The sequence below is a fragment of the Rhodococcus sp. Q genome (assembly GCF_005503035.1).
Taxonomy (GTDB): domain Bacteria; phylum Actinomycetota; class Actinomycetes; order Mycobacteriales; family Mycobacteriaceae; genus Rhodococcus_G.
The window spans coordinates 1-41,669 of sequence record NZ_SCOY01000040.1 but is presented as its reverse complement, the minus strand read 5'-3'; the positions used below and the strand labels follow the sequence as shown (position 1 = coordinate 41,669).

At 69.0% G+C, this 41,669-nt stretch carries 39 protein-coding genes; 15 read left to right on the top strand and 24 right to left on the bottom strand.

Annotation, left to right across the window (positions count from 1 at the left end; genetic code table 11):
- Positions 1–130: 130 nt before the first annotated feature.
- Genes FFS72_RS23745 through FFS72_RS23730 form a run of 4 tightly spaced genes read right to left on the bottom strand, consistent with a single transcriptional unit; the run spans position 131 to position 1,926 of the window.
- Complete coding sequence (locus tag FFS72_RS23745) at positions 131–505, bottom strand: hypothetical protein (protein WP_137876254.1); 375 nt, start codon at positions 503–505, stop codon at positions 131–133.
- Between the two features lie 16 nt (positions 506–521).
- Complete coding sequence (locus FFS72_RS23740; protein WP_137876253.1) at positions 522–1,037, bottom strand: DUF3558 domain-containing protein; 516 nt, start codon at positions 1,035–1,037, stop codon at positions 522–524.
- Entirely contained in the window at positions 1,034–1,405 is a 372-nt protein-coding gene (locus FFS72_RS23735) for a hypothetical protein (RefSeq protein ID WP_249353491.1), read from the bottom strand. Before FFS72_RS23735 ends, FFS72_RS23740 begins: the two co-directional genes overlap by 4 nt.
- 14 nt (positions 1,406–1,419) lie before the next feature.
- Positions 1,420–1,926 carry a DUF3558 domain-containing protein gene (locus FFS72_RS23730; protein WP_137876251.1) on the bottom strand — a complete coding sequence of 169 codons (507 nt, stop codon included), beginning with the start codon at positions 1,924–1,926 and terminating at the stop codon, positions 1,420–1,422.
- Positions 1,927–2,089: 163 nt separating this feature from the next.
- Between FFS72_RS23730 and FFS72_RS23725 the strand changes: the two genes are divergently transcribed.
- Complete coding sequence (locus tag FFS72_RS23725) at positions 2,090–2,671, top strand: T3SS (YopN, CesT) and YbjN peptide-binding chaperone 1 (protein WP_137876250.1); 582 nt, start codon at positions 2,090–2,092, stop codon at positions 2,669–2,671.
- A 74-nt stretch (positions 2,672–2,745) separates the two neighbouring features.
- Here FFS72_RS23725 and recD read toward each other — a convergent pair whose 3' ends face one another.
- Genes recD through recC form a run of 3 tightly spaced genes read right to left on the bottom strand, consistent with a single transcriptional unit; the run spans position 2,746 to position 11,155 of the window.
- On the bottom strand, positions 2,746–4,566 hold the full coding sequence (gene recD / locus FFS72_RS23720) for an exodeoxyribonuclease V subunit alpha (RefSeq protein ID WP_137876249.1): 1,821 nt from the start codon (positions 4,564–4,566) through the stop codon (positions 2,746–2,748).
- Positions 4,563–7,892, bottom strand: coding sequence for a UvrD-helicase domain-containing protein (locus FFS72_RS23715; protein WP_137876248.1), 3,330 nt, complete (start codon positions 7,890–7,892; stop codon positions 4,563–4,565). Before FFS72_RS23715 ends, recD begins: the two co-directional genes overlap by 4 nt.
- Positions 7,892–11,155, bottom strand: a complete 3,264-nt coding sequence (gene recC / locus FFS72_RS23710) for an exodeoxyribonuclease V subunit gamma (RefSeq protein WP_137876247.1) — start codon at positions 11,153–11,155, stop codon at positions 7,892–7,894. Before recC ends, FFS72_RS23715 begins: the two co-directional genes overlap by 1 nt.
- Before the next feature lie 293 nt (positions 11,156–11,448).
- Between recC and FFS72_RS23705 the strand changes: the two genes are divergently transcribed.
- Positions 11,449–12,450: an MBL fold metallo-hydrolase gene (locus FFS72_RS23705; RefSeq protein ID WP_137876246.1), complete on the top strand. Its 1,002-nt coding sequence runs from the start codon at positions 11,449–11,451 to the stop codon at positions 12,448–12,450.
- A gap of 96 nt (positions 12,451–12,546) precedes the next feature.
- Positions 12,547–14,070, top strand: coding sequence for an acyl-CoA synthetase (locus FFS72_RS23700; RefSeq protein ID WP_137876245.1), 1,524 nt, complete (start codon positions 12,547–12,549; stop codon positions 14,068–14,070).
- Positions 14,071–14,103: 33 nt separating this feature from the next.
- On the opposite strand, the gene FFS72_RS23695 is transcribed toward FFS72_RS23700, so the two are convergent.
- Positions 14,104–15,510: a plasmid pRiA4b ORF-3 family protein gene (locus FFS72_RS23695; protein WP_137876244.1), complete on the bottom strand. Its 1,407-nt coding sequence runs from the start codon at positions 15,508–15,510 to the stop codon at positions 14,104–14,106.
- An 86-nt stretch (positions 15,511–15,596) separates the two neighbouring features.
- Here FFS72_RS23695 and FFS72_RS23690 point away from each other — a divergent pair, with 86 nt between their 5' ends.
- Positions 15,597–16,382, top strand: coding sequence for an enoyl-CoA hydratase/isomerase family protein (locus tag FFS72_RS23690; protein WP_137876243.1), 786 nt, complete (start codon positions 15,597–15,599; stop codon positions 16,380–16,382).
- A 15-nt stretch (positions 16,383–16,397) separates the two neighbouring features.
- On the opposite strand, the gene FFS72_RS23685 is transcribed toward FFS72_RS23690, so the two are convergent.
- Positions 16,398–17,021, bottom strand: coding sequence for a GntR family transcriptional regulator (locus tag FFS72_RS23685; protein ID WP_137876242.1), 624 nt, complete (start codon positions 17,019–17,021; stop codon positions 16,398–16,400).
- Between the two features lie 196 nt (positions 17,022–17,217).
- Between FFS72_RS23685 and FFS72_RS23680 the strand changes: the two genes are divergently transcribed.
- The 5 genes from FFS72_RS23680 to FFS72_RS23660 are packed head-to-tail and all read left to right on the top strand — an operon-like array spanning position 17,218 to position 21,713.
- On the top strand, positions 17,218–18,066 hold the full coding sequence (locus FFS72_RS23680; protein ID WP_137876241.1) for an ABC transporter permease: 849 nt from the start codon (positions 17,218–17,220) through the stop codon (positions 18,064–18,066).
- Entirely contained in the window at positions 18,066–18,794 is a 729-nt protein-coding gene (locus tag FFS72_RS23675) for an ABC transporter ATP-binding protein (RefSeq protein WP_137876240.1), read from the top strand. The genes FFS72_RS23680 and FFS72_RS23675 overlap by 1 nt, the downstream gene beginning before the upstream one ends.
- 21 nt (positions 18,795–18,815) lie before the next feature.
- On the top strand, positions 18,816–19,889 hold the full coding sequence (locus tag FFS72_RS23670) for an NrtA/SsuA/CpmA family ABC transporter substrate-binding protein (protein WP_137876239.1): 1,074 nt from the start codon (positions 18,816–18,818) through the stop codon (positions 19,887–19,889).
- Between the two features lie 22 nt (positions 19,890–19,911).
- Positions 19,912–21,261 carry an LLM class flavin-dependent oxidoreductase gene (locus tag FFS72_RS23665; protein ID WP_137876257.1) on the top strand — a complete coding sequence of 450 codons (1,350 nt, stop codon included), beginning with the start codon at positions 19,912–19,914 and terminating at the stop codon, positions 21,259–21,261.
- On the top strand, positions 21,258–21,713 hold the full coding sequence (locus tag FFS72_RS23660) for an OsmC family protein (protein ID WP_137876238.1): 456 nt from the start codon (positions 21,258–21,260) through the stop codon (positions 21,711–21,713). Before FFS72_RS23665 ends, FFS72_RS23660 begins: the two co-directional genes overlap by 4 nt.
- Before the next feature lie 19 nt (positions 21,714–21,732).
- Here the strand turns inward: FFS72_RS23660 and FFS72_RS23655 are convergent, their stop codons facing one another.
- The 11 genes from FFS72_RS23655 to FFS72_RS23605 all read right to left on the bottom strand — a co-directional run bounded on the left by FFS72_RS23655 (position 21,733) and on the right by FFS72_RS23605 (position 31,528).
- The gene (locus FFS72_RS23655; protein ID WP_137876237.1) at positions 21,733–22,191 is read right to left on the bottom strand and encodes a MaoC/PaaZ C-terminal domain-containing protein; all 459 of its coding nucleotides are present in this window, start codon (positions 22,189–22,191) and stop codon (positions 21,733–21,735) included.
- 33 nt (positions 22,192–22,224) lie between these two features.
- Positions 22,225–23,370 carry an acyl-CoA dehydrogenase family protein gene (locus FFS72_RS23650; RefSeq protein WP_137876236.1) on the bottom strand — a complete coding sequence of 382 codons (1,146 nt, stop codon included), beginning with the start codon at positions 23,368–23,370 and terminating at the stop codon, positions 22,225–22,227.
- A 72-nt stretch (positions 23,371–23,442) separates the two neighbouring features.
- Complete coding sequence (locus FFS72_RS23645) at positions 23,443–23,808, bottom strand: VOC family protein (protein ID WP_137876235.1); 366 nt, start codon at positions 23,806–23,808, stop codon at positions 23,443–23,445.
- 17 nt (positions 23,809–23,825) lie between these two features.
- The gene (locus FFS72_RS23640) at positions 23,826–24,773 is read right to left on the bottom strand and encodes an ABC transporter substrate-binding protein (protein WP_137876234.1); all 948 of its coding nucleotides are present in this window, start codon (positions 24,771–24,773) and stop codon (positions 23,826–23,828) included.
- Positions 24,774–24,795: 22 nt separating this feature from the next.
- Positions 24,796–25,503 (bottom strand): class II aldolase/adducin family protein, encoded by a 708-nt coding sequence (locus FFS72_RS23635; protein ID WP_137876233.1) that lies wholly within the window; start codon positions 25,501–25,503, stop codon positions 24,796–24,798.
- A gap of 10 nt (positions 25,504–25,513) precedes the next feature.
- The gene (locus tag FFS72_RS23630) at positions 25,514–26,671 is read right to left on the bottom strand and encodes an LLM class flavin-dependent oxidoreductase (protein WP_137876232.1); all 1,158 of its coding nucleotides are present in this window, start codon (positions 26,669–26,671) and stop codon (positions 25,514–25,516) included.
- Positions 26,668–27,714, bottom strand: coding sequence for an LLM class flavin-dependent oxidoreductase (locus FFS72_RS23625; protein ID WP_137876231.1), 1,047 nt, complete (start codon positions 27,712–27,714; stop codon positions 26,668–26,670). Before FFS72_RS23625 ends, FFS72_RS23630 begins: the two co-directional genes overlap by 4 nt.
- Positions 27,711–28,760: an ABC transporter substrate-binding protein gene (locus tag FFS72_RS23620; RefSeq protein ID WP_137876230.1), complete on the bottom strand. Its 1,050-nt coding sequence runs from the start codon at positions 28,758–28,760 to the stop codon at positions 27,711–27,713. The genes FFS72_RS23625 and FFS72_RS23620 overlap by 4 nt, the downstream gene beginning before the upstream one ends.
- On the bottom strand, positions 28,757–29,596 hold the full coding sequence (locus FFS72_RS23615; protein ID WP_137876229.1) for an ABC transporter ATP-binding protein: 840 nt from the start codon (positions 29,594–29,596) through the stop codon (positions 28,757–28,759). The genes FFS72_RS23620 and FFS72_RS23615 overlap by 4 nt, the downstream gene beginning before the upstream one ends.
- Positions 29,593–30,459: an ABC transporter permease gene (locus FFS72_RS23610; RefSeq protein WP_137876228.1), complete on the bottom strand. Its 867-nt coding sequence runs from the start codon at positions 30,457–30,459 to the stop codon at positions 29,593–29,595. Before FFS72_RS23610 ends, FFS72_RS23615 begins: the two co-directional genes overlap by 4 nt.
- A gap of 1 nt (position 30,460) precedes the next feature.
- A complete protein-coding gene (locus FFS72_RS23605) occupies positions 30,461–31,528 on the bottom strand; it encodes an NrtA/SsuA/CpmA family ABC transporter substrate-binding protein (protein ID WP_137876227.1) in 1,068 nt (355 codons plus the stop codon).
- Between the two features lie 270 nt (positions 31,529–31,798).
- Here FFS72_RS23605 and FFS72_RS23600 point away from each other — a divergent pair, with 270 nt between their 5' ends.
- From FFS72_RS23600 to FFS72_RS23590, 3 genes are all read left to right on the top strand, one after another.
- Complete coding sequence (locus tag FFS72_RS23600) at positions 31,799–32,554, top strand: IclR family transcriptional regulator (protein ID WP_137876226.1); 756 nt, start codon at positions 31,799–31,801, stop codon at positions 32,552–32,554.
- 22 nt (positions 32,555–32,576) lie between these two features.
- Positions 32,577–32,873 (top strand): DUF2470 domain-containing protein, encoded by a 297-nt coding sequence (locus FFS72_RS23595; RefSeq protein WP_050063818.1) that lies wholly within the window; start codon positions 32,577–32,579, stop codon positions 32,871–32,873.
- Positions 32,874–32,956: 83 nt separating this feature from the next.
- Complete coding sequence (locus FFS72_RS23590; protein ID WP_137876225.1) at positions 32,957–34,177, top strand: MFS transporter; 1,221 nt, start codon at positions 32,957–32,959, stop codon at positions 34,175–34,177.
- A 9-nt stretch (positions 34,178–34,186) separates the two neighbouring features.
- Here the strand turns inward: FFS72_RS23590 and FFS72_RS23585 are convergent, their stop codons facing one another.
- Positions 34,187–35,743 (bottom strand): carboxylesterase/lipase family protein, encoded by a 1,557-nt coding sequence (locus FFS72_RS23585; protein ID WP_137876224.1) that lies wholly within the window; start codon positions 35,741–35,743, stop codon positions 34,187–34,189.
- Positions 35,744–35,882: 139 nt separating this feature from the next.
- On the opposite strand from FFS72_RS23585, the gene FFS72_RS23580 reads away from it, so the two are divergent.
- From FFS72_RS23580 to FFS72_RS26865, 3 genes are all read left to right on the top strand, one after another.
- On the top strand, positions 35,883–36,689 hold the full coding sequence (locus FFS72_RS23580; RefSeq protein WP_137876223.1) for an SDR family NAD(P)-dependent oxidoreductase: 807 nt from the start codon (positions 35,883–35,885) through the stop codon (positions 36,687–36,689).
- Positions 36,690–36,702: 13 nt separating this feature from the next.
- Positions 36,703–37,614 (top strand): TIGR03619 family F420-dependent LLM class oxidoreductase, encoded by a 912-nt coding sequence (locus FFS72_RS23575; RefSeq protein WP_137876222.1) that lies wholly within the window; start codon positions 36,703–36,705, stop codon positions 37,612–37,614.
- 85 nt (positions 37,615–37,699) lie between these two features.
- Complete coding sequence (locus FFS72_RS26865; protein ID WP_249353489.1) at positions 37,700–38,287, top strand: hypothetical protein; 588 nt, start codon at positions 37,700–37,702, stop codon at positions 38,285–38,287.
- A 30-nt stretch (positions 38,288–38,317) separates the two neighbouring features.
- Here the strand turns inward: FFS72_RS26865 and FFS72_RS23565 are convergent, their stop codons facing one another.
- The 3 genes from FFS72_RS23565 to FFS72_RS23555 form a co-directional block, all read right to left on the bottom strand.
- The gene (locus tag FFS72_RS23565; protein ID WP_137876221.1) at positions 38,318–40,096 is read right to left on the bottom strand and encodes an AMP-dependent synthetase/ligase; all 1,779 of its coding nucleotides are present in this window, start codon (positions 40,094–40,096) and stop codon (positions 38,318–38,320) included.
- Entirely contained in the window at positions 40,089–40,547 is a 459-nt protein-coding gene (locus FFS72_RS23560; RefSeq protein WP_137876220.1) for a MarR family winged helix-turn-helix transcriptional regulator, read from the bottom strand. Before FFS72_RS23560 ends, FFS72_RS23565 begins: the two co-directional genes overlap by 8 nt.
- Positions 40,548–40,622: 75 nt before the next feature.
- Positions 40,623–41,117, bottom strand: coding sequence for a GNAT family N-acetyltransferase (locus tag FFS72_RS23555; RefSeq protein ID WP_249353488.1), 495 nt, complete (start codon positions 41,115–41,117; stop codon positions 40,623–40,625).
- Positions 41,118–41,669: the final 552 nt, after the last annotated feature.

Here is a 41,669-nt window from a genome sequence, read left to right as displayed (position 1 = left end):
GTCTTTCTGTCGGCGGACGAGTTGGTGGTACTTCTCATCCTGCCGCGGAAGGACCCGTCCGCCTTGGTTGGCCCAGATCCTGGCCGGTGTCTACAACGTCATGACCCGCAACATCTAGGTGCAGGCGCTGCTATAGATCTGGGCCAATCGCACCGAGTGCCTGCGCGCTGCTCTCATCCGATGCCACGTACTGCGCCTCGATCCGCAGGAACACATCACGCATCGCCTCAACCTCAGCAATGTGATCCGTCAACGCCTGCACCATCGAATAGTCACCACCGGCGGCCTTCTTGCTGAACTTCTCCGCCAACGCGATACCGCTGGGGAAGGCGCCAAGCCCGTCGATGTGGCCGAGCGCATACGCACGATCCTTCAACTCGGCCAGAACTGCGATGTGTTTTGAACAGTGCTCTGCACACTTTCGTGCGGTCCCAATCTCCAGATAGAGATGTCCTTCGCTGACCGCCTCGGCCAGCGCCGACCATTCCGAGGTTCGATCCGTCATCGCAGTTCTCCTGAGTCTAGTTTTTGGAGTACGGAATCAGGACGGCCGCGGCGTCGCGGACGTAGTCGCAAGGACCAACGCGCGAGCTACTCGTTACCATCGCCGACACCATTGTGACCCCAAAAGGCGCGTCCACAGCCACGTAGCAGCGTTCACCGCGAGTGTCAGCAACGGTCTTGAATGCCAGAGCATGTTGCCCGTCGAGGTCGATGTCAGTGAACTCGGTAAAGTCCCCATTGCGCCGAATATCGCCCAACGCGTACGAGCCCGCGAACACCGTGACAAATTCGCTTGTGTTGTTCCATGCACACAGGTTCCACCCCGGCTGATTCACACCGAGGATGTCGCGATCCTCGGTCCCTGGGTCCAACCCGATAGACCGAATGGCATCATCCGGGATGTCGTCGCACGGATTGAACGCCGGCTGGCTGACCGTCGGATTCTCGGGTTCGGCCTGACCGCTGACTGTTCCGCAGCCCGCAACGAGCAGGCCAGTGCAGATCAGTCCCCCGACAACCACTTTCACCCTCATCCGCCCACCTCAGGGTCGATTGCAGCGAGTGCCTGCGCCCCACGCTCATCCGTTGCCACGTACTGCGCCTCGATCCGCAGAAACACGTCTCGCATCGCTTCAACCTCGGAGATGTGATCTGTCAGTGCCTGAACCATTGAGTAGTCGCCGCCGACGGCTTTCAGGCTGAACTTTCGTGCCAGCGCAATGCCGCTGGGAAATGTGCCCATTCCTTTGAGGTCCCCCAACGCTCTCGCTCGCTGTTGGACGTCGACAAGCTTGACGAGAAGGTCAGTGCAGTGGCGCGCACAGTTCTGGGCGACACCACGCTCGATGAGGAGGTCGCCGTTGTCTACGGCAACCGAGAGTGCGCTCCAATTATCAGACACAATGGACTCCTCGACTAGTTGCCCGCATATCGCCGAAACTCCGATGCACCGTCACGCGCCCGCACACATGGATCACCGTCGTCCGCATTGCGCACGGAAAAGGCCACCATCAACAAGCCATCGTGCGAGCCTGTCGCGACGTAGCACCGCACACTGATGGGCTCGACCGAATGAAACATGAGGGCAGGTTGACCATCCAGAGCGATGTCTTGGAAATCCTGGTAGTCCGTGTTGAGTCGGACGTCTGAAAGTGGAAGCCGGGCGGAGTAGGCGGTCATTGCCACCGAGTCGTCGTTCCAACCGCATATGTTCCAGCCGGGTTGATGTACACCCAGGATGTCCCGGCCCTCCGTAGCCGGGTCCATCCCGAGTTCGACAATGACCTCGTCAGGAATGTCCTCGCACGGATCGAAGGCTGGGTCGCTGGCGGTTGGATTCTCGGGTTCGGCCTGACCGCTGACGGTCCCACACCCCGAGACGAGCGCCGCAGCGCACAGCATCACCCCGATGGTCGTTCTCATGTTCTTCTCCCCCTGCAGAACGTGCGCACACTGTATCTAGACGCAGGCGGCGACCTGGAGGTTCCGTCTGTCACTCGGCAAGCTTCTGTTCACCGGCTCGCGCTACGGTGGGTGGCGCCCCGACCGGGTGATGAACACACGTGTGACCAGCAAAAGAGGAATGATGACCGACCTGAACGACCAGCCGCTGCAGTTGGATGGCGCTTTCGCGATCGCGACGGAGGATCGTGAGCAGTTGCATGCGCTGACCGTGCGGGCTCTGACGGAGTTCCTCGGCGAGGCTCCCGAGACCGACGAGGACGGCGACGTCGCGATCCCCGTGCACGGGTTCGGGCTGTTCGTGACGGTCGCGGAGGATGCGCCGCAGCTGCATGTGTGGGCGTCGCTGCTGGACGGCGTCACGGATCGCGCGAAGGCCGCCGAGCAGCTGATCGAGTTGGCGCACGAGTGGCCGCTGCTGCGTTTCGTGATCGACGGCGAGCACCTGCTGGTCTCGACGTTCGTCGATGCCGACCCGTTCGCGCCGCAGCATCTGCTGAACATCGTCGACGAGTTCCACGACCTCACCCACGACCTGGATGACGACTTCGCGGACCGTTTCGGTGCGACCCTCGACTGCGACGCCGACGACGTCACCTACGCGGGTGTGTGCGGCGGCGGGGGCTGCGGCGACGACTGCGCGTGCGGGCACGACGACGCCGGTGACCTCGGCGAGACCATTCCCGTCGGCGTCCCGAAGGTCTGACACACCCCGAACCACCCCCCGAAGGCCCGGCAGGCGTGACGTCTGCCGGGCTTTCGTCTGTCAGCCCACGGATGTCATCCCAACCGCAGCCCGCTGGCCCGCCGCACCTTCCTCCGTACAGCCTCGCGCACGGCGTCCTCGGTGCCGATGATCCGCACCTTGTCCTTGGCACGGGTGATGGCGGTGTAGAGCAGTTCGCGGGTGAGCAGCGAGGAGCGCTCGTCGGGGAGGATGACGGACACCGTGCCGTACTGGCTGCCCTGGCTGCGATGAATGGTCATGGCATACACCGACTGCGTTGACGACAGCCTGCTGGGGTGCAGGATCAGGGGTTCGGCGCCGCGGGCGAACGCGGCGACGAGTTCGCCGTCTCCGCGCCGGACCACGACTCCGGTGTCGCCGTTGTAGATCCGCGCGTCGTAGTCGTTCGCGGTGACGAGCAGCGGCCGGCCCGCGGTGAGCGCGTCGGGGTCGAGCCGGTGCCCGACTTCCGCGCCGATCCACTCCAAGGACGCCCGCTCCCACCACGCGACCCCGTACGGTCCGTCGCGGTGCGCGCACAACAGCCGGTGCCGCTCCGACAGGTCCAACGCCGCGGCCACGTCACCGGCTTCCGCGGCCTGCACCACGTCCACGGCGGTGCCCACCACCTGACGCCGCAGCGCGTCGAGATCGTCGGGTGCCAGGAACTCGATCTGGTCCCCGCCCGCGCGCAGCAGGTCGATGACGCGGTCCTCGTCTTCGTCGCGGACGGCGTCGGCGAGGGCACCGATGTCGCGGTCGAAGCGCCAGCCGCGGGTGAGGCGAACGATGCCGCCCCGCAACCGATCCCGCTCGCCTGTGGTCCACGTCTCGAGATCGGCGCCGACGACCCGGTCGAGCACCGGGTTCGCCGCGACCGTCACGGGCCGGTCCACGAGGTCCGCGAGCACGGCGCCCGCGTCGACGGATGCCAACTGGTTCGGGTCGCCGACGAGCACCAGGCGGGTCTGCGGACGCAGAGCCTCGAGGAGCCGACACATCATGGTCAGCGACACCATCGACGTCTCGTCGACGACGATGACGTCGTACGGCAGATGGTTGCCCGCGTGGTAGCGGGGCCCGTTGTGCCCCCAGCCGAGCAGGCGGTGCAGCGTCGACGCCGCGAGGGTCGGCGGCAGACCGAGCGATGCGTCCTGTGCTCGCACCGACTCCTGCAGCCGCGCAGCCGCTTTCCCCGTCGGCGCCGCGAGCCCGATGCGCAGGCCGTCGCCGTGCAGGCGGCGGAGCATGGCCAGCACCCGCGCGACGGTGTGGGTCTTGCCGGTGCCCGGGCCGCCCGCGATGACCGCCGTCCGGTGGGTCGCGGCAACGGCGACCGCCACGCGCTGCCGGTCCGGTTCGGCGCCGGGGAACATCTCGGCCAGTCCGGCGCGCAGCCCGTCCACGTCGACGTCGGGGTGATCGCCGGCTCGGGAGTCGAGGACGCGGCGCACCGTCTCCTCCTGCCGGTGGTACTTCTCCAGGTACAGGAGCGGACCGACGTCGGTGTCGACGAGCCGCAGCGGGCGCAGCGGACCGGCGGCGCCGCCGACGACGAGGGGGCTGGCGCGCAGCGCGTCGAGCAGCACCGCCGGCTCGGGCCACGGCAACGCGTCGAGGTCGATCTCGGACCCGTCCTCGGACTGGACGGCGTCGACACCGATGTCGCGAATCCCGTTGACCTCCAGACACACCGACCCCGATCGCACGGCCCGCACCGCGAGCGCCATCGCCAGCACGGCGTCCTCCGACGACTCCCCCGCCATCTGCGCGAGCCGCACCGCGATGTGCACGTCCGCGGCGCCGAGCACCTTCGCCTCGTTGAACACCCGCAGCGCACCCTTGCCGCGTTGCGCGATCCGCGCGTCGGTCATCGCGCACCCCCGTCGGTCGTGTGTCCGGCGAGCAGGTCGGACAGGTCGGTGATCAGCGCGGCAGGCGGGTGCCAGTCGAACACCCCGCACCCGTCCGGGGTGTCCGGCCCGGCCATGCCGCGAAGGAACAGGTACTGCACACCGCCGAGATGCACCTCGGGGTCGTATCCGGGCAGCCGCCACCGCAGGTAGCGGTGCAGGGCAACGGAATACAGCAGCGCCTGCAGCGGGTAATGGGAGCGCATCATCTCGGCGGCCATCGAGTCGCGGGTGAAGTGTCCGGTGGTCACGTCGCCGGGCACGATGCGGTTGGTCTTGTAGTCGACCACGACGAACCGCGGGCCGGGTAGCCGCAGGACCGCGTCGATGCTGCCGGTGAGGTAGCCGCGCAGCGGGACCGCGCCGAGGTCGGCCAGCTGGTCGGCGTAGGCAGCGAGGACGTCGTCGGCCGGTAGATGCCTGCGCAGCAACGCGACCGTGAGGTCCAGGGTCACCTCCGCCGTGGCGTCGTCGCCTCCTGCGAGGGGTAGCTCGAAATCCAACTCCGGCAGACGATCCGCAGGCACGATGGACGCCAGCGTGTGCGAATCGCCCGGCTCGTTCGAACCAGCCAGGGGGGTAGCGAGGACCGGCATCAGCGACGCGGCGAGCGCGTCCGAGTCCACGTCCGCGAATCCGGCTGCCACCTCCTCGCGGCAGCGTTGCAGCACCTCGGCGGTGAGGTCGTCGGCGGCGGTGTCGACGTATTCGAGTACCGCGTGGACGAGGGTGCCGAACGCGGCGCCGGCGGGCATCCCGTTCATCGGGGACGGCAGGTGCCCGTCGCCGGTGTCGGCGCCCGACGCCGTCAGGGGCGGTTCCTCGGGTTCGTCGTCGAGGGCCGGTTCCTCCGTCTCGCTCGCGACGGGCGCGAGAGCGTGCGCGGCGGCGGTGATGGCGGTGTAGGAGGTGCGGCGCCACTCGTCGTCGAGGACGCGATCGAACGTCGCTGCCCGCAACTTCTCCGTGCTCTCGTGTGGCGGGTTCCACGACCCCACCTCGATCGGATCGGGTGCGACGGTCTCCACTTCGACGCCGGGCACGCCGTCCGCCCACCGCGTGAACAGCTGCGCCACTTGCGGATCGGCGGGCACCGGCAGGCCGCGCGGCACCTCCAGCGCGCCCGGCACGCGGGCGAGCAGCATCCGATGCAGCGGCGCGGACGCCGTCGACGTGGACGGCGCCCACCACAGGACCAGCGCGCACTTGGCGCGCGTCAGGGCGACGTACAGCAGGCGCAGTTCCTCGCCCGCCTCCTCCTCGTCGTGCCGCGTCCGGCGTTCGCGGTAGCCGGGGCCGTCGGGCCCGCCGACGTCGAGGATGCGCCGATGCTCGTCGTCGTGCAGCAGCAGTTTGTCGGGGGTCGGGTTCTTCGCCGCATCCCACCCGAACGGGACGTAGACGATCGGGTACTCGAGCCCCTTCGTCGCGTGAACGGTCGCGATCTGCACGGCGGCGGCATCGGAGTCGAGGCGACGACTGCGGTCCGCGGTGCCGACGTTGGGTTCGCGCATCCGGTCGGTGAGCCAGCGGGTGAGCGCGGTAAGGCCGAGACCCTGCGCGACGGCAACTTCGCCGAGCAGCTGCGCGATGTGGCGCAGGTCGGTCAGGCGGCGTTCGCCACCGACCCGGGCCAGCAGCCGAGATTCGAGGGTGCTCCACGCGGCGAGCCGCTCCACCATCGCCGCGAACCCCGCTGTCGCGAAGACGCGGCCGAGATCCCGGATGCCGCCGCCGATCTGCGCGACCAGTTCGTCGCCGCCGGAGTCGAGGTCGGTGGCGGTCTTCCCCAGCAGGGATGTCAGCGCGGCGAGCCGAACGCGGTCGGAGCGATGCGGCTGTTCCAATGCCTGCAGCACCCACAGCCAGTCCCGAGCGGCAGGCGTGACGAACACGCTGAGCCCACCGACCGTGACGGCCGGGATACCCGCGCGGTCCAGTGCGTCGTGCACCAGGGTGATCTGCCTGTTGGTGCGCACCAGCACCGCCACGTCGCCGGGCACGACGCCCCGCCCTCCCGAGGACGGCGAGCCGAGGTCGATCGTGGCCTCCCCCGACACCAGGCGCACGATGTCGGCGGCGACGTCGTCCGCGACCCGCGCCCGCAGCGGCGCGATCGCGGGATAACCGCTCTTGCCCAACGGTCCCGCGCCTGCACGGGTGAGGTACCGCAGCCGGATCGGCGGCACCCCCGTCACCCGTGATCCGTCGTTCGCGGCGGCGACGGGGTGCACGACGATGTCGGGATGTCCGAGCGCCGCACCACCCTGCACGTGCGCGAGCGCGTCTAGCAGGGGCTTGTCGCTGCGCCAGTTCTTGGTCAGTTCGAGGGTGCGGGATTCGGTGACGGCGTCGAGGTACGCGTACACCTCGGCGCCGCGGAACGCGTAGATCGCCTGCTTGGGGTCGCCGACGAGGATCAGGGTGGCACACCCGTGGAACGCGGCCTTGAGGATCCCCCACTGCAACGGGTCGGTGTCCTGGAATTCGTCGACGAGGACCACGTCGTACCGCTCCCGCACCCGCCGCCGAGCATCCTCGCCGCGGTCGCGGTCGGTGAGGACACCGTGCAGCAGGGCAGGCAGGTCGTCGAAGTCGCGGATACCCGCGGCGCGTTTGCGGCGACGCACCTCGTCCCGGACGGACTGGGCGAACGCGACCGCATCGCCGGCCGCGGTGCCGTCCGCGTTCGCGGGGGCGAGGACGGCCTGCGGGTCGAAGATGGCCGCCCGCGCCGCTTTTCGCGCCTCCTCGGGAGTGAGCGTCGGGTCGGGTTCGCGCCCGAACCGGCTCAGGTAGAGGTCGGAGACGGCCTGGGCGATCAGGTCGGTGGCTTCCTCGACGAGTTCGGTGTCGGGGTCGCGTTCACCGGCGATGCCGATGCTGTCGAGCATCCGCTGGCAGAAGCTGTGGGTGGTCGCGATGGTGGCGGCGTCGAAGTTCGACAGCGCCTGCAGGAGCCGCTGACGCCGCAGCGTCACCGTGTCGGGGTCGGCACCGGCGAGGAACGCGACCAGATCGTCGCTGCTCGCGGCGGGGTCGGCGAGGCCCGCGGCGACGGCGGCGAAGCGGTCGCGGGTGCGTTCGCGTAGTTCCTTCGTGGCGGCGCGGCTGAACGTCACGAGCAGCAGTCGTTCCGGGTCGACACCGAGTTCGGCGACGTAGCGGACGGCCAACCCGACGATGGCGTACGTCTTGCCGGTGCCCGCGCTGGCTTCGAGGACCGTGGTTCCGGTGGGCAGCTCGCCGAGCAGGTCGAACGCGGCGCGGTCGGTGGCGGCGGTCATCAGGCGGCTCCGATGGTCTCGGCGGCGAGCAGCGGCGCCCACAGCGTGCGCGCGTGTTCACCGAATTCGGTGCCCTCCGACCCGGGCGCTCCGGCTGCGGTGAGCACCGTGATCGGTGCGTCCTCCCCGTACAGGTACGCCACGTGCTTGTCCTTGGCGTCGCCGAAGAGACTCGACCATTCCTTCTCGGCGGAGTCGAGGGCGGATGCGACGGCGTCACCCCCGGCGCGGCGTTGGGCGTAGGCGGCGGTGGCAGCGGTGACGATGGGCAGCGGCGCTCGAAGACCGTTGTCCCGCAGCGCGATCAAGAAGTCGAGCTGCGCACGGGCGTCCGCGGGCGCCACCAGGTGCGAACGCCACGCCGTCGGCCGCCGCATCGGCGCCTTGCCCGTGGTGTCGGCCTTCCACTGCCGGTCCGGGTACGACGCCGCCAGTGCCAGCACCTGCACCCACGCGGTGAGCCGGTGCTTCGGGCCGAGCTTCGAGTAGGTGGTGCGGGCGACGACGTCGCCGTGGACGCCGCCGACGCTCCCGACGAGACGACGACCCCCGAGGTCGAGATCGATGTCGACGGTTTCGGGCCGGCCCGGCACCCGACCCGCGGACCCGAGGACGCGTACCGCCTCCTCGATGCCCGCCAGCGCGCGACCCCCGAGCGCGGCGGGGGGCAGGGTGCCGCGACGCCACTCCGCCTGCCGGAACTCGGCGATCGCGTCGGCGATGTCGCGGTCGTCGGCGAGGACCGCGGTGAGCATGCGTTCGCCGATCGACCACGCGGCGAGGGAGTCCAGTTCGAGGTCGAGGGAGTCGGCGATCTCCTCGTCGAGGTCCGCGATCCGCACACCGAGACGCTGTTTGAGGAAGGCCTGGGTGGGGTGGACGACGAACGCGACGAGGTCCGCGAGATCGACGTCGCCGCGTTCCGGTTCCGCCAGCGGTGCGGGCAGGAACTCCGGTTCCGGAAGGGCGGGCCGCTGCGCCGCACGCGCTCCCGCGAGCGCGGCGGGGTCGAAGCTGAACGGGTGGTCGGGACGAAAGTTGCGGGGATCGAACGGCTGCAACGGATGCGACCGTACGAGGATCTCGGACGCGCCGACCATCGTGTCGAGGACGTCGCGGACCTCGCTCAGCGGGATCGCCGGCGGCCGCGGCGCACCACTTACCGGATCCATACCCGTGTAGAACAGCAGCAGCCGCTCCCCCGTCGCGCCGATCGCGTCCAGCAGCAGTTGCCGGTCCTCGCTACGCGGATCCCGTTCCCCCGGAAGCGGAGTGCGACCGAGGACGTTGTCGCCGTCCACTCCGGGACTGCGGGGGAACGCCTCATCGTCGAGGCCGAGCAGCGCGACCACCCGGTGCGGCACCGACCGCATCGGCACCATCGTGCACACCGTCAACTCGCCGGTGCGGAAGTTCGAGCGGGTGGGACGCCCCGCGAGCCGTGACGCCAGCATGGCCCGCACGTCCGCCAATCTCAGTTCCGCGGTGCCGTGCTCCATCGCGGCCGCCAGTTCGCGATGCGCCTGCCCCAACTGCCACGCGTCCCGCTCGCGGACGTCGACCACCAGGTCGAGCGCCCGGGTGAGGGCGGCGGCCCACTCCGGTGTCGGCTGCGGGCCCGTCAGCCCCCGCAGTGCGACGTCGAGCCGGTCGACGAATTCGGCCAGCTTGCCGGTGAGGTCGATGTCGTTGCTGTCGACGCCGCCGAGCGGCAGCGTCAGCCCCAGCCAGTCGCCGTCGGTGTCGTCGGCCGCGGCGCCGAGCAGGATGCGATCGAGCGCCGAGCGGACGGTGTTCTGTGCGAAGTCCGGCAGCCCGTACGCGGTGCGTTCCCGCGGCCCGATACCCCAGCGGGCACCGGCGGCGGTGGTCCACTCACGGAGTCGTTCGATGTCGTCGTCGGTGAACGCGAACCGGCGGCGTACCGGCTCCGCGTCGGCGAGATCGAGGATCTGACTGGCCGTGACGCGACCGTCCGCGAGTTCGAGCAGCGACGCGACCACGGCGAGCACCGGATTGGTCTGGTGCAGTGCACGGTCCGCGAGCCGCACCCGCAGCCCGTGACCGGGATGCCCGATGCCGTCCTGCCCGAACGCCGCCCGGATCAGCGGCGCGTACGTCTCGACGTCGGGGCACATGATCAGCACGTCGCGGGGTTCGAGGTCGTCCAGGTCGGTGAACAGGTGCAGCAAGGATTCGCGCAGCACCTCCACCTGCCGCGCCGGGCCGTGGCAGGCGTGGATCTGCACGGATCCGTCATCGTCCGCGCTGCTCGGCTCCCGATCGGCTGCCAGGTCGCCCTGCAGCCGTCCGAGCAGCGTCGCAGGCCGCGGCGGCGCGGCGTGATCCTCGTGCGCGACGCCGTCCGTACCGATCCGAAACTGCAGTTCCCGCACGTCACGGCCCAGGCTCGCGAGCAGCGGGTGCGTCACGGCGAGCCCGGAGTGGTCGCCGGCGCGGGTCGAGGGCGGTTCGAGCCGCGTCAACGCGTCGAACATCGCTGCACTGGGGTGCGGAACCCACAGGTGCACATGACGATTGACTGCCAGCGCGCCGAGCACGTCGAGCTGCGCCGTGGTCAGCCGGGTCGGTCCGAACACGGAGATCCGTTCGGGCAGATCCACGACGTCGGGCCGCTCCCGCAGCGCCTCGCACGCCGGTGCCAACCGCTCGGCGGGGCTTTCGGCACCGATCCGGTCGCGCAGGCGACGCCACAGGTGCGCCTGCCACACGAGGTCGGGCGGCAGGTCGCCGCCCGCGCCGTCGGTGTCGCGGCCGGCGGCCCAGTCGACGAGCATCCCCGGACGCTGCACACCGTAGGTGCGGAACAGTTCGGCCAGGTGAGCGGCGGTGCCGTAGCGGCGCCCGACACGGTGACCGGACGGTTCGTCGCGGCCCAGGTGCCGGGCCAGGACCGCGGCCCACGGATCGTCCAGGCTGTCGTCGACCACGTCGAGGAGCGTCCACAGCACGCGCGCCGGGTGCCACGGGTCGGTATCCGCGGTGGCGCCGGTGACCGCGGCCAGCGCGTCGTCGACCAGACGGGTCGGGGACGGGAACTCGATGTTGGCGGCGATCCCGTCCGCCCCCGTCGGCGCCGCACCGAGGACACTCGAAAGTCGTTGCGTCAGCCACCGTTCCACGCCCTTCGCGGGGACGGCGACGACCTCGCGGGCGAACGGGTCCGGCAGCGGGACGACGAGAACCTTCGCGAGCGCGTCGGCGAGCACGTCCGAACGTTCGGCGCGGTGCAGAGTCAGCAAGCGAGGCCCCCTCGATCGGTTCGAAACAGGCTTACCACAGCGTTCCGACAGCGCACCGGACGTCCCGCGTGCCTGGTCACGGCGTTCACAGGCCTGTCCGCGCACGCACCCCGGTTGTGCACGCCGAATACCCGTGCGCACCCGTCGAAACCCCTGCGAACCGCCCGCTGCCAACGAGTTGAATTTGTCACACAACGCCCACTGAACGGGCACACAGGCTGTGCTCCAGGCCACGTCGTGGGGTAGTGATGATCGAAAGACTAGATCGATTTTCACCCCTTGAAGAGGTAGCGATGTCCGACGCAGTAGCCATCGGTGATGGCATCTTCCAGATCACGGTTCCGATGACCCACAACCCGTTGGGCAGCACGCTGATCTACGCGATGGAGTCGCCGAACGGCGTCGTCCTCGTCGACACGGGCTGGGACGGCGACGAGGGTTGGGAGGGCCTGACCGGCGGACTCGAGTCGATGGGCCACTCGATCACCGACGTCGAGGGCGTCGTCCTCACCCACTTCCACCCCGACCACACCGGCCTGTGCGGACGGGTCCGGGAGGCGTCGGGAGCGTGGATCGCGATGCACGAGGCCGACAACGAGATGTTCCGGTTGATGTCGTCGGGACACACCGCGGAGTGGCTCGAGGATCAGATGGTGAACCTGCGCCGAGCGGGTGCGTCCGACGCGGACTGCGAGGCCTACCGGGCGGCGACGCACCTCAAGCCGCCTGCCGGCCCGGAGTCGGCGGCGGATCGCATCCTCACCGGTGGCCAGGTGATCCAGTTGGCGGGCGGCCGCACCCTGCGGATGGTCTTCACGCCCGGTCACACCCCCGGCCACGCGTGCTTCCATCTGGAGGACGCCGACGTCATGTTCACCGGCGACCACGTCCTGCAGAAGACGACGCCGCACGTCGGGAACTTCATCTACCCTCTGGAGGAGCGGGACGCGCTCGCCGAGTTCATGAGCTCACTGGAGCGGGTGCAGTCGATGGGCGTCACGCGTGGACTCGGGGCGCACGGCCTGCCGATCACGGACCTGCCGGGGCGCGCGAAGGAACTCGTCGAGCACCACGAGGAGCGCCTTGAGCACCTGTACGACGCGTTCGGCGACGACGAGATCACGCTGTGGGAGGTCGCCGAGCGGATGAAGTGGTACCGGGCGTGGTCCGACTTCCACCCGCTCGCGAAGGGCATGGCGGTGTCCGAGGCCGCGGCGCACCTGCGTCACCTCGTCACCCGTGAGCAGGTTGTCCAGGTGCAGGGCTCCGAGCCTGCCCGCTTCGTTCGCGTGTAGACCGCTGCGCCGCCTGTGAGCCTTTCCGGTCCTCCTGGCACCGGAAAGGCTCACAGGCTCTAGCGCAACTATTGGACGTCCCATAATCTGACGTACATGAGTCTCGACCCCCGCACCCACACCCTCGACGGCATCCTGCGACGCTCGGCGGCGAAGTTCCCCGACCGCGCCGCACTGATCTTCGACGGACGCACCCACACCTACCGCGACCTCGACGACGCCGTGAGCCGCGCCGCCGCACACTTCACCGCACTCGGCCTCGAACCGGGCGACCGCGTCGCGGCGTACGGCACCAACTCCGATGCCTACGTCATCGGCTTCCTCGCCTGCGCCCGCGCCGGCCTCGTGCACGTTCCGGTGAACTACGCGCTCAAGGGTGAAGAACTGACCTACCTCGTGTCGCAGTCGGGCGCGCGTGCCGTGCTCGTCGATCCCCCGCTGGCAGGCGTCCTCGACTCCGTTCGCGGCGACCTGCCGGGCGTCGCACACGTGCTGCCCCTGCGTGACGCCGACGGATCGCTGCTCGAGAAGTCGCTGACAGGCGAGGCCCCCGTGTTCCCGCCGCGTGCCGCCGCGACCGACCTGGCTCAGCTCCTCTACACCTCGGGCACGACGTCGAAGCCCAAGGGCGCCATGATGACCCACGAGGCACTCGCCTACGAGTACGTCTCGTCGGTGATCGCCCTCGACCTCAAGGCGGACGACAACCCGCTGATCGCGATGCCGCTGTATCACTCGGCGGGCATGCACGTGTTCATGCTTCCGTACCTGTCGGTGGGCGCGACGGTGAACCTGATGGCGGCGCCGGACATTCCGGAGATCCTGCGCCGGATCGAGGAGGACCGCATCGGTTCGCTGTTCCTCGCGCCGACGGTGTGGGTGCCGCTCGCGAACCACCCCGACCTCGACACCCGCGACCTGTCGTCGCTGCGCAAGGCCCAGTACGGCGCGTCGATCATGCCGGTGACGGTGCTGAACCGGCTGCGCGAGCGCTACCCCGACCTCGGCTTCTACAACTGCTTCGGCCAGTCCGAGATCGGGCCCCTCGCCTGCGTGCTGCGGCCGGAGGAGCACGAGGACCGGCCGTCGGCGTGTGGGCGTGCCGTGTTCTTCGTCGAGACCCGGGTCGTCGACGCGGACGGCAACGACGTCGCCGACGGCGACTCCGGCGAGATCCTCTACCGGTCCCCGCAACTGTGCCAGGGGTATTGGGAGAACCCGGACGCGACGGCGGAGGCGTTCCGCGACGGCTGGTTCCACTCCGGCGACCTGGTCACCCGCGACTCCGACGGTTTCGTCACCGTCGTGGACCGCATCAAGGACGTCATCAACACGGGCGGCATCCTCGTCGCGTCGCGTGAGGTCGAGGACGCTCTCTACACCCATCCGGCGGTCGCGGAGGTCGCGGTCATCGGCACCCCGGACGAGAAGTGGATCGAGGCGATCACCGCGGTCGTGGTGCTGCGCGACGGTCAGGAGGCGACGGCCGACGGCTTGATCGGGTACGTCAAGGAGCGGATCGCACCGTTCAAGGTGCCCAAGCAGATTCGCTTCGTCGACGCACTGCCCCGCAACCAGAGCGGCAAGCTGCTCAAGCGCGAGCTGCGCACCGAGGCCTGATGGGCGGCGGGTCGCGGCGCGTGCCGCGACCCGCTACATCGACAGTGCCATCCGGGCGAACCCGCGCGCCCAGTCCGGTGGCACCCCTCCGATCGGACCCAGCGCCCCGATCGTGGAGAGAAAATCCTGGGTCGGCGCGGCCACCCAGGACACGTCGAACTGGGTGAGCGCGCTGCCGTCCTCGTTCCACCATCCCAGTGCGGCGAGGCCTTCGCTCATCGCCACGCGCCGCTCGTCTGCCGACGCACCGGCCGCGACGGTGAGCAACAGCAGAAGCCCCGCCTCTCGTTCGATGGGCTCGCTGCCGAGGGGAAGGGTGGCGAGCACGTGCTCCCACAGGTCGTCGTCCCGGTCCAGCAACTCCGCTCCCCGCTTCGACAGCACCAGCTTGCCCTTGTGCTTCCGGATCAGGCCGAGAGTTTGCGCGGAGTCCCGGAACCGCTGAATGTACGAGTTGTCGACTTCTCGGGTGCTGTCGGGCAGGCACCGGTCACCCCAGTCGAGTTCGCTGCGGGCGGCTTCGACGTGGGCGGGCGGCACGTAGCCGGACGCCGTCAACGTGATGCCGTCGTCGCCGATCCTCCGGAGCAACCAACGCAGGTGGGTCAGCGCACCGTCCTGCATGTCCACCGTGCGGACGTCGGAACGCACCTGCAGGTGGGCCCGGGCCATCAACGCGTGGACATGCGGCGCCGCCTGGTACGCGATACGCGTCAGCAGGGGCTCCACCTGCGATCCGATCACCGGCGGGAACAGTCGCATGGCGTCCCGCGCGGCCAGCATCATGTTGACGTCGGCGGCCGAGAAGGACTCGGGTTCGAAGGCACCGGCCCAGCCCACCAGCGGCGCGTGCGCGGGACGCTCCGGGTCCGCGAGGGCGTCCGTCAATCTCGCGTAGCCGGACACGCCGCCGCAGTCCTCGGGCGGGCAGGCCCGCTCGCCCGCGATGCAGTGCGCCCCCTCGGGCGACTGGTCGTGGTCGATGCCGTCGAGGACGACCGTGTGCTCCCAACCGTCACCGAAGTCGTACTCGTACACGAGGGCGTCACCGGGTGCGGTGAGGACGTCGTCGAGCCGCACCATGTCCTCGCATCGGGACCCGTTCGCGAACCCTTCCTCGATGCACGAGCGTGTCGCGAACCGTTCGACGCGACCGGGATCGTTCGGGTCCGGGCGTCGCCATTGATGCAGGTGGGAGTCGGTCCATCCCATGACGGTCTGCAGCACGGGATGCAGTTCGTCGAGCCTCGAGGTGGACCTGACGGTCAGGCTCCGCCACACCTCCGGAGTGACGCCGTCGAGTGAGATCCGCAGGCGGTAGGCGACGGCACCTCCATTCGGTGGCACCGGCCGGCTGCCCGCCGCCTCGACGAACGCCCGCAGCTCGTCGGGGTCGGTGGGCACGACCCGCAGGCGTCTTCCCGGTTCGAAGGCTCCCATTCGGCAACCCTAGGACAGATCGGGGACGCCGACAGGGCACGCAGGAACGCCCCCATCGAAATGCAACACGTTCTACCATGCGGGACATGAGCATCCTCATCGACGACCGCGCGCGCGTCCGAACGCTGACTCTCGACCGTCCCGACGCGCTCAACGCGTTCAACGAGGCCCTCTACGACGCGGCCACCGAGGCGCTGCGGGACGCCGCCGAGGATCCGTCGGTGGCGGTGGTGCTCCTGACCGGCAACGGACGCGCGTTCAGCGCGGGCACCGACCTGCGGGAGATGCACGCCCGCACCAGCGACCCGAACTTCCAGCCCGGCAAGCACGGCTTCCTCGGCCTGATCGACGCACTCACCGAGTTCCCGAAGCCGCTGATCGTCGCCGTCAACGGCCTCGGCCTCGGTATCGGCACCACCATCATCGGGTTCGCCGACCTCGCATTCATGTCCACCTCGGCGAAGCTGAAGTGCCCGTTCACCGGTCTCGGCGTGGCACCGGAGGCCGCGTCGAGCTTCCTGCTGCCCACCCTCATCGGACGGCAGAACGCCGCGTGGGTGCTGATGAGCTCGGAGTGGATTCACGCCGAGCAGGCGAAGGAGATGGGCCTCGTCTTCCAGGTGTGCGAGCCGGACGATCTACTGGACGTCGCTCGCAAGCACGCCGAAGTACTTGCCGCCAAACCGATCTCGAGTCTCGTTGCGGTGAAACAGACGATGACGGCGCCGCTGCGCGCCGAGATCGCCGCCGCCCGCGAACGCGAGAACGCCTGCTTCGCCGAACTCATGGGTGGGCCGGCGAACATCGAGGCGCTCGTCGCCTTCGCCGAGGGACGCGAACCCGACTTCACGAAGCTTCCCGCGGGAGCCTGACCACGTCGCGGGGCTTCAGCGAGCGGCCATGGCCGCGATTCGGATGTCGCGGGTGCGTTCCTGGTGCGCCACCATGAGGGCCCTGGCGCGGTCGCCGTCCCCGTCGACGACGGCCTCGTGGATGCCGCGGTGCTCGTGTTCGATGGCCGCCAGGTTCGTGGGGGCCTTGGACTCCTCGGCGTCGTAGACCGCGAGTTGGGCGTCGAGACGTTCCATCAGTTCGGTGATCGTCGGATTGTGGGCGGCGACGCGAAGTGCAGTGTGCCAGTCGTTGTGCAGCCGCAGCGCGGTCTCCGCGTCCGGCGCGGTGACGGCGCGGTCGAAGAGGCCGATGAGGCGTGCGAGGTCGAATTCGGAGCGGCGGGTGGCGGCCGCGAACGCGACCGCGGATTCGAGCGCGATGCGCGCCTCGCAGATCGCGATCACCTCGTCCTCGGTGCGCACCCGGACGACGTAGCCGCGTGTCACCTTGGTGACCAGGCCCTCGAACTCGAGCCGCTGCAACGCCTCGCGCACGGGGGTGCGCGACACCCCGAGTTGCACGCCGACGGTGGCGGGGACCAGGAGTGATCCCGGCAGGTGTGCTCCTCCGGTGATGCGTGCGCGCAGCTGCGCGTAGGGCGATCTGTCGTCTGGCACTGCGGCCCCTCACCTCGTGTTCGCGCGTAGTGGACAGAGATACGTCTACCAGCGCCGTCGGGGTCGACGGAAGGGTTTGAATCCGTGTGTATACAAATGTCGTCATTAGCGTTCATCTGCATTTACATGGCTCTCGCACCGCAGCACGCGAGGAGACCCATGAGCACCGCATCACCCACACCGCAGGCGGCAGACCATGCCTGACACCGCCCTCACATCACCCCCGGTCACCCGGTCCACCCCCGAGACGCCCGCACGTGGGCGCACGGTGCGGCTACCCCGTGCCACCGCCTTTCTGCCGTGGGTGGTTCCGGTCCTCGTTCTCCTCGGCTGGCAGTGGGCGTCGTCGAACGGAGTGATCTCGGCGGCGATCCTGCCGCCCCCGAGCAAGGTGCTCGACACCGCCGGGACCCTCTGGGGCAGCGGAGAATTGCAGAACCACCTGCTCGTGAGCGTGCGCAGAATCGTTCTCGGCTTCACCATCGGCGCCTCGATCGGCCTGATCCTCGGCTTCGCGGTCGGGCTCTCCCGGATCGCGGAGGGCCTGGTCGACCGGACACTGCAGATGGTCCGCGCGCTTCCGCACCTCGCCCTGGTGCCCCTGCTGATCGCCGCGTTCGGTATCGGGGAGGTTCCGAAGGTGGTGCTGGTGACGCTCGGCGTCATCTTCCCCGTCTACCTCAACACCGTCGCCGGGATCCGCACGGTCGACCCGAAGCTCGTGCAGCTCGGCGAGTCCTACGGGCTCGGACGAGGCGAACGCATCAGGCAGATCGTTGTGCCCGGCGCGATGCCGATGATCCTCACCGGCCTGCGCTACGCGCTCGGCGTCGCCTGGCTGACGTTGGTGATCGCCGAGACCATCGCGACGAGCGAGGGCATCGGCTTCCTCGCACAGAACGGCCGCGACCTGCTCCGCAACGACCGCATCGTCCTGGCGATCCTCCTCTACGCCGTTGCCGGACTCCTCGCCGACCAGCTGATCCGGTTCGTCGAGGCCCGCGTACTGCGCTGGAATCCGAACTATCAGAAGGAGATCCGCTGATGACCTCCGACACCCTCGTCGGCCTCGACCTCCTCGGCGTCGGGCACAGCTACCGCGACACACGCGTTCTCGACCAGATCGACCTGTCCATCGCCCCCGGTGAGTTCGTCACGTTCCTCGGGCCGAGCGGTGTCGGCAAGTCGACGCTGCTCCGCATCCTCGCCGGACTCGAGGAGCCGACGGAGGGCCGCGTCCAACCGACCGCCGACCGCCGCGTCGTCTCCCGCATGATGTTCCAGGAAGACCGTCTCCTCCCCTGGCGCACCGTCCTCGACAACGCGACCCTCGGCACCCGCGGACGCAAGGACGAGGCGGCCGCCCTGCTGAGCGAGGTCGGCCTCGCGGGACGCGAGAACGACTGGCCCTCGGAGCTTTCCGGCGGCCAGCGGCAACGGGTCGCCCTCGCCCGGGCGTTGCTGCACCGACCGGACGTGCTCCTGCTCGACGAGCCGTTCGGCGCGCTGGACGCCATCACCCGGGTCACGATGCAGCAGTTGCTCGAACGCATGCTCGCCGAACACCCGCGGACCGTCCTGCTCGTCACCCACGACGTCGAGGAAGCCCTCGTCCTGTCCGATCGGGTGCTGTTGCTCACCGAGCGCGGCATCACCCGGGAACTGCGGATCGACCAGTCCCGACCCCGTCACCGCGGTGACAGCAGGCTGGCCGGATGGAAGGAGGAGTTCCTGGACGGACTCCTCGAAGCCGACCGCGCCCTGCACTCGTAGATCCACCCTCGAAAGGCCACCATGTCTCCCCTCACCACCTCCCTGAACCGGCGCGGCTTCCTCAGGGCCACCGGCGCTGGCCTCCTCGGCCTGACGGCACTGTCGCTCGCCGCTTGCAGCTCCGACACCGCCGCTGCCGACGACGGCCCCCTCGCCCAGGTTCGATACGCGCTGATCGGCGACGGCAACGCCGAGCCGGGCACCCTGCTGCGCAACAACCTCGGCGGATTCGACCTCGGTGCGGACCTCGGCGTTCCCGTCGAATGGCCCACCGGCTTCCCGGCATCACTCCCCGTGATGGAGGCGATCAAGGCCGGCAGTGTCGACTTCTCCTTCGCCACCGCCACGGCCGTGATCTACGCGATCGGCGGCGGCGTTCCCATCGTCCCGCTGGTGGCGTACCCGCTGCCGAGCGACGAGGTGGACGTCCTCGTTCCGCAGGGCTCCGACATCCGCTCCGCCGCGGATCTCAAGGGCCGCAAGGTCGCCGACCATCGCGGGACGACCGGTACCTACAGCCTCGTCAAGTACCTCGAATCCGCGGGCCTGACTCTCGACGACATCGAGTACGTCAACCTCACCGCCGCCGACGCGGAGGCCGCGTTCGCGCAGGGCAAGGTCGACGCCTGGATCACGTGGCAGCCGACGGCGGAACTCGCCAAGCGCAAGCACAACGCCACGACGCTTCCGGACGTGAAGACCTACGACTACGCATTCTTCGTGGCGAGCGAGTCGTTCGCGAACAATCATCCGGAGGCAGCCGCCGCCCTCGTCCGGAACGTGCGGGACGCGCAGCGTTGGATCGAGGCGAACCCGGAGGACGCGGTCGCAGAGTTCACCCGTCTCGGCGGTTTCGGCGGCAGCGAACTCGAAGCCCAGGTGTATCTCGACCTCGTGAAGTCGGGCCGCCTCTCCTACTCCGGTGCGGGCCAGTTCACCTCGGTCGGCGCCGACGCGATCGCGGGCACCCAGGACCTCGCCGACAACTTCCACCGCCTCGGAATCTACCCCGAGCAGGTCGACGTGGCGTCCTGGCTCCAGGATCCGCGCTTCGACTCGATCAAGTCCGCCATCGACCAGGAACTCGCGAAGTAGGCCATCCCCCATGACTTCCCAGATGCACCTCGCTGCTTTCGTCACCGCCGGCCCCGGACGTCCCGGAGGCTGGCGCCACCCCGCGTCCGTCCCCGGGTGGCTGTCCGCCGAGTACTACCAGAACATCGCGCGCACCCTCGAGGACGGCCGGTTCGACCTCGCGTTCTTCGCCGACATCCTCTCCGTCCCGGACCGGTTCGGGTCCAGCACCGACACCCAGCTCCGCAACGGCGCCCTCGGGTCGATGCGGCTCGATCCGCTGCACGTGCTCTCCGCGATGGGCGCCGTCACCCGGCACCTCGGGCTCGCGGCCACCGTCTCCACCACGTACGCGCAGCCGTTCACCGTCGCCCGCTCGTTCGCGAGCCTCGACCACCTCACCTCGGGCCGTGCCGCCTGGAACGTGGTCACCTCGTTCCAGGAGTCCGAGGCCCGGAACTTCAACCGGGACGAGCAGTTCCCCCGCGAGAAGCGGTACGAACGGGCCGACGAGTTCCTCGAAGTGGCCGCGAAACTGTGGGACAGCTGGGACGACGACGCCCTGATCCTCGACACCGCGGAGCCGCTCTTCGCCGAACCCGCCAAGGTCAACGCCATCGACCACAAGGGCGAATGGTTCACCGTCCAGGGCCCGCTCAACGTGCCCCGGCCCCCGCAGGGCTACCCGGTCGTCATCCAGGCAGGCGCATCGGCCAAGGGCAAGGACTTCGCCGCCCGCTGGTCCGACGTCATCTTCTGCAGCCACGCGTCCCTCGAGTCCGCGCAGGACTTCTACCGCGAGATCAAGGAACGCGCCGCCGCGCACGGTCGCGACCCGGAGCAGGTGAAGATCCTGCCGTCGATCGCGCCGGTCGTCGGCGCCACCACCGACATCGCCCGGCAGACCGCGGACCTGCTGTTCGACCTCGTCCCACCGCTCGGCGGCCTGTCCACCCTCGCCTACCACCTCGACGTGGACCTCTCCACGTTCCCGCTCGACGAACGACTGCCCGATGTCGAGGTCCCCGGCGTCGAGGGCCACTACCGGGAGGTCCGCGAGATCACCGAGCGCGAGGGCCTGACCCTGCGGGAGCTCGGCAAGCAGTACGGCGGACGCGTCGAGGGCGGATTCATCGGCACCGCAACCGATGTCGCCGACGGACTCGAACAGTGGTTCACCGAGGGTGCCTGCGACGGCTTCATGGTGCAGGCGCCGTACCAGCCCGGTGGCTTCGAGGATTTCACCCGCCAGGTCGTTCCCGAACTCCAGAAGCGCGGCCTGTTCCGCACCGAGTATGAGGGCGCCACGCTTCGCAACAACCTCGGCCTCGACCGCGCCCGCACCGGGGAGTGGGCGAACCGAATCCCCGTGTCCCCGAGCGCCACCCGATGACGACGTCGGTAACCGACCCCGCAACGCCAGTCACCTCCGCCGCTGGAACGACGGTCGCCTCCGTCTCCGGCCACACCATCGCGGGCGTACCAGGACGGTTCGTGCTGGACGCGCGCACCAACCACCTCGTCACCGACTCGCGACTCGGGCCCGGCGAGGCCGTCCAGGCAGGTGAACTGTTCCTGTCGGCGCTCGTCTCGTGCGCGATGGCCAACATCGAGGCCACCGCGCACGAACTCGGCGTGCCCCTGACGGGGATTTCGGTGGACGCGCAGCACCGCCGCGGTACCGAGGATCCGACGCGCTACGACTTCACCCGGCTGACGATCACGGTGCGCGGTGTCGAGCAGCGCGACGCCGACGCACTCGGTGCACGGTTCGTGGCGGCCTGCCCGATCTACAACACCATCCGCCGAGGTGGTGGTGTCGACCTGACTGTCGTCGCGGCGTGACGCGTCCCCGAGCCCGCCATCATCCGATGGCGGGCTCGGGGCGCCGCCGCACGTACAGGTCCATGACGGCGTGCAGCATCACGTTCCCGCCGGCGTCCCGCAACTCACTTGTGGTGGTCACGAGACCGCGACCGTGGTCGTCGAGCACGATCTCGTCGACACGGATCGTCCCGGTGAGGGTGTCGTCGGGTCGCACCGGCCGCCAGAACCGCACGTCGCGCACCCCGCGGCCACAGATGACGCTGAGGTGCCGATACCACCCGAGCGCCGAAAGGCGTTGCAGCACCGACATGGAGTGGAGTCCACTCGCGATCAGTCCGCCGAAGGCGCCCTTCGCGGCGGCCTCGGCGTCCACGTGGAAGTCCTGCGGATCCCAGGTGCCCGCGAAGTCGAGGAGTTCCGCTTCGGTGACGGTGTGCTCGCCGAGTTCGACCACGTCGCCGACGGTCAGATCCTCCGCATACTTAACAGTGCTCACGACCTCGATGGTGCCAGAGCTACGCCCCGAGGATCACAGCGCCTTGGCGATGATGCCCTTCATGACCTCGTTGGCGCCCGCGTAGATGCGCTGGACGCGGGCGTCCTCGTACATCCGCGCGATCATGTACTCACGCATGTAGCCGTAGCCTCCGTGCAGCTGCACGCACCGGTCGACGACCTCGCACTGCTTGTCCGTCAGCCAGTACTTGACCATCGCGGCCTCGGCGGGGTCGAGCTCACCGCGCAGGTGCGACTGGATGCAGTGGTCGAGGAACACCTCGCAGGTACGGGCGATGGTCTGACACTCCGCGAGCTCGAAGGCTGCGTTCTGGAACTCGAACAGCGTGTGCCCGAACGCTTCCCGGTTTCGCGTGTAGGTGACGGTCTCCTGAACGGCCCGGTTCATCGCACCGGACGCCTGCGCGCCGATGATCAGCCGCTCCTGCACCAGCTGCGCCATCAGCTGCCCGAAGCCCTGCCCCTCCTCACCGAGCAGGTTCGACACCGGGACACGGACGTCGGTGAACGACAGTTCGGACGTGTCCGCCCCGTGCTGGCCGACCTTGTCGAGGACGCGGCCGACTGCGAATCCGGGCTGGTCCCGCAGGTCGACGATGAGCATCGACACACCCTTGGCGCCCGCCTTGGGGTCGGTCTTGACGGCCATCACGATGACGTCCGCGGACGAGCCGTTGGTGATGAACGTCTTCGACCCGTTGACGACGTACTCGTCGCCGTCCCGGATCGCGGTCGTCTTGATCGCCTTGAGGTCCGATCCTGCGCCGGGTTCGGTCATGCCGATCGCGCCGAGGATCTCACCGGTCGCCATCCCCGGCAGCCATGTCTTCTTCTGCTCCTCGGTGCCGTATTCGAGGATGTAGTGCGGGACGATGCCGGAGTGCACGGAGATGCCGAGCGACAGGTCACCGGCGTAACCCTGGGCCTCGAACACGGCGAGGTCGTGGGCGAAGGTGCCGCCGCCTCCGCCGTACTTCTCGGGGATCGAGCAGCACAGCAGCCCGAGCTTGCCCGCCTCGAGCCACACCTCTCGGTCGATGCGATGCTGCGCGTCCCACTTCTCGTTGTGCGCGACCACCTCACGGTCGAAGAATCCGGCCGCGAGTTCGGACAGTGCCCGAACCTCGTCGTCGTGCCAGGTGGGGACGTACTTCTTCATCGAACAACCGCCTCGTCGAATCCGTGCCGTTACTAGATACCTATGCTAACGGTCCGAATTGCGAGCGTTCGTTCAGTCCCGCACGCAGAGGCAGAAGTGGTGCCCGACGGGATCCCGGTACACCCGGAACGTCGGATGGCTCTCGCCGCCTTCGACGAGCTCCGCGCCCGCCCCGAGCACCCAGCGTTCGGCGGCGTCCATGTCGTCGACAACGAAGTCGAGGTGCACTTTCACTCCTTCGGCGGGCCAGCGGACCGGCACGAAGTCGGGCGCGAGCTGGAATGCCAACCGCAGGTCCCCCGGCCCCTGCAGCACCGCCCAGTCGCCCTCCGAGCGCACCAGCTCCCATCCGAGAACCTCGCGATAGAAGCCGGCGAGCGCAGCCGGGTCCGGGCAGTCGAGGACGGTGTAGTCGACGTCGATCACGGGTCGCGTCATGAGGCGAGCGTAGGGGATCAGACCGGCGTCCCTGCTCGACTCGCCGTCACCACCTCCCCGATCCAGGGCAGCACCGCGTCACGAACCGTGACGGCTCGCGGCAACAGGCCGTTGGTGTGCAGCAGATCCGCCGCACGCTGCTGCTCGTCGAGGAACTCGTCGGTGACGGGACCGATGCCGAACGGTCGCCCGCGCAGCGCCTCCTCCCACCGATCGAGATCGGCTGTACCGCCGCGCCTTTCGGCGTCCTCGACGAGGAATCGCGCCGCCTCTCGGGGATTGGCGACGATCCAGGCGTCCGACTCCTGCAGTGCCGCGACGATCGCTTCCAACTCCGGGCGGTGATTCTCGGCGAAGTCGCGCCGCACGAACCACAGCGACGGGTGGCTGAACAGACCAGCCGTGTCGACGAGCGTGTGCACACGCGAGGCCGCCTCGACCCCTGCCAGGCCCGGGTAGGCGCCCACCCACGCGTCGAGTTCGCCGCGCTGCAGCGCCGCGCCGCCGTCGTTCACGTCGACGTCGACCGACTCGATGTCGGACCAGCCGAGCCCCGCCCGGTCGAGAGCGAGCAGGACGAGGGTGGTCTGCCACGATCCGTGCGCGACCCCGACCCGCTTGCCACGCAGATCCGCTGGGGTGCGGATGCCGGAGCCGTCGAGGCTCACCAGCCGACCGTTCTCGACACGAGGACCGGAGATCCCGACGTACGCGAGGTCGTGGCCCTGGCCGAGACCCGTGATCGGCGGGGTGAAACCGGTACCGATGAAGTCGTAGCCGGCGTCGGTGAACAGCCAGTCCGAATGCAGCGTCGGCAGCCCCGTCCGGGGATCGACCGGCGGCGGAGCGGGGAGTTCCCGCAGGTCCACCCATTCGACGTCCGGAAGGCGTCGTTCGAGCAGGCCGGTGTGGCGCAGCACGAAGAGGGAATTGTTGTTCGGGAAGTACCCGACTCGAATGGTCATGGAACGCTCCTGATCTGCCGGATCAGACGAGGCCGCGACGGCGGGCTTCGTCGAGGAGGCCGCTGCGGCCCCACTGCGCCACGAGGTTGGTCCTGTCGAAGTCGACGGTGCCGCCGACGAGTTCGCCGATGGCCTGGTACTGGGCCCCCTCCTCCAGCAGGACGACGAACTTCGCGAGTTCGAGGAGTCCTGCCCGGCCGATCACGTTGACGCCGCCGTTGGCTTCGAAGATCGCGACGAGGTCGGGGTCGTCGACGAGTCGGCCGAGGATGAAGTCTCCCGGGGCCTGGCTGCGGTCGATGTGCGGCGGGATGTCCCGCGAGAGGGTCAGGCGCTGCGAGGCCGCGTACTTGATCCGCAGCGTGCGGTGCGTCTGCGCCCATCCGCCCAGCCACGGCGTGTGCACGTGCACGATCGAGGTGATCTCCGGGTGGGCGCGGAACACCTTGGCGTACCCGGTGACGAATCCGGCGGACCCGCTGCCCGCCAGGACCTCGCCGTCGAACGTCGCGAGGATCGGCTTCGCGCTGCGATCGTCCGCCCACGGTCCCGGCTCGTTGAGCGCGACGGCCAACTCCTCGCCGGGCACTCGCTCGACGAAGTTGACGGTGCCGTTCGCCGAGACCGTTCCGGTCTCGCGGAACACATGGAACGCGGTGTCGGCGGCCCGACGGGCGTCGTCGACGAAGGCCTCGACAGCGGGGCTGACACGAATCTCGGTGCTGGTCATGATGATTCTCCTATCGTGCGGAAAGGGTGCGGACCGGGGTGGGCGTGGTGCCGCGCAGCAGCGGCAGCACCTCCTCGCCCACTCGGTACGCCTCTTCGAGGTGGGGGTTGCCGGCGAGGATGAACGCGTCCACACCGAGGTCGATCAGCTGGTCCAGCCGTTCGGCGACCTGTTCGTAGCTGCCGACGAGACCGAAGGCGGGCCCGCCGCGGATGAGGCTGAACCCGCACCACACGTTGGGCTGCACTTCGAGGTCGCGGTAGCCGGTGATCGTCTCCGGCACCCAGCCGGAGATCCTCGCGGCTCCGACGGAGTCGCCCTGCGCTGCTCGGTTGGCCGCGTCGCGGTCGACGAACGCCCACCCCTTCTCGATCTCTGCCCACGCCGCTTCCTCGGTGTGCCGGGCGACGATGTCGATCCGGACCGCGAACTTCGGTGTACGGCCGAGCTTCTCGGAGTGTGCCCGGACGCCGTCGAACTTGGCACGCAGGTCGGCGAACGGCTCGAGCCACGACAGGTAGTAGTCGGAGTGCCTGCCCGCGGCGGCGACGGCAGCGCCCGACGAACCGGAGAAGTACACCTCCGGAAAGGGCTGCCCGGCGAGCAGCGGCGGCAGCGCGGCTCCCTCGGTGGTGAAGAACCGTCCGTCGTAGTCGAACGGCTCACCGTCCCAGACCCCACGGAGGACGTCGAGAAACTCGGAGGTACGGGCGTAGCGGTCGTCGTGCGCCACCTTGTCGCCCCACCACAGCTGCGGCGCTCCGCCGCCACCGCTGATGATGTTGTAGACCAGGCGGCCACCGGTGGCGCGTTGCAGGCTGGCGGACATCCGGGCGGCCTGCAGCGGATGAAGGAACCCGGGCTGGAACGCGACCATGAAGCGGTAGGTGTCGCTCTCGCGGGCCAGCGCGGACGCGGTGGCCCACGGATCCTCGGTCACGGGAAACGACGGCAGCAGTCCCCCGACGAATCCCGCGGACTCCGACGCCTTCACCACCGCGGCCATGTGGTCGATGTAGCTGTAGCCGTCGAGCCTGCCACCGCGGATCGCGGGCGCGATGTTGCCCGGCCCGTGCCCGCCCGCATGCCCGCGGTTGTAGCGGCGTGGGGTGCGGAGCGACGCGTGGTCGCCCTCCATCCCGATGCGCCAGTAGAAGTCGGTGGTCATGCGCTGATCTCCGTCCCGGTGAGAGTGCGGCCGGCGGGGTCGACCAGGTGCAGGAGGTGTTCGCCGGCGCGGTGCAGTTCCTCGATGTGCGGATGCCCGGTGAGCTCGACCACCTCGAATCCCCGTGCCCGATAGTCCGAGAGTGCCTGCGCCACCTGGTCGTAGCTGCCGACCAGACCCGTCGATCGGCCGTAGCCGATGCGGTCGAATCCCGACCACCGGCCGCCACCGAGCGCGTGCGCCCGAACCTCGGCCTCATCGGCATCGGGATTCACCTCGCGCCACTGCCGCAGAACGCGCGCCCACGCTTCGTCCTCGGTTTCACGAGCGATGACGGGCAGCGCGAGACCGGTCCGGACCGTGCGTCCGTGGCCGCTCGCCGCTTCTCGCAGCGATGCCGCCGCGGCGTCGACACCGTCGACGGTCTCGTCGAACACGTGGACGTCGCCGTGTTCGGCCGACAATGCGAGCGCCTCCGCCGAATCGCCCGACAGATACACGGTGGGGAACGGCAGCCCGGACAGAATCCCGCGGAAGCCGCCGTCGATCACGTCGTAGTAGTCACCGGCGAACTCGAATCCGGTGCCGCCGAATCGCCCGGGCAGCACCTGGTCCTCGTTCCACACGCCCCGTGCGACGGTGAGGAATTCGGCGGCGCGCCGGTAGCGGTCGGCGCCGGCGACCCGGTCACCGCGAGCGGCCGCGTCGGCGTCGTCGGTATCGACGCGCAGGCGCCAGTCCAGCCGACCGTTCGACAGCCGCTGCAGCGTCGCGGACAGCTTCGCCGCGTACACCGGGGTCCCGAACGCCGGATGGAACTCCACACCCACCCGGAGATGCCGGGTCCGACGCAGAGCCGATCCCGCAACCACCCACGACTCCTCGCCCTGGGGGTCGTAGGGGACGACGACGCCGTCCAGACCGGACAGCTCCGCGGCGAACACGACCTGGTCGAGGAAGTCGAAACCATCGCGACGCGTGGACACGGAGCCGACGTGTCTGCCGTCGCCGCGAACCGGCAGCTCCCACAGGAACTCGGTCACGATGCCACCTTCCGTTCGGCGGCGAGCAGTGCGCTCGCCTGCTGCAGTGGTTCCGGCACCACCCACGACGCGAGGTCGAAGTCGGTGGCGAGGAAGCCGTGGGTGTAGAGGAACTGCTTCTGGACGTCGAGGAGTTCGAGTCGCTCCTCGGAGAGCGTGGGATGCAGTCCGCGATGGAAGTCGTCGCCGTATGCCGCTTCCACTCCCTGCGCGCCGGAGAAGGTTTCGCGGGCGAGCACGGTGCGGACCTCGTCGAGGTTGCCGGCCGCCCAGTCCGCGGCGCGCAACGTCTGCGCGAGGAAGCCGACGACCACGTCGGGCCGAGTCTCGAGGAGGTCGGCGTGCACCGTGATCGGGCGTGGGGTTCCGTTGTTGACCCGCAGCCGCTTCGAGTCGGTGGCGTCGAGGTCCACGGCGACGCGCAGCCCGTGCTCGCGGGCGACCTCCTGGGCACGGGCGCCCTTGACGTAGATCGCGTCCACGTCGCCGGCGAGCAACTCCTCCACACCCCACGTGGTGACCCGACGATCGGACCGGGCGTCGTTGCGTACCTGAGGGTCTCGCTCGACTCCGATCTCGACCGGACGGACGTCGGCCAGGGTCAGCCCACCGAGACGCAGCGCGCTCGCGAACCCGTGCAACGCCATCGCCCGCGGGAAGCTGCGGGCCCGGTCCTGCGCCCAGGCCGGGACCGCGATCCGCAGCCCCGCCAGGTCACCGGGCCCCGAGACCTCCGAGTCGGGTGCCACGAGAACGGCCTGCGCCTCATCGATCCAGGTCAGGCCGATCAGCCTGGTCGGTGAGTCCTCGGCGCGTGCGGCGAGCGCGGGCACGTTGCCGCCTTCGCGGATCAGGCCGAGGAGCCGGTGGTCGAAGTGTCGCGGAGCGAGCTCGGGGCCGGCGTCCTGCAGCACCCCCAGGCCCAGCCCGGCGTCGGCCGCGGTCTCCCCCAGCCAGCCGAGGCTGTGCGCCAGGCCGCTCGCGGTGGGCACCGGGCAGCGGGTGTACCAGAGGGTGTCGAGTTCGGTGTCGGCTGCGGCAGTCATCTCGTGCTCCTAGGTGTTCCGGCGGAGGTCGATCGGGGGGATGGTGCAACGGTGGAAGTGGTACGCCCGACGCCCAACTCGGCCAGGAAGGCCGCGCGATACCGCAGGGACTCGGGGTCGGTGCGGTCGCGTGGTCGTGCGAGGTCGACGTCGGTGTCGACGGCGAACCGACCCTCGTCGAGGATCAGGACCCGGTCTGCCAGCCGGACCGCCTCGTCGACGTCGTGGGTGACCAGCAGCACCGCCGGGCGGTGCCGCGCGACGAGGTCGCCCACCAGGTCCTGCATCTGCAGCCTGGTCAGCGCGTCCAACGCCGCGAACGGTTCGTCGAGCAGCAGCAGTTCGGGTTCCCGGACCAGGGCCCGGGCGAGCGCGACGCGCTGCGCCTCGCCGCCGGAGAGCGTCGCCGGCCACTGCCGGGTCTTGCCGTCGAGGTTCACCTCGGCGAGCGCCTGCCTCGCGCGTTCCCGGTTCCCCGCCGTGCGCGGCTGTCCGACGGTCACGTTTCCCAGCACCCGCTTGGACGGGATCAGCCGGGGTTCCTGATAGACGGTGGTGCGGCGCGGCGGAACGAGAACCGTTCCACTGTCCGGCTTCTCGAGACCGGTGAGGAGTCGGAGCAGAGTCGTCTTCCCGGTACCCGACGGGCCGAGCAGCACGACGAACTCGCCACGACGGATCTCGAGGTCGACGTCGTCCAGTACCACCTTGTCACCGAACGTCTTGCGCAGACCGGTGATCGACACGGCGACCGGCTGACCGGCGCGGCGGTCGTCAGCGGTCGTCGGCGACGGTGCGCGAAGGTCGAGCGGGGGAAGGGGGGCCTCGAGGCTCATCGGATCGCCACCTGTGAGCGCCACGGCATCGCGAACCGCTCCACGATGCGCACCACTCCGTCGAACACCAACCCGAGCAATGCGTACAGGACCACACACAGCACCATGTAGTCGGTGCGGTTGTACTCCTGCGCGAGCGTGACGAGGTACCCGATGCCCTCCCTGGTGCCGACCTGCTCGGCGGCGATCAGTCCGGTGATGGAGATGGACAGGCAGATCCGCAGTGCCATCAGCACCCCGGGCAGGGCGGCAGGCAGAATCGCCTCGAAGACCAACCTCGGCCCGCGGAGACCGAAACTCTGTGCCGCCTCCACCATCTTGCGGTCGACGTTGCGCACCCCGAGGTAGGTGTACGCGTACATCGGACCGACCGTGGCGACGGTGATGAGGAGCACCTTGAACGTCTCGTCGATACCGAACCATGCGATGAACAGTGGGACCAGGGCCAGGAACGGGATCGCCCGGTTGATCTGCATGGTGGAGTCGATCAGTTCCTCGCCGAGGCTCGACAGTCCGGACAGCACACCCAGTACCAGCCCGATCACGACGCCGAAGAGCACACCGAGCGCAGCCCGCTTGAACGACGCGAGCGAGAAGTCGACGAGCTGCCCGGTCTGGTAGAGCTCGGTGAACGCGGTCCACACCTTCGGCGGTCCCGCAAGGATCTCCTCGGGGATCGCACCTGTGGCCGAACCGATCCACCAGGCGGCGACGATCAGCGCAGGCACCAGGAAGCGCAGCGGCACCGACACCCAGCGCGGCCGGGCGCGACCGGACCTGTGCCGGGGTACTTCGAGGTCGAGCCGACCGGGAACGGCGCGCTCGTCCTCGCCCGTCGCCCGGGAGGTCGTCAGGATCGCCATCTCAGCTTCCCGCAGTGGGTGCGGACTGGTTCTGCGCGGACGGATGCTGCGCCACCTTCTCCTGCAGCGGGTAGAAGACGTCCGCCGCCGTGACCTGCCTGGTGATCACCCCGTTCTGGAAGAACAGGTCCGCAACCTCCTGCAGATCCGCGGCGTCCGCCTCGGTCGGGTAGTGCGGAACCGATGCCTGCCTGCCGAGATCGACCGCGCGAGCCAGCCGGTCACCGGACAGCGCGCGCGGGCCGGCCTTCTCGAAGACGTTCTGGAAGTCCTCGGGATTGCTCCGCTGACGTTCGGTCAGCTTCTGCAGCGTCTCCAGGTACTTCGCCGCGACGTCGGGCCGCTGCTCCAGCACCTCGGTGCGGAAGGCGACGATCGTGTTGTCCGTCGACTCGATGCTCGCCTCGGTCGCGATCTCGATGCCGCCACGGGCCTTCGCCTCCTGGTACGGATCGTTGAACGAGGCCCACGCGTCGACCTGACCGGTCGAGAACGCGGAGGCCGCGTCCGATGGCTGCAGCGGCACGCGTTCGACCTGATCGAACGGAATCCCCGCCTGCCGCAGCGCTTTCAGGGTGATGTACTCCCCCTTGCCCGCGGGGTTGACGGCGATGCGCTTCCCGATCAGGTCCTTGACCTGCGTGACCCCCGAGTCCGGTGAGGCGAGAATGCCTGCCTGGCTCTGGTCGACGGGATCGGCGACCGCGATGATCCGCACACCGACGTCCTTCGAGAGGGCACCGACGACCGGGCTGTAGGCGCCGCCGGAGACGTCGAGCTGACCGGCGTTGAACAGCTTGAGGTTCGCGCTGAACGCGGGCGGTGCGTTCACCCATTCGATCTTCGCGCCGAGCGGGGCGAGCGCCTCGTCGAACGTGCCGTCCCGCTTGGCGACGGCGAGCGGTCCCGCATTGCCGACGTCGGTGACCTTGAGGACGAAGGTGGGTTCGCCGCCAGGTGCGGCCTCGTTCGCGTCGCCTCCCCCGGATCCACACGCGGCGACCAGCGCGACGACGGGAAGTATCGCGAGCGCGGCGCGCGCCCTGGGCAGTCGGCGGAGGGGAGGCATCGACTTCTGCTCCTGTTCGAAGTGGTGACGGTTCGGTGTTCACGAAGCTAGGGGCCCACCTCGTGCTCGCCCACCCATACCTTTCCTCTGATTGGAAAGGTTGACGCGATCAACAAAACTGTGCATTCAGGGCTTTCACGCCTCACCCACGGAAATAACGCCGAGGTCGCCGGGGCCCCGTCGCCTGATCGACGACCGAAGCGAACCGCACTTTCCGCTATGCGGAATGCGTGACGGGTCCGAGGCCGTGCTGCGTGCTAGCGTCGCCGCGTGGTTCCCACCCCCCGACCGAGCGGCCAACTTCAATCCGTCTCACGTGCACTGTCGGTACTCGGCTGCTTCCGCGGCGGCGAGGACCTCGGCGTGTCCGAGATCGCGCGCCGCCAGGGGCTGGCGGTGAGCACGACGCATCGACTGCTCACCGCCCTCGTCGACGCCGGCTTCCTCGACAAGATCGACGAGTCCAGCCGCTATCGGCTGGGCGGCGCCCTGGCCGAATACGGTCAGATCGCCTACCGGCAGCACCGCATCCACCTCGCCGAGCCACACCTCGAGGAACTCGCGATGATCACCGGAGCGAGCGCGTCGATCGCGACGCGCCACGGAAACGACGCCGTCCTGCTGGGAACGAGCCGGTGGCGCGAGGCCGAGGGCCACGACCTGCAGGGTCTCCGACTGCCGCTGCACGCCAGCGCTCTGGGCAAGGCACTTCTGGCCTGGTCCCCCACCACCGAGGACGAACTGACCCGGCTGCCGTACGGAAGTGGCACGGCGCGGTCGATCGCCGGACCTGTGGAATTGGGCAAAGAGCTGGCGCTGGCCCGGGAACGTGGATATGCCTTCAACGACGAGGAACTCGAGAAGGGATTTCGGACCATCGGCACGCCCATCGGCGGCGAGTCCGGACGGGTCCGATTCGCACTCGGACTTCGCGGCCCCGTCGACCTGATGATCGACGAACGGATTCCGTTCTTCGTCGACATCGCCAAGGTCACGGCCCGCGACATCGCCGCGGTCCTGGCCTGACCCCACCACCTATCCTGGCGGCATGAGCAACTTCGACGATGCCGTGATCGCCGCCGTCACCGGCCACATGAACGGCGACCACGCCGCCGACAACCTCGCCATCGTGCGCGCCTTCGCCGAACCGGCGGCCACGGCCGCGCGGATGACGGGCCTCGACACCGAGGCAGGCGAATGGGCGGCGACCGTCGACGGCGCCGAGCGGACCGTCCGCGTGCCGTGGCCCGGGCAGGTCACCGACCGCGCGTCGATCCGCACCGAGGTGGTCGCGCTGTACCACGCGGCATGCGAACGCCTCGGCGTAGAACCCGCCGGGCACTGACAGCCGGAGGAAAACCAGTCGCGGACCCCCGCCCGGGCCGCTAGCGTCGAATCATGTCCCCTCCGTCCTGAAAGAGCTCAGACATGACCACGGCGACCACGACGCGCCGCCTGACGCCGTTCCTACTCGTCAATCTCGCGACTCTGTTGTCGGCGACAGGCAACGGCATCACCATCGTGGCGCTGCCGTGGCTCGTCCTGCAGCAGACCGGCCGCGCCACCGACGCGGCGATCGTCGCGGGCGCGGCGACGCTCCCCCTGCTGCTGTCGTCGCTGTTCTCGGGCACCGTCGTCGACCGGTTCGGGCGCAAACCCACCTCGTTGGTCTCCGACCTCCTGTCGGCGCTGTCGGTGGCCCTGATTCCGATATCCGCCGCCACGGTGGGGTTGTCGATCCCGTTGATCGCCGCCCTCGCGGCACTCGGCGCCGCCTTCGATCCGGCCGGAATCTCGGCCCGTGAGGCGATGCTTCCTGCCGCGACGAAAGCGGCGGGCTGGCGGCTGGACCGCGCCAACAGCGTGTACGAGGCGAACTACAACGTCGCGTACCTGATCGGTCCCGGTGTCGGCGGCGTCCTCATCGCGATGGTCGGCCCGGTGAACACGCTGTGGGTCACCGCCGTGTGCTTCGGCGGGTCGCTCGCGACGATCGCCTTCCTCCATCTCGACGGCGCAGGCGTTCCGGACCACGACACCCGCCCGAGGTCGATGTGGTCGGGCACCCTCGAAGGCCTGAAGTTCGTGTGGCGCAACAGGTTGCTGCGCACCCTCGCACTGGTGGACATGGCGCTCGTCGCCCTGTACATGCCCGTCGAAAGCGTCCTGTTCCCGGTGCATTTCACGGAACTCGGACAGCCCGCCCAACTCGGGTGGGTACTGATGGCAATGAGCATCGGAGGCGTCGCCGGAGCGCTCGCCTACGGCTCCCTCGCGGTGCGGGTGAGCCGGCGGACGATGATGCTCGTCGCGGTCGCCGTCCTCGGATTGTGCATGGTGGGGATGGCGTTCCTGCCGCCCCTGTGGGTGACGCTGACACTGGCGGTGGTGATCGGACTGGTCTACGGACCGGTCGGACCGATCGCGAACTACGCCATGCAGACGCGGAGCCCCGAACACATGCGCGGTCGCGTCGTCGGGGTCATGACGTCCACGGCGTACGCGGCCGGTCCCCTCGGATACCTGCTCGCCGGACCGATGATCGACGCCGTCGGCCTGCGCGCGACGTTCTTCGCGCTCGCCCTCCCGGTCTGCGTGCTCGCTCTCGTCTGCGTTGCGCTGCCGTCACTGCGTCAGTTGGACGACTGATGATGGGGGTCAGCTGAACCCCATCACCTCGTCGCCCCACGCCGACCGCAACTCACGGTCGGGATCCGGAACCATCGCGTCGGTCTTGTCGATGAGCAGCGTCGAGCGTGTCTCCGCCGTGTACGGAGCCCAGTGCTTCGACGCGTCCAACGCGGCAGGCACACCGTGCCACGCGAAGGCCAGCCAGCGCCGCTGCACCCGCCCGGCCACCTCGACCGCCGCCTTCCTGCCGCCGAGCCAGAACGTCGGATCGACGTTCAACGTCCCGAAATTGCCGAACACATAGGGCAGTTCGGTTGCGTGACTCGCCCCGACGCGAGCCGCCCGCAGCATCGGTGTCGCGTGGTCGAAGCGGTACACCCACGTCGGCGAGTGCTGCGAATGCGCGTCGGCGATCCACAAGCACGGCATCCGGAATGCCGCATCCCTCGACACCGCCATCGCGCCGGTCGACTTCTCGAAATCGGGATACGCCGCGATGATGTCCGCGACCTTCGTGGGAGACAGATTCGGGTGGTCGGATGCGATCGCCGTGAACATCTGGTTCACGGTGCCCGCCGTGACCGGCATGATCGGCGACTTCGTCAGCCGGAAGATGGACGCCTCGTCCTTGTTGGTCCCGATGATGAGCGGAATCCGATGTGACAACCCCTTCTGGAACGCCGCGACCGGATACTTCGGCACCAGGTCACGGTCCACCACCGGCGCCATCGCGAGTGTCCCGGGTACCGTCTCCACGATCTCGGACAGGAGCCGGTCACCCACCGCGGTCAGTTCCTCGAACGGCATCTCGCGCAACCGCTCGGCGTCGCCGTTCCCGACACCCGCCAGTTCGGCGAACCTCGACGCGACCGCGGCCGCCCGCTCCGCCCCGTACACCGACGTCGCGGGTGAACTCTGCGCGATCGCGCGATGGAACAGCCCCTCGGCACGCGGAACCGTCATCAACGTCGTGATCGACGCCGCGCCCGACGACTCCCCGAACACCGTCACATTGCCCGGATCGCCGCCGAAAGCCGCGATGTTGTCGCGGACCCACTCCAGCGCTGCGATCTGGTCCCGCAAGCCGACATTCGACTCGAAGCCCTCGCCCAACGTGGACAGGTCGATGAATCCGAACACCCCGAGCCGGTAGTTGACGGTGACCACGACCAGGTCACCGACCTCGGCGAGATGTGTGCCGTCGTACACGGACTGCGACGACGCGCCGACGCAGTAGGCGCCTCCGTGAATCCACACCATCACCGGTCGCGGCTCACCGCCCGGTCGCGGGGCCCAGACGTTGAGCGACAGGCAGTCCTCGTCCTGGACCATCGCCGGATCCATCGGCACCTGCATCGCCTTCGCCTGCGGGGCGATGGGACCGAAGTCGACGCAGTCGCGCTCACCCTCCCACGCGGGCACAGGCAGTGCGCTCCGGAAGCGCCGCGCCTTCCCCGCCGAGGCGTACGGGACGCCCTTCCACACGTACACCCCACCCGCCGGGTGTCCGCGCAGGTCACCACCCGTCACACGGACAGTGACGGCGTCACTCGAGCTCACGGTCGCGTCCTCGTCGATCTGCACGGCAGCCTCCCTTTCGGCCCGCGATCACCTCGTTCGCCAACGTACCAATCGGGGCGGGGCGCGCGGGGACGCTCGCGGTGTCTCCCGGTGATCGGGATCGAACACGCACGCACGCGGCGGATGCTGTGCAATCGCAGACATGACCGCCGTCCGTACCCCAGGCCCCCTCCTCACCGGCCGGCGTGCCGTCGTCACGGGGGGTGCACGCGGAATCGGGGCGGGGATCGCGAGCGCGTTCGCAGCGCACGGCGCGACCGTGCTCGTCGTCGACGTCGAACCCGGTCCTGACCTGGACTTCGACCGCACCGCCGGTGGCAGCATCGAATCGATCACGGCAGATGTGTGTGCGGCGCCGGTCCATCCCGCGCTGGCCGCACACGGCGCGGACGTCCTGGTCAACAACGTCGGGCACTTCGTGCGCGCGCCCAGGCCGTTCGTCGACGACACCGACGACCAGTGGGCGGCACTGCACGAGGTGAATCTGGGCCACATCCTGCGCCTGACGCACGCCCTCTTGCCCGGACTGACCGAGCGAGGCGGCTCGATCGTCAACCTCACCACCGTCGAGGCCCATCGGGCGATACCCGGCCACAGCGTCTACTCCGCCTACAAGGCGGCGCTGATGCAGTTCACGCGGTCACTCTCCGCCGAGGTGGGGCCGGCAGGCGTCCGGGTGAACGCCATCGCTCCCGACCTGATCGAGACGCCACAGGTTCCGTATGCGGATCTGGTGCCCGAAGAGGAACGCGCGTCGTGGCCCCGCTGGTCGCCGCTCGGCGGGCCCGGCACGCCCGACGACGTCGCGGGCGCCGCCCTGTTCCTCGCCTCCGACCTCTCCCGCTTCGTCACCGGCACCACCGTCCACGTCGACGGCGGAACCCACGGCTCCGGTGGCTGGGTGCCCCGCGCGACAGGCGGCTGGACCAACCGACCCCGCAACCCCTGAAAGGAGCACTCGCGTGCCCACCCTGAGCCTCAATGTTCCCAACTTCGGCACCCTCCTCGCCGCGGACCGATTCGGGCACCTGCTCGACATCTGCAGTGCCGCAGACGATGCCGGCGTGGATCGACTGCTGATGACCGATCACGTGGTGATGGGACCGGACACCGACGCGTACACGTGGGGGCCGTTCCCGACCGACCCCGACGCGGCGTGGCTCGAGCCGATGACCGTCCTCGCGATGGTCGCCGGACGGACACGGCGGATCCGACTCGGCACCGGAATCGTCATCGCGGCGCTCCGCGGTGGAGCGACGCTCGCGAAGACCGCCGCGACCCTCGACCTCCTGTCGAACGGACGCCTCGACCTCGGCGTCGGGACCGGTTGGCAAGCCAAGGAGTACGAGGCGGTCGGACTCGACTTCACGCGGCGCGGCCCGCTGCTCGACGACACACTCGCCGTGTGCCGAGCCCTGTGGGACGGAGCCCCCGCCGCCGTCGACCGGCCCGGCATCACGTTCGACGACGTGTACTGCTCACCGCGTCCCGCCCCCGATCGACGCATCCCGATCTGGGTGTCCGGCACGCTGTCGCGACCCGTGGTCCGCCGGCTCGTGACCTGGGGTGACGGATGGATCCCCATCATGGGCGCCACGAACGACGACCTCGCAGCCGGAATCGACCAGCTGCACAAGGCATTCGCCGAGGCCGGACGTGATCCCGCAGAGCTGCAGACTCGCGGGCGGCTGTCCGTCGCCCGGACCGCAGGCGGCGACGTCGACCTCGACGAGACGGTCGCGAACGCGGTCGCTCAGACGGAACTCGGCGTCACCGATGTCGTGGTGGCGCTGCAGGCCCTCGACCCCGATCCCGATGTCGCGGCGGCCATCCTCCCCGAGCTCGTGCGCACCTTCCGCGCCGCGTTCGCCTGAGCCGACACCCGAGCGTTCGGCGGTCGGCGCAGTGCGTGAGAACCGACGACCGAAGCCTCACGGTCGGCGTCCTACGATGGCACGCATGCGCGCCACCGGACCTCGCCTGCTGCTGACCATGCTCTGCTTCGCGTCGACCGCGGCGTGCTCCAACGCGGTCGACGGCGACGCGAGTCCCGCTCCACGGCAGGCGACGACGACACAGGCGACGACCACGCCCCGTCCCGCGCCGACCAGCCGAACGACAACCCCGGTCACCACCACCCCGGCGCCGGCTGCCCAGGTCGCCGAGTACATGGGCGCCGACAACGGCTCGTACTACTTCACCAGTCCCAGTACGAAATTCGAATGCGCAGTCGTGACCGCGCCCGATCCGGTCGCCGGATGTCACGGAGCACTCCCGGCGAACGCACCGACGGTGCCGGCGGCGGGCGGTGCGGGTCGAGTCGCGCCGAACGCGATCCGTGTGACCGATTCCGGTGCTGGCGAATTCGCCAGCACCGGAGACCCGGCATTCCACCGATTCGACGCCCCCGCGAAGGCGCTGCCCTACGGCTCGCCACTGCGAGTACAGGGATTCACGTGCACCGTCGACGAAACGACCGGCGTGACCTGCGCCAGCTCCGCGGGGCACGGCTTCACGGTGTCGGACAACGCCTATCGGTTGTGGTGAGCGCGCCCGGTTCCGCGTGACATCACTCGACTAGCCGTAGAGGGCGTCGATCTCGTCGCGGTAGCGCTCGGAGACGACGTTCCGTTTGATCTTGAGGGTGGCGGTGAGCGCGCCGTTCTCCTCCGTCAGATCGTGATCGAGAATCTCGAACTTCTTGATCGCCTCGGCATGAGACACGAGCCTGTTCGCATCGTCGATCACGGCCTGGATCGCCGCACGGAGGTCCGCATCGCCGCGTAGCTCGGACACGGTGGCGTCGGCGTCCTTGCCGTTCGCGGCCCGCCACCGGGTGAACGCGTCGGGGTCCACCGTCACCAGAGCACCGATGAACGGTTTGCCGTCACCGACGACCACCGCCTGCGACACCAGTTCGTGGGATCGCATCAGGTCCTCGAGCGGTCCGGGCGACACGTTCTTGCCTCCGGCGGTGATGAGGAGGTCCTTCTTGCGGCCGGTGATCGTGAGATAGCCGTCCTCATCGAGGGAGCCGAGGTCGCCGGTGCGGAACCACGGCCCGTCGAACACGGCTTCGGTTGCGGCGTCGTTCTTCCAGTAGCCGCCGAATACCACACCGCCGCTGAGCTCGATCTCGCCGTCGGCGGCGATCCGGACTGCATTGCCGCCGAGAGGCTGCCCGACGCTACCGATGCGTTGCGCGCCCGGGACATTCACACAGTGCGCCGCGGTGGACTCGGTCAATCCGTAGCCCTCGTAGACGGGAACGCCGACGCCGCGGAAGAAATGTCCGAGTCGAGGCATGAGCGCCCCGCCCCCGGAGATCGCCCACCAGCACTCGCCACCGAGGACCGACCGCAGCTTCGAGTAGACGAGCTTGTCCGCGACGAAATGCTTGACGCGCAGGGTGATCGACAGCCGACCGGAGTCGAGTGCCTCGCTGTAGGAAACGGCGGTGGCCTCGGCGAAGTCGAACACCCGCTTCTTGAAGGCGCCACCGGCAGACGCCTGCTGCGCCGCGGCGTCCCGTACCTTCTCGAACACCCGCGGCACACCGAGGATCACATTCGGTCGGTACCGCCCGAACTGACCGACAATGGTGCCGAAGTCGGACCAGTGCGCCTGCGCCCCACCCGCTTCGAACATCGCCAGCGACACCGCGCGCGCAAGGACGTGCGCGAGGGGCAGGAACGTGAGCATCCGGTTCCCCGGCTGCGCCACCTCACCGATGCTCGCCGCGAGGATTCCACGTACCTCCGACAGGAAGTTCCGGTGCGTCAGCTCGCACCCCTTCGGACGTCCCGTCGTCCCGGACGTGTAGACGAGCGATGCCAGGTCGTCGGCCCGCAACGCACTCATCCGCTGCTCGACGGCAGCGTCGTCCAGGTCGGTGCCCGACGCCAGCAGTGTGTCGATCGCCGCGTCGTCGATCTGCAGCACCCGAACGCCCGTCGACTCGAAAGACCCAACCTGGGAGGGCTTTTCGACGATCGCGACATTGGCCCCGGAATCGTCGACGATCCAGCGCACCTGATCCGCGGACGACGAGTCGTACACCGGAACCGATACCGCACCGACAGCCCAGATCGCGAAGTCCAGCAACGTCCACTCGAAACGGGTGGAGGACATCAGGATCACCCTGTCACCCGACTGAACGCCGCCCTGGATCAGGCCCTTCGCAACACCCGTGACCAAGTCCGCGAACTCGGCCGCCGTGACATCCACCCACACGTCGCCGTCAGGACGAGAGAACAGCACCAGATCCGGCGTCTGCTGCGCGTGACGATAGACGGTGCGGACGATCGCATCGTCGTCGCCGATGGTGAAGTTGGGCGCGGTCGCGTACTCACGCATTCGGGTCGCCTCCACTGGTGTCGGTGTCGGAAATCGGTTCGGTCGCACTGAATCTGCGCAACAGTTGAGCAAAGGTGTCGACGTCCTCGCTCGGCCAGCTTCGGACGCGGTCGGCGACCTCGGCCTGCCTGCTCCGGTCCGCGCGCTCGAGCATTCGCGCGCCGGCGTCGGTCAGGGTGAGCGGGTGTCCGTTGCGAACCGGCCCGATCTCCGCCTTCACCCAGCCGCTGTCGACGCACGTCTTGATCTGCCTGGACACCGTGGAGCGGTGTACCCCGAACGCGTCCGCGATCTGCGTCGCCCGGCACCCGGGGTTGCGTTCGATGTACGAGAGGACGGAATGCAGAGCGAAACTCGGGGCCGCCGCGTCCACTCGATCGCCCGTCACCAGCTGCCGGACCAGGTGCACGAGCTCCTCGTGCACCTGCGCCACGGAACCACGGTGTTGCATACCGCAACTATATCCGCGCACAACTCGGATGGATACCCCGGGTAGCGAAATCCTGACGGCCTCGAGCCGGCCCCCTCAGAGTGCGAACTCCGTGTACCCACCGACCGACGTGAATCCGATCCGCGCGTACACCGATGCTCCCTCGGCGCTGGCCTGCAGCACCGCGGTCGTGAGACCGGACTGACGGGAACGATCCAGTGCATGAAGCGTCACCGCGGTCCCGTAGCCGCGCCGGCGGGCGTCGTCGAGCGTCACGACGCCGTACAGTCCGACAACGCCGTCGCTCACATGGATCTCCGCGCCGCTGACCGGCCGATCCCCCACATACCCGACGACGAACGTACTGGCACATCTCGCAGACAGCACCGCGGACGAGACACCGGCGAAGTACTGCGGCACCGTCACCGACGGTGGCGTCCAGTTCGCGGCCATCAGCGAGGCATAGTCGCGCAGACCCGCCTCGTCCGTCACCGTCTCGACCCGCAGTTCGCCAGGGCTCGAGAGCGCCGGAACCTCCGACAAGGCGGCCACCATGGCGATCTCGGATTCGTGCTCACTCCAGCCGTGCATTCTCAGTGAGTCCGGTAGATCGGCCGGCGTCGACGCGGGCCCCACCCACCACGAGAAGGGGAGCCCCGACTCTCGAACGAGAGCCGTCGTCTCCGCGACTCGGTCGGATGCGCGTTCCGCCGAGAACCGTGCTCGACACACGAGATTGAAAGTGTCATCGCCGAGTCCGCTGTCCGCAACGACGACATCGTCCATGGCGTGCACCCGTGCGCTCGGAAGCGCGGAATGAATGTGAGTTGCGTGAGAGGCGAGATTCGCGTCCATTGCCTGCAGAATTCGGTACACGCCGCGATCGTACGGCGGACTGACCGCCGGGCCTCCAGCCCGAGCCCAGCGTCGGATGTTCGCATACCTTGTGGTGCGTCAGCACCCCTGTTGTGCGCGCAATCCCCGTGCGAACACCACACAACCCCTGCGCAGACGAGTTGCGGAGAGAAAAGGAAAAGGCCCCTGAAACGCCGAAAACCCCGGAACCAGAAAACTCTGGTTCCGGGGTCCCCGGGATGTTATGTACGGCGGTGTCCTACTCTCCCACACCCTGTCGAGTGCAGT

What these genes read in the sequence shown, in the direction of transcription:
- FFS72_RS23730 (WP_137876251.1), bottom strand. Translation starts at nt 1,926, where the DNA reads ATGAGAACGACCATCGGGGTGATGCTGTGCGCTGCGGCGCTCGTCTCG.
- FFS72_RS23695 (WP_137876244.1), bottom strand. Translation starts at nt 15,510, where the DNA reads ATGGGAGCCTTCGAACCGGGAAGACGCCTGCGGGTCGTGCCCACCGAC.
- FFS72_RS23700 (WP_137876245.1), top strand. Translation starts at nt 12,547, where the DNA reads ATGAGTCTCGACCCCCGCACCCACACCCTCGACGGCATCCTGCGACGC.
- FFS72_RS23565 (WP_137876221.1), bottom strand. Translation starts at nt 40,096, where the DNA reads ATGCGTGAGTACGCGACCGCGCCCAACTTCACCATCGGCGACGACGAT.
- FFS72_RS23635 (WP_137876233.1), bottom strand. Translation starts at nt 25,503, where the DNA reads ATGACCAGCACCGAGATTCGTGTCAGCCCCGCTGTCGAGGCCTTCGTC.
- FFS72_RS23745 (WP_137876254.1), bottom strand. Translation starts at nt 505, where the DNA reads ATGACGGATCGAACCTCGGAATGGTCGGCGCTGGCCGAGGCGGTCAGC.
- FFS72_RS23705 (WP_137876246.1), top strand. Translation starts at nt 11,449, where the DNA reads ATGTCCGACGCAGTAGCCATCGGTGATGGCATCTTCCAGATCACGGTT.
- FFS72_RS23690 (WP_137876243.1), top strand. Translation starts at nt 15,597, where the DNA reads ATGAGCATCCTCATCGACGACCGCGCGCGCGTCCGAACGCTGACTCTC.
- FFS72_RS23670 (WP_137876239.1), top strand. Translation starts at nt 18,816, where the DNA reads ATGTCTCCCCTCACCACCTCCCTGAACCGGCGCGGCTTCCTCAGGGCC.
- FFS72_RS23590 (WP_137876225.1), top strand. Translation starts at nt 32,957, where the DNA reads ATGACCACGGCGACCACGACGCGCCGCCTGACGCCGTTCCTACTCGTC.
- FFS72_RS23725 (WP_137876250.1), top strand. Translation starts at nt 2,090, where the DNA reads ATGACCGACCTGAACGACCAGCCGCTGCAGTTGGATGGCGCTTTCGCG.
- FFS72_RS23615 (WP_137876229.1), bottom strand. Translation starts at nt 29,596, where the DNA reads ATGAGCCTCGAGGCCCCCCTTCCCCCGCTCGACCTTCGCGCACCGTCG.
- FFS72_RS23680 (WP_137876241.1), top strand. Translation starts at nt 17,218, where the DNA reads ATGCCTGACACCGCCCTCACATCACCCCCGGTCACCCGGTCCACCCCC.
- FFS72_RS23630 (WP_137876232.1), bottom strand. Translation starts at nt 26,671, where the DNA reads ATGACCACCGACTTCTACTGGCGCATCGGGATGGAGGGCGACCACGCG.
- FFS72_RS23650 (WP_137876236.1), bottom strand. Translation starts at nt 23,370, where the DNA reads ATGAAGAAGTACGTCCCCACCTGGCACGACGACGAGGTTCGGGCACTG.
- recD (WP_137876249.1), bottom strand. Translation starts at nt 4,566, where the DNA reads ATGACCGACGCGCGGATCGCGCAACGCGGCAAGGGTGCGCTGCGGGTG.
- FFS72_RS23605 (WP_137876227.1), bottom strand. Translation starts at nt 31,528, where the DNA reads ATGCCTCCCCTCCGCCGACTGCCCAGGGCGCGCGCCGCGCTCGCGATA.
- FFS72_RS23580 (WP_137876223.1), top strand. Translation starts at nt 35,883, where the DNA reads ATGACCGCCGTCCGTACCCCAGGCCCCCTCCTCACCGGCCGGCGTGCC.
- FFS72_RS23675 (WP_137876240.1), top strand. Translation starts at nt 18,066, where the DNA reads ATGACCTCCGACACCCTCGTCGGCCTCGACCTCCTCGGCGTCGGGCAC.
- FFS72_RS23595 (WP_050063818.1), top strand. Translation starts at nt 32,577, where the DNA reads ATGAGCAACTTCGACGATGCCGTGATCGCCGCCGTCACCGGCCACATG.
- FFS72_RS23660 (WP_137876238.1), top strand. Translation starts at nt 21,258, where the DNA reads ATGACGACGTCGGTAACCGACCCCGCAACGCCAGTCACCTCCGCCGCT.
- FFS72_RS23560 (WP_137876220.1), bottom strand. Translation starts at nt 40,547, where the DNA reads ATGCAACACCGTGGTTCCGTGGCGCAGGTGCACGAGGAGCTCGTGCAC.
- FFS72_RS26865 (WP_249353489.1), top strand. Translation starts at nt 37,700, where the DNA reads ATGCGCGCCACCGGACCTCGCCTGCTGCTGACCATGCTCTGCTTCGCG.
- FFS72_RS23645 (WP_137876235.1), bottom strand. Translation starts at nt 23,808, where the DNA reads ATGACGCGACCCGTGATCGACGTCGACTACACCGTCCTCGACTGCCCG.
- FFS72_RS23740 (WP_137876253.1), bottom strand. Translation starts at nt 1,037, where the DNA reads ATGAGGGTGAAAGTGGTTGTCGGGGGACTGATCTGCACTGGCCTGCTC.
- FFS72_RS23665 (WP_137876257.1), top strand. Translation starts at nt 19,912, where the DNA reads ATGCACCTCGCTGCTTTCGTCACCGCCGGCCCCGGACGTCCCGGAGGC.
- FFS72_RS23555 (WP_249353488.1), bottom strand. Translation starts at nt 41,117, where the DNA reads ATGCACGGCTGGAGTGAGCACGAATCCGAGATCGCCATGGTGGCCGCC.
- FFS72_RS23715 (WP_137876248.1), bottom strand. Translation starts at nt 7,892, where the DNA reads ATGACCGCCGCCACCGACCGCGCCGCGTTCGACCTGCTCGGCGAGCTG.
- FFS72_RS23610 (WP_137876228.1), bottom strand. Translation starts at nt 30,459, where the DNA reads ATGGCGATCCTGACGACCTCCCGGGCGACGGGCGAGGACGAGCGCGCC.
- FFS72_RS23620 (WP_137876230.1), bottom strand. Translation starts at nt 28,760, where the DNA reads ATGACTGCCGCAGCCGACACCGAACTCGACACCCTCTGGTACACCCGC.
- FFS72_RS23640 (WP_137876234.1), bottom strand. Translation starts at nt 24,773, where the DNA reads ATGACCATTCGAGTCGGGTACTTCCCGAACAACAATTCCCTCTTCGTG.